36 protein-coding genes (1 of these 36 cut by a window edge) are annotated in these 40,435 nt (G+C 70.2%); 22 read left to right on the top strand and 14 right to left on the bottom strand.

Annotated features, from left to right (window positions below; translation table 11 throughout):
* Positions 1-730, top strand: partial view of an endonuclease/exonuclease/phosphatase family protein gene (locus ACFXC1_RS11455; RefSeq protein ID WP_381241615.1) — the 3' portion only. The gene continues 515 nt to the left of window position 1, outside the view; only the last 730 of its 1,245 coding nucleotides appear in the window; its start codon lies off the left edge, out of view; its stop codon occupies positions 728-730.
* On the opposite strand, the gene ACFXC1_RS11460 is transcribed toward ACFXC1_RS11455, so the two are convergent.
* The 4 genes from ACFXC1_RS11460 to ACFXC1_RS11475 form a co-directional block, all read right to left on the bottom strand.
* Positions 727-1,590: an LLM class flavin-dependent oxidoreductase gene (locus ACFXC1_RS11460; protein WP_381241617.1), complete on the bottom strand. Its 864-nt coding sequence runs from the start codon at positions 1,588-1,590 to the stop codon at positions 727-729. The genes ACFXC1_RS11455 and ACFXC1_RS11460 overlap by 4 nt on opposite strands.
* Before the next feature lie 76 nt (positions 1,591-1,666).
* Complete coding sequence (locus tag ACFXC1_RS11465) at positions 1,667-2,839, bottom strand: damage-control phosphatase ARMT1 family protein (RefSeq protein WP_381241619.1); 1,173 nt, start codon at positions 2,837-2,839, stop codon at positions 1,667-1,669.
* A 22-nt stretch (positions 2,840-2,861) separates the two neighbouring features.
* Positions 2,862-3,509, bottom strand: coding sequence for a ScbR family autoregulator-binding transcription factor (locus ACFXC1_RS11470; RefSeq protein ID WP_381241621.1), 648 nt, complete (start codon positions 3,507-3,509; stop codon positions 2,862-2,864).
* A 306-nt stretch (positions 3,510-3,815) separates the two neighbouring features.
* Positions 3,816-5,630: a S8 family peptidase gene (locus ACFXC1_RS11475; protein WP_381241623.1), complete on the bottom strand. Its 1,815-nt coding sequence runs from the start codon at positions 5,628-5,630 to the stop codon at positions 3,816-3,818.
* Between the two features lie 401 nt (positions 5,631-6,031).
* Here ACFXC1_RS11475 and ACFXC1_RS11480 point away from each other — a divergent pair, with 401 nt between their 5' ends.
* The gene (locus tag ACFXC1_RS11480; RefSeq protein ID WP_381241625.1) at positions 6,032-6,976 is read left to right on the top strand and encodes a lytic polysaccharide monooxygenase auxiliary activity family 9 protein; all 945 of its coding nucleotides are present in this window, start codon (positions 6,032-6,034) and stop codon (positions 6,974-6,976) included.
* A 29-nt stretch (positions 6,977-7,005) separates the two neighbouring features.
* Here ACFXC1_RS11480 and ACFXC1_RS11485 read toward each other — a convergent pair whose 3' ends face one another.
* Positions 7,006-7,659 (bottom strand): Tat pathway signal sequence domain protein, encoded by a 654-nt coding sequence (locus ACFXC1_RS11485; protein WP_381241627.1) that lies wholly within the window; start codon positions 7,657-7,659, stop codon positions 7,006-7,008.
* Between the two features lie 702 nt (positions 7,660-8,361).
* Here ACFXC1_RS11485 and ACFXC1_RS11490 point away from each other — a divergent pair.
* Both ACFXC1_RS11490 and ACFXC1_RS11495 read left to right on the top strand, forming a co-directional pair.
* The gene (locus tag ACFXC1_RS11490; RefSeq protein ID WP_381241629.1) at positions 8,362-9,045 is read left to right on the top strand and encodes a DUF6230 family protein; all 684 of its coding nucleotides are present in this window, start codon (positions 8,362-8,364) and stop codon (positions 9,043-9,045) included.
* A complete protein-coding gene (locus tag ACFXC1_RS11495; protein ID WP_381241631.1) occupies positions 9,045-9,488 on the top strand; it encodes a DUF6114 domain-containing protein in 444 nt (147 codons plus the stop codon). The genes ACFXC1_RS11490 and ACFXC1_RS11495 overlap by 1 nt, the downstream gene beginning before the upstream one ends.
* Positions 9,489-9,554: 66 nt before the next feature.
* Here ACFXC1_RS11495 and tatA read toward each other — a convergent pair whose 3' ends face one another.
* From tatA to ACFXC1_RS11510, 3 genes are read right to left on the bottom strand one after another with little or no spacing between them, the layout of a single operon-like run.
* Positions 9,555-9,809: a Sec-independent protein translocase subunit TatA gene (gene tatA, locus ACFXC1_RS11500; RefSeq protein ID WP_381241633.1), complete on the bottom strand. Its 255-nt coding sequence runs from the start codon at positions 9,807-9,809 to the stop codon at positions 9,555-9,557.
* Between the two features lie 31 nt (positions 9,810-9,840).
* A complete protein-coding gene (mgtA, locus tag ACFXC1_RS11505) occupies positions 9,841-12,354 on the bottom strand; it encodes a magnesium-translocating P-type ATPase (protein ID WP_381241635.1) in 2,514 nt (837 codons plus the stop codon).
* A complete protein-coding gene (locus ACFXC1_RS11510; protein ID WP_019071430.1) occupies positions 12,323-12,676 on the bottom strand; it encodes an ArsR/SmtB family transcription factor in 354 nt (117 codons plus the stop codon). Before ACFXC1_RS11510 ends, mgtA begins: the two co-directional genes overlap by 32 nt.
* A 141-nt stretch (positions 12,677-12,817) precedes the next feature.
* On the opposite strand from ACFXC1_RS11510, the gene ACFXC1_RS11515 reads away from it, so the two are divergent.
* From ACFXC1_RS11515 to ACFXC1_RS11540, 6 genes are all read left to right on the top strand, one after another.
* Positions 12,818-13,273, top strand: coding sequence for a tellurite resistance TerB family protein (locus ACFXC1_RS11515; RefSeq protein ID WP_019071429.1), 456 nt, complete (start codon positions 12,818-12,820; stop codon positions 13,271-13,273).
* A gap of 379 nt (positions 13,274-13,652) precedes the next feature.
* The gene (locus ACFXC1_RS11520; protein ID WP_381241638.1) at positions 13,653-14,672 is read left to right on the top strand and encodes a substrate-binding domain-containing protein; all 1,020 of its coding nucleotides are present in this window, start codon (positions 13,653-13,655) and stop codon (positions 14,670-14,672) included.
* Positions 14,673-14,711: 39 nt separating this feature from the next.
* Entirely contained in the window at positions 14,712-17,066 is a 2,355-nt protein-coding gene (locus ACFXC1_RS11525; RefSeq protein ID WP_381241639.1) for a sensor histidine kinase, read from the top strand.
* Positions 17,067-17,077: 11 nt separating this feature from the next.
* Positions 17,078-17,509: a roadblock/LC7 domain-containing protein gene (locus ACFXC1_RS11530; protein WP_019071426.1), complete on the top strand. Its 432-nt coding sequence runs from the start codon at positions 17,078-17,080 to the stop codon at positions 17,507-17,509.
* A gap of 1 nt (position 17,510) precedes the next feature.
* Complete coding sequence (locus ACFXC1_RS11535; RefSeq protein ID WP_381241642.1) at positions 17,511-17,870, top strand: DUF742 domain-containing protein; 360 nt, start codon at positions 17,511-17,513, stop codon at positions 17,868-17,870.
* On the top strand, positions 17,857-18,474 hold the full coding sequence (locus ACFXC1_RS11540) for a GTP-binding protein (protein ID WP_359606042.1): 618 nt from the start codon (positions 17,857-17,859) through the stop codon (positions 18,472-18,474). The genes ACFXC1_RS11535 and ACFXC1_RS11540 overlap by 14 nt, the downstream gene beginning before the upstream one ends.
* On the opposite strand, the gene ACFXC1_RS11545 is transcribed toward ACFXC1_RS11540, so the two are convergent.
* On the bottom strand, positions 18,455-19,963 hold the full coding sequence (locus ACFXC1_RS11545; RefSeq protein WP_381241644.1) for a M81 family metallopeptidase: 1,509 nt from the start codon (positions 19,961-19,963) through the stop codon (positions 18,455-18,457). The genes ACFXC1_RS11540 and ACFXC1_RS11545 overlap by 20 nt on opposite strands.
* An 81-nt stretch (positions 19,964-20,044) precedes the next feature.
* Positions 20,045-21,244 carry an ROK family transcriptional regulator gene (locus tag ACFXC1_RS11550; protein WP_381241646.1) on the bottom strand — a complete coding sequence of 400 codons (1,200 nt, stop codon included), beginning with the start codon at positions 21,242-21,244 and terminating at the stop codon, positions 20,045-20,047.
* A gap of 180 nt (positions 21,245-21,424) precedes the next feature.
* Here ACFXC1_RS11550 and ACFXC1_RS11555 point away from each other — a divergent pair, with 180 nt between their 5' ends.
* The 6 genes from ACFXC1_RS11555 (at position 21,425) to ACFXC1_RS11580 (ending at position 29,169) form a co-directional block, all read left to right on the top strand.
* Positions 21,425-23,182 (top strand): peptide ABC transporter substrate-binding protein, encoded by a 1,758-nt coding sequence (locus ACFXC1_RS11555; protein WP_381241647.1) that lies wholly within the window; start codon positions 21,425-21,427, stop codon positions 23,180-23,182.
* A 3-nt stretch (positions 23,183-23,185) separates the two neighbouring features.
* On the top strand, positions 23,186-24,145 hold the full coding sequence (locus ACFXC1_RS11560; RefSeq protein WP_381241649.1) for an ABC transporter permease: 960 nt from the start codon (positions 23,186-23,188) through the stop codon (positions 24,143-24,145).
* A gap of 26 nt (positions 24,146-24,171) precedes the next feature.
* A complete protein-coding gene (locus ACFXC1_RS11565) occupies positions 24,172-25,044 on the top strand; it encodes an ABC transporter permease (RefSeq protein WP_381241923.1) in 873 nt (290 codons plus the stop codon).
* Positions 25,041-26,696 (top strand): dipeptide ABC transporter ATP-binding protein, encoded by a 1,656-nt coding sequence (locus tag ACFXC1_RS11570; RefSeq protein WP_381241651.1) that lies wholly within the window; start codon positions 25,041-25,043, stop codon positions 26,694-26,696. Before ACFXC1_RS11565 ends, ACFXC1_RS11570 begins: the two co-directional genes overlap by 4 nt.
* Entirely contained in the window at positions 26,693-27,628 is a 936-nt protein-coding gene (locus tag ACFXC1_RS11575; protein ID WP_381241653.1) for an ROK family protein, read from the top strand. The genes ACFXC1_RS11570 and ACFXC1_RS11575 overlap by 4 nt, the downstream gene beginning before the upstream one ends.
* Positions 27,629-27,771: 143 nt before the next feature.
* On the top strand, positions 27,772-29,169 hold the full coding sequence (locus ACFXC1_RS11580; RefSeq protein WP_381241654.1) for a glycoside hydrolase family 43 protein: 1,398 nt from the start codon (positions 27,772-27,774) through the stop codon (positions 29,167-29,169).
* Positions 29,170-29,225: 56 nt separating this feature from the next.
* Here ACFXC1_RS11580 and ACFXC1_RS11585 read toward each other — a convergent pair whose 3' ends face one another.
* Positions 29,226-30,188: an ABC transporter substrate-binding protein gene (locus ACFXC1_RS11585; RefSeq protein ID WP_381241656.1), complete on the bottom strand. Its 963-nt coding sequence runs from the start codon at positions 30,186-30,188 to the stop codon at positions 29,226-29,228.
* A 364-nt stretch (positions 30,189-30,552) separates the two neighbouring features.
* Between ACFXC1_RS11585 and ACFXC1_RS11590 the strand changes: the two genes are divergently transcribed.
* Genes ACFXC1_RS11590 through ACFXC1_RS11605 form a run of 4 tightly spaced genes read left to right on the top strand, consistent with a single transcriptional unit; the run spans position 30,553 to position 34,596 of the window.
* Positions 30,553-33,045: an ATP-binding protein gene (locus tag ACFXC1_RS11590; protein ID WP_381241658.1), complete on the top strand. Its 2,493-nt coding sequence runs from the start codon at positions 30,553-30,555 to the stop codon at positions 33,043-33,045.
* Positions 33,042-33,518: a roadblock/LC7 domain-containing protein gene (locus ACFXC1_RS11595; protein ID WP_381241660.1), complete on the top strand. Its 477-nt coding sequence runs from the start codon at positions 33,042-33,044 to the stop codon at positions 33,516-33,518. Before ACFXC1_RS11590 ends, ACFXC1_RS11595 begins: the two co-directional genes overlap by 4 nt.
* 36 nt (positions 33,519-33,554) lie before the next feature.
* Positions 33,555-34,010 carry a DUF742 domain-containing protein gene (locus ACFXC1_RS11600; protein WP_019071412.1) on the top strand — a complete coding sequence of 152 codons (456 nt, stop codon included), beginning with the start codon at positions 33,555-33,557 and terminating at the stop codon, positions 34,008-34,010.
* Positions 33,997-34,596 (top strand): GTP-binding protein, encoded by a 600-nt coding sequence (locus tag ACFXC1_RS11605; protein WP_093629786.1) that lies wholly within the window; start codon positions 33,997-33,999, stop codon positions 34,594-34,596. The genes ACFXC1_RS11600 and ACFXC1_RS11605 overlap by 14 nt, the downstream gene beginning before the upstream one ends.
* A gap of 60 nt (positions 34,597-34,656) precedes the next feature.
* On the opposite strand, the gene ACFXC1_RS11610 is transcribed toward ACFXC1_RS11605, so the two are convergent.
* The 3 genes from ACFXC1_RS11610 to ACFXC1_RS11620 are packed head-to-tail and all read right to left on the bottom strand — an operon-like array spanning position 34,657 to position 37,144.
* On the bottom strand, positions 34,657-35,325 hold the full coding sequence (locus ACFXC1_RS11610) for an ABC transporter permease (RefSeq protein ID WP_093629785.1): 669 nt from the start codon (positions 35,323-35,325) through the stop codon (positions 34,657-34,659).
* Entirely contained in the window at positions 35,322-36,017 is a 696-nt protein-coding gene (locus tag ACFXC1_RS11615; protein ID WP_381241663.1) for an ABC transporter permease, read from the bottom strand. Before ACFXC1_RS11615 ends, ACFXC1_RS11610 begins: the two co-directional genes overlap by 4 nt.
* The gene (locus ACFXC1_RS11620) at positions 36,014-37,144 is read right to left on the bottom strand and encodes an ABC transporter ATP-binding protein (RefSeq protein WP_381241665.1); all 1,131 of its coding nucleotides are present in this window, start codon (positions 37,142-37,144) and stop codon (positions 36,014-36,016) included. Before ACFXC1_RS11620 ends, ACFXC1_RS11615 begins: the two co-directional genes overlap by 4 nt.
* 244 nt (positions 37,145-37,388) lie before the next feature.
* Here ACFXC1_RS11620 and ACFXC1_RS11625 point away from each other — a divergent pair, with 244 nt between their 5' ends.
* Positions 37,389-38,231 (top strand): dolichyl-phosphate beta-glucosyltransferase, encoded by an 843-nt coding sequence (locus ACFXC1_RS11625; protein ID WP_381241667.1) that lies wholly within the window; start codon positions 37,389-37,391, stop codon positions 38,229-38,231.
* Positions 38,228-40,297 carry an ArnT family glycosyltransferase gene (locus ACFXC1_RS11630; RefSeq protein ID WP_381241669.1) on the top strand — a complete coding sequence of 690 codons (2,070 nt, stop codon included), beginning with the start codon at positions 38,228-38,230 and terminating at the stop codon, positions 40,295-40,297. Before ACFXC1_RS11625 ends, ACFXC1_RS11630 begins: the two co-directional genes overlap by 4 nt.
* Positions 40,298-40,435: the final 138 nt, after the last annotated feature.

Here is a 40,435-nt window from a genome sequence, read left to right on the forward strand (position 1 = left end):
CAAGTTCCCGATCGACGCCCGCGCGGTGCGCACCTTCCAGCACTTCCTGTGGAAGGACATGCCGGGCAACGTGATCCCGCCGGGCTACTACGGCGACGCGGCCCGCGCGGTCTTCCGGCTCTCCTCCAAGAGCCACTGGGACGTGCCGATCCGCCTCGGCCACGAGACCGTGCACTTCCTGGTCTCGCACCCGACGCCGCCCACCTTCGACGGCACGGAGGACCGCAACGGCCGCCGCAACCACGACGAGATCCGCCTCTGGGCCGACTACATCGGCGGCCACGCGCGCAGCGCCTATCTCTACGACGACAAGGGCGTCCGGGGCGGACTGCGGCCCGGCGCGCGGTTCGTGATCGCGGGCGACCAGAACGCGGATCCGTACGACGGCGACAGCTACGACCACGCGATCCGCCAGCTCCTGGACCACCCGGCGATCAACCTGCCCGCGAAGCCGCCGGCCGGCGCGGGCGGGGTCGAGGCGGCGAAGCTCCAGGGCGGGGCGAACGTGGGCCAGATCGGCAACCCGGCCTACGACACGGGCGACTTCAGCGACACGGCACCGGGCAATCTGCGCGTGGACCACGTCCTGCCGTCCAAGGGCCTGGTCCCCGGGAAGAACGGCGTGTTCTGGCCGACCTCCGACGACCCGCTGTACCGCCTCGTCGGCAACGGCAGAACGGTCCTCACATCCGACCACCGGATGGTGTGGCAGGACGTACGGCTGGGTTAGGGCTGTCCGGACAGGTGCGGGACGAGTTCCTCGCCGACCCACGCGAGCGCGTCCGGCAGCGCCTCCGTGGCAACCGGTAGCCAGAGGGACGCGGAGACCAGCCCGGCGTCGGCCAGCCGCCCCAACTCGTCCCGGACGCTATCGGCGCTCGCGTCGGCTCCGCCCAGCGGGCGCCCCGGCACCTTCACCGCAGGGGTGAATCCGGGCGGCACGAGGAACAGGCCTGCCGTCAGGGCCAGTTCACCGGGCTCGCGGCCCACCTCGGCGCCGAGCACGTCGAGCCGCGCCCGTACCCCGGTGAGCCCCTCCACGTCGACCCCGGAGCCGTGCCAGGCGTCGCCGAACCGCAGGGCCCGGCGCAGTGCCGCGTCGCTCTGCCCGCCGATCCACACCCCGGGTCCGCCCTCGGTGCGGGGCAGCACCCCGAGCCGCGCGGAGCCCTCGCCGCGCCACAACTGCCGTACGACGGCGAGCTGTTCGTCGGTCCGGCGGCCCCGGCCCGCGAACGGGACGCCGACGGCCGCGTACTCCTCGGTGTCCCAGCCGGTGCCGACGCCGAGCGTGAATCGGCCGCCGGAGAGGCGGTCGAGGGTGGCGGTCTGGTGGGCCAGGATCAACGGGTTGTACAGCGGCAGCACCAGCACGCTGGTGACCAGCCCGATCCGCCGTGTCGCCCCGGCCACGGCCGACAGCAGGATCAGCGGGTCCGGGGTCACACCTGTCGGACCGGCCACCGCGTGGCCGCTCGCGAAGACATGGTCGAGCCCCAACTCCTCGGCTTGGACGGCGACTTGAAGGACCGCGTCCACCTCCTCGTCCCGGTCGGGCCACAGGCGGTGCGGTGCCACTCCGATACGCATCTCGGTCGTACTCCCCTCGTGCGACAAGAACGTCAGTAACGACCCAACAGCACGACGAGCGTCGGGGACACCCCGTTCACGCCCGCACCTGGATCAGCGCATGGGTGCCGCCCGTGCGCCAGCGCTGTCCCTCCGCGGCGACCAACGCGGCTTCCGTGTCGGCGTCGAGGCCGGTGATCACATCGGACTTGAGGGTGCGCAGGGCGGCAACCGGTCCCGGGAAGTACGCGGTGACGTCGGCGAACGGCGTGGTGGGCGCCCAGCGCCGATCGCCCACCAGGCGGCGGTAGTTGAGGTCGCCCTTCACGATCGTCAGCGTCGCCGCGGCGAACTCGGCGCGAAGGTCGGCGGGCAGGTCGGCGTACGGCAGCGGGGCGCAGGAGAAGGGGTGGGCGCGCACGGTGAGGCGGCCGTCCGCCATGGCCGTCCAGAGGCGGCGGCCGTACGTCGCCGCCGCGCCGGGCGCCCCGGTCAGCCGGTGCAGGGCGTCGACCACGTCGGCGGTGGTGGCGTCGGAGACGTAGTACGGGTGGGGCTTGATGTGCAGGACCGCCCGTTCGATGCGCCCCTCGTCGAGGAGGTGGGCGATCAGCAGCAGGTCGGGGATGAGTTCGCGGCCCGCGTTGTCGGCTACGAGGCACAGGGTGCCGGAGAGGAGCGACCACAACCGGTCGCTGTCGTCGGCGACCAGGGCCGGGACGGGAGCCTGTGCGGCCGACTCCGCTCCGGCGGCGGAGAGGCGGAAGCCGAGGTCCGCACGGTTGCCCCAGAGGGAGCCGTGCAGCAGCGCCTGCCCGCGCTCCTCCGGCGACGTGCCCTCCAGCGTGTCGAGTGCGGCGAGTTCCTCGTCCGTCTCGGGGGCGTCGAGTTCGGCGCGCTTGAAGGGGCGGAACGGGTCGATGCCCTGCCAGGCGCCAGGGCCGAAGTAACCTACGGCACCCAGGAGTTGGCGGTAGAAGTAGCTCTCGGACCAGAGCCAGGGGACGTCGTACCAGGACTGTCCGGCGTACTCGTCGGTGCCCCAGGCGGCCCACTGCGCGTGGTCGGGCGCGTCGGCGGTGAGGGGTTCGACGGCACCCTCGGTGCAGTTCTTCAGGAGCGCGTCGAGGGCGCGGTGCTGTGCGGGGCCGTAGGGGAAGGCGTCGCGTACCTGGTGGATGATCACGGGGTGCCGTTCGGCCAACACGCTGTGGGGGAACGAGCCGGGCTCGTTGCCGAGGATCACGGGCGCGGCGGGGGTTTCGGGCATGCGGCTCACCGTACCGGGCGGGTCAGCCGGCGCCGATCTCCCGCTCCAGTCGCGCGGCGAGACTGAGATAGCGGGCGCGGCGCGGTACGGGGACCACGCCGCGGATCACCAGGTGCCACATCTCGGCGGTTCTGCGGGGCTGCAGGGCAACCGGTTCCAGGGCGCGCCCGATGACGCGGATGCCGACGAAGAGTCCGACGAGGGTACGGGCGACGGCGTCCACGTCGATGTCGGGGTGCGCGTCGGCCTCCGCGACCGCGCCGGCGAGTTTGCGGGCGGCGATGTCGAGCCACTCCGTGAAGGGGTGCGGCATCGGGGGCCGTACCTCGATCTCCCCTGCGGCGAGCCGGAGTCCGGCGCGTGGGATGGGGCCCTCGACGGCCAGCCGGGTCATGCCGAAAGTGACACGTATCAGCGTCTCCAGTGAGGAGTAGCCCCGGCTGTCCATGTCCCTGGTCATCTGGCGCGAGGCCTTGGCCTGCATCTCCAGGATGGTGTGGGCGAGGTCTTCCTTGGCCGCGAAGTGGAAGTACAGGGCGCCCTTGGTGACTTGGGCGTGGTCGACGATGTCGCTGAGGCTGGTGGACTCATAGCCCTGCCGGTCGAACAGCTCGGCGGCGGCCGTGATGATCGTTGTGCGGGTCTGTTCGGCCCGTAGCTGCCTCGCCATCGACAGAAACACTCCCGTGAAGGAAAAAACAACGGCTCATGCCGTTTTTTCTTACCCCCTGTACACAGTAGCTCACCGTCCGACGGCGTAGACCTCGCCCCCGAAGACCACCAAGTCCCCTCACGTTCCCATCACTTGCGTCTCTCTGTCACCCCCACCCCGACTCTTGACCACTTTCGGTATCTGTGGCACGTGTCAGCGACCGTTCTCGGCCATACGGACGACCGGCCGCCCCTGGGAGGCACCCATGAGGGCGCATCTCCCGTTACGGGTCGGCCGGTCGGTTTCTGTGCATGACCTGTGGGATCAGAAGGTGAGCTTCCAGCTGTTGAGGGTTCCGGTGTCCTGGGCGGCGGTGTCCTGGACACGCAGTTTCCAGGTGCCGTTGGCGGTCTCGCTGGAGGCGTCCACCGTGTAGGTGGCCTTGACGTCGTCGGCGGAGTCCGAGGTGCTCGCGGACTTCAGACGGTACGTCGAACCGTCCGGCGCGACCAGGTCCAGGACGAGGTCGCCGCGGTAGGTGTGGGTGATGTCGACGCCGACCTGGAGGGCCGAAGGAGCGTTGCCGCCAAGGCCGTTGACGGCGATCGGGGACTCGACGGCCGAGCCCGCGTCGGGGATGGCGACGGCGCTGGTGCTGGAGAAGGTGGTCCCCGTCGTCGTACCGCCGTTGCCGCTCACGGCCTGGACGGTCTTGGCCGCGTCCGCGAGACCGGCGCCGCAGCCGCCCGAGCAACTGCCGGGCAGGGCACGGGCGTTGGTCTTGATCGCCGACTCGATCTGGGCCGGGGTGAGGGCGGAGTTCGCCGCCTTCATGAGCGCGACCAGGCCCGCGATGTGCGGGGTGGCCATGCTGGTGCCCTGGTAGTAGGCGTACGACTCGGTGGACGGCGTCTTGGTGCCGGAGTTCAGCGTGGAGTAGATGCCGTTGGCGGTGCCGGTGCTGGTCTGGCCGCCGGGGGCCGAAATGTCCACGCCCGTACCGTAGTTGGAGTAGGACGCCTTGGCGCCGGCCCGGTTGGTGGCGGCGACCGAGATGACGTTGGCGCAGTTGCCGGGCGAGTGGTTGGCGACGTTGTCGTTGTCGTTGCCCGCCGCCACGACGACCGTGGTGCCGCGGTTCACGGCGGCGGTGATCGCGCTCTGGGTGGCCGAGGTGCAGGCGCCGTCGCCGCCCAGGCTCATGTTGATGACCTTGGCGATGTTGCCGTTGGCGGGGACGCCGGAGACGGTGCCGCCGGACGCCCAGGTGATGGCGTCGATGATGTCGGAGTCATAGCCGCCGCACTTGCCGAGGACCCGCAGCGGGGAGATCTTCGCGCCGTAGGCGATGCCCGCGATCCCCTTGCTGTTGTTGGTGACCGCGGCGATGGTGCCCGCCACATGGGTGCCGTGCCAGGAGGAGTTGCTCGCCCCGATGCCCGTGCCGCACTCGTTGGCGGCGTAGTAGTCGCCGGGGTCGGCCGGGTTGCTGTCGCGGCCGTCGCCGTCGACCGAGACGGCGGTGTCGGTGATGAAGTCGTAGCCGGCGACGATGTTCGCGGCGAGGTCGGAGTGGGTGACGTAGCCGGTGTCGATGACGGCGACGGTGACCCCGCTGCCGGTCGAAGTCGGCCATGCGGCGGGGACGTTCATGCCGGCCGCGGACTCGAAGAGGTCCCACTGCTTGCCGTACTCGGTGTCGTTCGGGTCGGCCTGCGGGGTGTTCAGCCGGTCCGGTACGACGTAGGAGACCTGCGGGTCGGACCTGAACTCGGCGATGACGTCGGCGACTTCGGTGGTACTACGCGCGTCACCCAGACCGACGAGGGCGGCGCCGGTGCCGAGGCGGCGCTGGAAGTCGACGTCCTCGCCGGTCTCCTTGCCCTTGGCGGTGGCGTCGGCCTCAGCGGCCCGGTTCGAACTCGCTTCCGCAGCACCGGACTTGTAGCCCACGATGAGGCGCTGGGCGAGGGCGCCGGGGGCGGCCTCGGTCTGGCCGGGCACGGCCGGTGCGGCGGCCTGGGTGGGGGGTTCCTGGGCGACGGCGGCCGAGGTGGCGACCGTGGCGAGGAGGGCCGCGGAGACCGCGGCGACGGATATCAGGGTCCGTCCGGTGGGGAATGCCGTGGGAGTGCGCAAGGGCTTGCCTTTCGTGGCCGGACTCCGAGCAGCGCGGAGCGGCGGTCGATTCGCTTCGTCGTCGAAGCGGCGGGGGGTCGATCCAGGGAGCGCCGGGCACGGGAGCCGCCTCACCAGGGGTTGCCTGTGGGTCAGCTGTGGCCAAACGATAGGCAAAGAGAAGGTCATACGGATACGGGGGAAACCCTCGGTCCGGCCGGAAACCGCCCTCGACATCGACCGGTTGACCGATCTGCCCCGGTTCACGGCGGCGGGGCGGACCGAGCTTGTCGGGCTCGAGGGCCGTAGAGGCGGACCGAACGCGCCGGGCCCGAAGGCCGCGGGGACGGACTGAACGCGTGGGGCCCCAGGGCCGTATGACACGGACAGACCGTTCTGCCCCGGCCGAGGAGACGTTCCGGATGTCCCGGATGACCGCACATCGCACCGCCATGGCGGGCGCCGCCATGGCCCCGCTGCTGCTCACCGTCTGGGCGGCGGGTCCGGCGCAGGCGCACGGGGCGCCGACGTATCCGGTCAGCCGGGTGTACGCCTGCTCGCCGCAGGGCGGCAGCGCGGCCGGGACGGCGGCCTGCAAGGCGGCCGTGGCGGCGAACGGACAGCCCTTCACGTTCTGGGACAACATCCGCGTCCCGAACGTCAACGGGCGGGACCGGCAGCTGATCCCGGACGGGAAGCTGTGCAGCGGCGGTCTGTCCGACTACAAGGGGCTCGACCTCGCCCGCAGCGACTTTCCGTCGACGCGGCTGACGCCGGGGGCGAAGCTGACGATGACGTACGCGTCGACGATCGCGCACACCGGCACGTTCAAGTTGTATCTGACGAAGGCCGGTTACGACCCGTCGAAGCCGCTCACCTGGTCCGAGCTGCCGACGCAGCCGTTCGCCGAGGTGAAGGACCCACCGCTGACGGGTGGCGCGTACCGCATCAAGGCGACGCTGCCGACGGGCCGGACGGGGCGCCAGCTGATCTACACGATCTGGCAGAACAGCAGCACCGAGGACACGTACTACTCGTGCTCGGACGTGGTGTTCCCCGGGGGCGCCGCCCCTTCGTCGAAGTCCACGACGGGGACGGCCGGTTCAAAGAGCAGGACGGCGAGTCCGTCGGCGTCCGCGGCCAAGTCCCCGGCCGACGCGAGCACTTCGGCCGAGGCCCCGGCATCAGCCGCGGCGCAGAAGGCCTCCCCCGCCGAGGAGACCACCGCGCCGGGCAGCAGTCCGGTGGCGTCCGACGTCGACGCCTCTTCGGGCGGCCCTTCGGCGCCCATGCTGGCGGGCGGCGCCGCCGCGGTGCTGGTGCTCACCGGGGGCGCCGCCCTGGCCCTGCGACTGCGCCGACGCTGAACTCGGCGCGTACAGGCCCTACTTGATCCTTAGTTGGTGTAGACCGCCGCGCCGTTGTCCGTCACCGGGGCGTACTTCGCGGTGAAGTAGCCCGCGCTGAAGCACAGGGACGAGCCGGACGTCTTGGTGAAGGCCTGGCTGGTGAAGTTGATGCTGGTGTCGGTGTTGCTGGCCGTGCCGCTCAGGCTGGGTGCCTGGTAGACACAGGTGATGCTGCCCAGCAGGGTCTTCAGCTTGACCGTGGTCTGGATGGTGGAGCCGCTGGCCGGGGTGACGGTCAGGGTGCCGTCCGAGACGGCCGCGGTGGTGTAGGGCAGGTTGTCGACCGTGATGCTGGTGACACCGGTGACGCCGAGGACGTTGCTCGTGCAGCTGCTGCTGTCGAAGCTCTGCCCGGAGACGGACTCGGTGGCGGTGCCCGGCGCGGTCGGGTTGTCGGTGACGGTCGCCGTGAACTGCGAGGTGGTGCACTTGATGCCGCTGGTGCCGGTCGCGCTCGAGTACAGGGTGGCGCTGGTGCCGGTGGCCAGGGGCGCGGTGAGCACATCGCCGACGGCGACGGGCGTACCGGCGAGGCTGCCGGTGGTGAGCACCGGGGTGTCGGCCGCGGACGCCGGGACGGTGAAGGGGAGGGTGAGCGCGGCGACGGAGCCGACGAGGGTGAGGACGGTGCGAGTGCGCATGCGGGTGTACCTCTTCTTCCGAAGTGGAACCAAGGGGTTCTTTTTTGGGGGGTGGGGAACTGGGGGGGGTGTTTCGAGGGTGGGTGAACTGGGTTTTGGAGCGCGCGAGTTCGCCGTCGCCGGCCCGTGACGCCTTCTCCGTACGTGACGGGCCGGCAACGGCGGCCGGCCGGTGACCGGCCGGAGGCCCACGGGGGTTGAAGGCTTCCGGCCGGGCCGGGCGGTGGGGCGGACGGCACGGGCCAGGGGGGAAGCGGCCGTGCCGGGCCGCGGGGGTTCGGACTCTGCGGGCGTGAAGTGCCCTTGCGGAAAGGGAAGTCCGGGAACGCGGCTCCTGCCACGTGCCGGATCCGGCGCCACGGATCCGGCAAACAAGGGAGAGTTGTAGACCTGAGCGTCCGTCAACGTCAAGACATGCAAGTCAAGTTGGTGCCATTTCGAGTGCGGTCACGGGCTCCGCGGGATCGCGGAGAGGCCTTGCCTCACAGGTGGCACATCATCAACACTCTTTTTCCACAACTCCCTTGACCCTCGAATGTAACCCCCGGTAACTTCCTCGACGGCTACTGCTGCGTAACCTGAAAGCCCTTGCACCCGCCGGGAGTTGTGAGGACGGCTGCGCCGCACTCGCTGTCCGCGCCAGGACAACGCGCCACATTGGATACCGATCCGCGTTGACTAGAGCAGCACATGGGAGCAGACATGGCTTCACCCTCGGACGCCAACTCGTCCGCAGGCAACACCCCCGAGAACCCGGAAACCGGTTCCGCACCTGAGACCGCCGAGGTTCCCGAAAGACGCGGTCAGGTCCGACTGCGCCGCGCCGCGGTGATGGCGGTGCCGGCCACGCTGGCCGCCGCCGCCCTCGGGATCCTCACCGCCCAGGGCGCCCTGGGGGTGCAGTTCTCCATCTCGGGCATGCCGTTCACGGTCACCGCCAAGTCGATGGACGGCACCGGCTTCGAGCAGTTCGGCGACCTCGACAACATGATCCCGAACAGCCCGAACGCGGGCGACACCGGCGGCCAGGAGCTGATCATCACCTCCGCCATCAAGAACGCCACGCTCGACAGCCTCTGCCAGAGCGTCGACCTGGGCGGCATCAACCTGCTCATCAAGGCGGGCAGCGGCGCCACGAAGGTGACGGCGACCGACCTGACGACCGACTCGACCGAGATGTCGGGTAACGCAGCCTTCAACAACATCGAGATCGGCAACGACGCCAGCACGCTCACCAAGGCGGGTGTGCAGGGCAAGCCCGGCGTCTTCAGCCAGCAGGCCGACACCGTGCACATCGATAACCTCCGGCAGACCAACTACGCCACCACGGCGGGCGTGTTCAAGCTGCCGGGCCTCAAGCTCAGCTTCAGCGACTCGGGTTGCTGATGTCCGACAACCTGTCACGGCAGGGGATGCGGCCCGCCTTCCGACGTTGGCGGGCCGGTCGTCCGTTCTGGGGCGGGCTGCTGCTCGCCCTGGGCGGGGCGGAGATCCTGCTCACGGAGAAGGTGTCGCTGAAGGTCGCGATGCACATCGGGATGCAGGGCATGACCGGCTACCTGCTCCCCGTCCTGATGATGCTGCTCGGCCTGCTGATCCTGTTCAGCCCCAGCCAGCGGCTCTTCTACTCGATCGTCGGGGTCCTGTGCACGCTGGGCTCCTGGCTCACCTCGAACCTCGGCGGCTTCTTCGTCGGGCTACTGCTGGGAGTCGTAGGCAGCTGCCTCACGTTCGGCTGGCTCCCGGACCAGGAGCCGCGGTCCGAGCGCCGGCGCCGCAAGCGCGAGGCGAAGTCGGCCACGCAGACGGAACTCCAGCACCAGGCCTGACCAGTAGGGCCCTGAAGGCGTCACGCCCCGGCAACCGCCGGGGCTCGACGCATGTCCGCCGCGCCGTCAGTGCGCGGTCGCGGGCGGCTCGGTGGAGGTGGTCATCGGGGACTCGGCCGAGGTGTGCACGGCGGTCGGCTCCACGGGGACCGACTGCGCCACGCCGCTCTCCTCCTTCATGGCCTTCGCCTCGCTCTTGAGGATGCGCATCGACTTGCCCAGCCCACGCGCGGCCTCCGGCAGCTTCTTCGAGCCAAACAGCAGGATGACGACGATCGCCACGACCAGCAGGTGCCATGGTTCCAGTCCGTTGCGGAGCATGACCGCGCCCTCTCTTCCCTGACAACAGTTGCTATGTTGCGCAACTGTACAACCCACGAGTGGATCGCAGACCCCTCAGGGCCGCGACGTACAGACCGAGCACGGCCGCGAGCAGCAGGTAGTACGGAAGCGCGAGCCCCGTCATGCCGAGCGCCGCGCCCAGCGGAGTCGGCGGCAGCAGCAGTCCGACGGCGGCCAGTACGGCCGCGGCCCACCCGACCGGCCCCGGTCCGCCGCCCTCCGCGAGGCCCCGGCCGGTGCGCAGGAGCAGCATCACCAGGGCCTGGGTGAGCAGGTTCTCGGTGAACCAGGCCGAGTGGAACAGCACCTCGTCGTCCACCGCGTCGGGGCCGCGCAGCGCGAGCGCGAGCACGGCGAAGGTGGCGAGGTCGGCGACCGCGTTGAGCATCCCGAACCCGGTGATGAACCGCAGGAACGCCCGGGGCCGCAGCTCGGTCGGCCGGCGCAGCGCGGCGGCCGGCGGCCGGTCGTGGGCGAAGGCGAGTTGGGCCGCGTCGAAGCAGAGGTTCTGGGCGAGCACCTGGGCCGGGAGCATCGGCAGGAACGGCAGCAGCAGACCGGCGGCGAGCATCGCGATGACGTTGCCGAGGTTCGAGGAGAACGTGACCCGCAGATACGAGGCGATGTTGGCGCTGCTGTGCCGGCCCGCGGTGACCGCGTGCCGGATCGCGGTGAGGTCCTTCCCGGCGAGCACCACGTCGGCGGCCTCGCGGGCCACGTCGACGGCGGCCCGCGGTGCGATCCCGACGTCGGCGGCGCGCAGCGCGGGCACGTCGTTGAGGCCGTCGCCGAGGAAGCCGACGGTGTGTCCGGCCGCGCGGAGGGCGGCGACCGCGCGGGCCTTGTCCTGAGGGGTGCAGCGGGCGGAGACCCGCACCTGCCCGGGGTCCAGTCCCAGTTCCCGGCACACGCGGGCCGCCGTGGCCGGATGGTCGCCGGTGAGGATGCGCACGCCGATGCCCAGCTCGGCCAGGGCGCGCAGGGCCTCCGGCGCGGCCGGGTCGACGGCGTCGTGGAAGGTGACCAGTCCCCGGAAGGTCAGGCCCCGTTCGTCGGCGGGGGTGTACGCGCGCGTGCGGGCCGGGAGTTCGGCGGTGGCGACCGCCAGCAGCCGCAGCCCGGACTCGGCCTCGCGGGTGGCCAGGGCGAGCAGCCGGTCCCGTTCGCCGGGCTCCAGCAGACACCGTTCCACGACGTCCTCGACCGCGCCCTTGACGATGAGGGTGTGGGTCCCGAGGGCGTCACCGCGCACCACCGCCGAGGCGAGCCGCCGCACCGGGTCGAAGGGCACGGCCGCGACCCCGTCGTACTCCTCGCCCACCGGCCCGGCCGCGGCCAGCAGTGCTTCGTCGAGGGCGTCCGGGACGGGTGCGTCGGCTAGTTGGAGGGTCCACCAGGCGGCGGTGGCGGCCCGTTCGAGGACGTCCGGGTCCTCGCGGCCGTCGGGGCCGAGGGCGCGTTCGACGACCGGGCGGTCCTGGGTGAGTGTGCCGGTCTTGTCGAGGCAGAGGACGTCCACGGCGCCCAGGTCGTGCAGGGCGGGGAGCCGTCTGACGACGACGCCGTGCGTACGGGCGAGCAGCGCGGCCCCGCGCGCGAGGCACGTCGTCACGATCACCGGGAGCATCTCGGGCGTCAGCCCGACCGCCACCGCGACGGCGAACGGCAGGGTCTCCAGGCCCCGGCCGCGCAGTGCCGCGTTGGCCATCAGGACCAGCGGGGGCGTCAGCAGCATGAACCGGATCAGCACCCAGGAGACGCCGTGCACGGAGCGGTCGAAGGCGCTCGGCCCGCGCGGCACCGGCCCCGCGTGCGCGGCGGCGAACCGGGTCCGTGCGCCCGTCTCCAGGACGACCGCCGTGGCACTGCCGGAGACGACTCCGCTGCCCTGGAAACACAGGTGCGGCTGGGCGAAAGGGCCCTCGCCGGCCGCGCCGGGCAGTTCTACGGCGGCCTTGGCGACCGGCTCGGACTCGCCGGTCAGCGCGGCCTGGTGCACCGTCAGCCCGCTCGCGCGCAGCAGTCGTAGATCCGCCGGGACGAGGTCGCCGGGGCCGAGCCTGACCACGTCGCCCGGGACCAGTTCGGCGACCGGTGTCTCCCGGGCCCGCACCGGCGCACCGGCCTCCGCGCGGCGCAGCACGCAGGCGGTCGAGCCGACCAGCTCGCGCAGTTCGTGCAGGGAGCGGTCGGCCCGGTGCTCGCCGCCGGCCCGCAGCACACAGCTCACCGCGACGAGCGCGAGGATCACGGCGGCGGTGCCCCAGGAGGCGACGAGCGCGGAGACCAGGCCGAGGCAGAGCAGGACGACGGTGAAGGGGTCGCGCAGACTGCGCAGGAACAGGCGGTACCAGGGGGTCGTACGGCGTTCCGGGAGGGTGTTCTCGCCGGTCGCCGCGAGCCGGGCGGCGGCCTCCGGTTCGGTCAGTCCGCGCGGGCCGGTGTCGAGATGCCGCAGCGCCTGGAGCGGGGTGTGCCGGTGGGCGGCGGCGTCAGAGGCCACGGAGCCGGGGGGCGGGCACATCGCGGTCGGCGCGGTCGGTGAGGCGGGCGACCGCCAGCCGGACCACGTCGACCACGTCCGGGTCGTCTACGAAGTACACCTGACGGCGGCCCTCGCGGCGGGAGCGGACCAGGCCGGCGAGTTTCAGTTTGGTGAGGTGCTGGCTCACGGCGGGCAGCGCGCCGCCGACCCGCTCCGCGAGCCCGGTGACATCGCTCTCGCCCTGGGCCAGCGCCCATACGATGTGCAGCCTCGCGGGCGAGGCCAGGAGTCCGAAAGCGGCGGCGGCGCCCGCGAGCACGTCGGCGGACGGGTCCTCGAAGCCGCGGCCGGCTGTCTGCACCGTCGTCGCCTCCGTCCTGGCCGTTGCTTTCGTACGAACCGCCCCAGTCTAGGGGGCCGGAACTTCTCCCCGGTCCGGGGAGTTTCCACGGTGCTGCAGCCACGGATTTGTATACGCACGACTACTACGCATGGAGTTCGCATGGCCCTGTGGGACCGTTTCAAGGAGTCCGCGTCGACGATGCAGACCCAGCTCGTGGCGAAGAAGAACGATCTGAAGAGCGGGGCGTTCCGCGACGCGAGCATGGCGATGTGCGCGCTCGTGGCGGCCGCCGACGGCACCGTCGACCCCTCGGAGCGGCAGCGCGTAGCCCAGCTCATCGCGAGCAACGAAGTGCTGCAGAACTTCGACGCGATGGACCTCCAGCGCCGTTTCGACGCCAACCTGGACAAGCTGACGGCCGACTTCGCCTTCGGCAAGGTCAGCGTGTTGCAGGAGATCGCCAAGGCGAAGAAGAAGCCCGCCGAGGCGCGTGCCGTGATCCAGATCGGCATCGTGATCGGCGGCGCGGACGGCGACTTCGACAAGACCGAGCAGGCCGTGGTCCGCGAGGCCTGCTTCACCCTGGACCTGCCCCCGCACGAGTTCGACCTCTGACCGGCCGTCGGGGGACCTGACCGACCGGGAACCCGCCGGACGAACTGGACCGCGGCCTGATCCACGCCCCGCACATCGACGGCCGGGCGCCTTCAACCGGATCGCCGCGGTCCTCGGCGAAGTCCCGCACCGGCAGCCCGAGTTGAGGATGTAACCGTCCGTCCCTCCGTACGTAACCTCCTCAACCCCTTTGTGCCGTCGAGATGATCACAATGCGGCAGCAACAACTCACTGCGGGTCGCTGCTCACTTGACTACCAGCGGTCACACACGATTGGCTCCGGCCCAGCGGGAGTCACCCGGTCGGCGCACCTCATACGGCTCCGGGCGTACTCTCCCCGTCCCCGAGCTCGGCCGCACAGCGAGGTGCCGCACCCCCCATGACCACTCCACCCTCACCTCACGCCCCCTTCCGTCGCATACGCGGCACGGCGCTGACCGGCGCCGTCGCCGTCTGTCTGCTGCTCGCCGGCTGCTCCGGAACCGGTGGTTCCGGGTCCGGGTCGGGCACGGACGCGGCCGGTGCCGGGAGCACCGGCCGGCTCAGGATCGCCATGGTCACCCACGCGAGCAAGGGCGACGCCTTCTGGGTGCTGGTGAAGAAGGGCGCCGAGGCCGCCGCCGCCAAGGACGGCGTCGAGCTGACGTACGCGAGCGACCCGGACGCCACCGGGCAGGCCGAGCTCGCGCGGGACGCGATCCGGGACGGGGTCGACGGCATCGCGCTGACGCTCGCCAAGCCGGACGCGATGAAGGCGCCGATCGCCCAGGCCAGGTCCTCGGACATTCCCGTGGTCGGCCTCAACTCCGGTATCGACTCCTGGCAGTCGGACGGTGTCCTGGAGTTCTTCGGGCAGGACGAGAGCGTCGCGGGCCGCGCCGTGGGCGAGAAACTGGACGCCCTCAAGGCCAAGCACGCCCTGTGCGTGATCCACGAGCGGGGCAATGTCGCCCTGGAGGCGCGCTGCGCGGGCGTGAAGAAGGCGTTCACCGGCGTGACCGACATCCTCTACGTGGACGGCACCGACATGAACGCCGTGTCCGCGAGTGTCACGGACCGGCTGAAGCAGGACCCCAGCATCGACGAAGTGGTCACGCTGGGCGCCGATTTCGCGCTGTCCGCGGTCAAGTCCGTGAAGGCGGCGGGGAGTAGGGCCAAGGTCGCGACATTCGACCTCAACTCGGACCTGGTCAAGGCCGTGCGGAGCGGGGACGTACAGTTCGCGGTCGATCAACAACCGTATCTGCAGGGCTATCTGGCCGTGGACTCGTTGTGGCTGTACAAGACCAACGGCAACATCAGTGGCGGCGGGGCGGCTCCCGTGCTCACCGGCCCGGCGTTCGTGACGAAGACGAACGTCGGCGCGGTCGCGAACTTCGCGGCCAACGGAACGCGCTGACCGGACACTTCGTACGAGGATGTAGCGAGGACGACCACGATGTCTCCACGGACAGGTGCCCGGCGCCGCGTCGGTTCCATACGTCTTTCCCTGATCCTGCTCGCCCTGGTCCCCAGCGTCACGCTGGCCGCCATGTGGGGTCTGACGACGACCCAGATGTTCACGGAGGGGCTACGGCTGCGCTCGCAGACGGAGTTGAGCAGGTCGACCGGCGCCATGGGCACCGAGGCCGCGCTCGCGCTCCAGAAGGAGCGCAGTCTCTCGGCGGCGTGGATGGCGGATCCGCACGGCTCGCAGGCCGCGCTGGAGGCCCAGCGCGCGGCGACGGACAAAGTGGTGGCCCAACTCGTGGGCCAGTCCGACGCGATCAAGAAGGCGCCCACCCGCATCAGGGACCGGATGTACTCGGTCGTCGCGTCGGTGGACAGTCTGGAGTACTACCGCAGTCAGGTGGACAAGCCCACCGACATCACGGCCCAGCAGGTGCTGGACCAGTACACCTCGATCATCGACGACCAGATCCAGGCGTTCCAGCAGCTGTCCCAGGTCGACGACGGCGACCTCACCTCGCAGGCGGAGCCGCTGGTCGCGCTGGAGCACGGCGCGGAGCTGGTCTCCCAGGAGGACGCGCAGTTGACGCTGGCCTGGCACTCCGGGTATCTGAACAACGAGTCGTGGGAGCAGTTCGCCGAGCTGGTGCACGCCCGGCGCTGGCTGGTCGAGGACCAGATCGCCACCGGGTTCCAGGGCGCCACCAAGACGCGGATCGAGCACATTCTGCAGAGCGTCGAGTGGAGCACCCTGGAGTCGACGGAGGACGCGGTGCTCAGGGCCGGTACGGCGGGCAAGGCGGATCCGGACAACGGCTCGGCCGGCCGGATCGTCCTGCCCGCCGAGCAGAAGCAGTGGAACGCCGCACTGTCCCAAGTCGCCGCACAGTACGAGTCGTTGATCAGGCAGCAGACGTCCGCACTTCTCGACCGCAGCTCCGACAAGGCGCACAACCTGCTCGTCACCGCCGCCTCGCTGAGCGCGGGCGGACTCGGCGCCCTGCTGCTGTGCGTCGTCATGTCCTGGCGGATCACCCGCTCCCTGTCCCGCCGGCTGCGCGGCCTGAAGATGGCCACCCTGAGCCTCGCCGAGGACCGACTGCCCGACGTGGTCGCCCGGTTGAACCGGGGCGAGAAGATCGACGTCGAGTCGGCGACCCCGCCGCTGGACTACGGCGGCGACGAACTCGGCCAGGTGGCACAGGCGTTCAACACCGCGCAGCGCACCGCCGTGCACACCGCCGTCGAACTCGCCGACACCCGGCGGGGGTTCCAGAAGGTCATCCTCGGCATCGCCCGGCAGAGCCAGAACCTGGTCAACCTCCAGCTCACCAAGCTCGACCAGCTGGAGCGCCGGCACGACGACCCCGAGGTCCTGCGCGGCCTGTACGAACTGGACTCCACGGCAAGCCAGTTGCGCCGCTACGAGGAGAACCTCGTCGTCATCAGCGGTGAGCAGCCGCGCCGCAGCTGGACCGAGCCGGTCGCGCTGATCGACATCCTGCGCAGTGCCGTCGGCGAGGTCGCCGAGTACCAGCGGGTGGAGGTGCACACCGAGGAGGAGGTGTGCCTCGCGCCGCCCGCGGTCGCCGACGTGATCCACCTGCTGGCGGAGCTGATCGACAACGCCACGGTGTACTCCCCCGCGCCCAGCCCGGTCGGCGTGCGGGCCGCGATGGTCGCCAAGGGCCTCGTGATCGAGGTCGAGGACCGCGGGCTCGGCATGTCGGAGGAGGACTACGCCTCGCTCAACGAACAGCTCGCCGTGGCCCCGCAGTTCGACGTCGTCGCCCTCGCCGACGACCTGCGGCTGGGCATGTTCGTGATCGCCCGGCTCGCCGTCCGGCACGGCATCGCGGTGACGCTGCGCTCCTCGCCGTACGGCGGCACGACCGCGATCGTGCTGATCCCGCACGAGATCGTCGTACCCGAGCCCCTGGACGAGCCGGCGAAGGACACCGGCGACGAGGCCGTGGGGGCGGGGAAGGCCGCCGCCCCGACCGAGCGGGCGGCCGACGTGCCGAGCCCCGCGCCCAGGGCGCTGCCAGCCATTCCCCCGGCCCGGTCCGCCGAGCCCCCGGTCACCGCCGATCCCGACGGGCTCGCCCCGTTGCCACGGCGGGTGCCGCAGACCAGTCTGGCCAGTGAGTTGCGGGAGGAGGCCGGACCGGCCGAGGAGGACGGAGAACTGGAAGACTTCACCGCGGAACGTGCGGCTTCCTCGCTGGCCGGGTTCCAGCGCGGCACGTTCCAGGCGCGAGACTCCCTCGACGACGACGCGCCGTCGCAGTACGACCGGGAGGAAGCAGCAGCCTCCTCGAATCCGCCCGCCGATCGCTCATGAAGGACTCCGCCATGACACGTCCCGTGCCCGCCACGCACACCCAACTCGACCAGTTGCTCACCGGACTCGTGGACCGGGTGGCCGAGGTGAACCAGGCCGTCGTGCTGTCCGAGGACGGCCTCGTCGTCAGCAAGTCCACCGGGTTCCTGCGCGACGACGCCGAGCGGCTCGCGGCCACCGCGTCCGGGCTGATGAGCCTCAGCAAGGGGGTCAGCATGGACTTTCGCGGCGGTCCGGTGCGCCAGGCGCTGATCGAGATGGCGAACAGCTATCTCATCCTCACCTCGGCGGGACCCGGCGCCCACCTGGTCGTGCTGACCGGTCCGGGCGCGGACGTCGGGGTCGTGGCCTACCAGATGAACATGCTGGTGAAGAAGATAGGCGAGCATCTCAGCGCCGCGCCGAGGGCCAACGTCGGCCCCGCGGCCGGCTCCGGCGAGTGAGGTGAGCGGTGGCGACGCGGCGGGACGGCTGGTACGACCGTTCACGCTGACCGGTGGCAGAACCCGGCCCAGCCGCGCCGATTTCACCCTCATCACCACGGTCACCGCGGTCGACCCGCCGCCCTCGCGGGCACCCCGGCCGCAGCCGGAGCAGTCCCGCATCCTGCGGCTGTGCGCGGAGCCGCTGGCGGTGGCGGAGGTCGCGGCGCTTGTCGACCTTCCGGTGAGCGTGGTAGTGATCATGCTCTGCGACCTGCTGGAGGCGGGCCTGATCACGGCCCGTCCGCCGCACCCGGTCTCCCGTACCAGCCCGGACATGGACCTGCTGCAGAAAGTGAGGGAGGGCCTTGGCCGGCTCTGACACCATCGCTCCGGCACCCGCGCCGCCCGAGACGGTCAAGATCCTGATCGCGGGGGGCTTCGGCGTCGGCAAGACCACCATGGTCGGTTCGGTGAGCGAGATCGCGCCGCTGCGCACCGAGGAACCGCTCACCTCGGCGAGCCTCGCCGTCGACGACCTCGACGGCATCGAGGAGAAACGGGCCACCACCGTGGCCCTGGACTTCGGCCGCATCACCATAGGCCAGGACCTGGTGCTGTACCTGTTCGGCACCCCCGGCCAACAGCGCTTCTGGTTCATGTGGAACGACCTGGCGCTCGGCGCGCTCGGCGCGGTGGTCCTGATCGACGTGCGCCGCCCCAAGTCCAGCTTCGCGGCCGTCGACTTCTTCGAACGCCGGGGCATCCCCTTCGTGGTCGGCGTGAACGGCTTCTACGGCGAGCACCCGTACCCGGCGGAGGCGGTCCGCGACGCGCTGGCGCTCCCGGAGGACGTCCGGGTGCTGCTGTGCGACGCCCGCGAGCGCGACTCGTGCCGGAACGTACTGATCGCGCTGCTGGACCAGTTGATCGAGGCGGCCATCGAGGACGGCGGGGGCGGCAGGCTCACTCGTCCGCCCCGCTGAGCGGTTCGTCCGAGGAGGCGATGATCCGGGCCGTGAGGTCCGGCTCCGCCATGTCCCGGTCGAAGGGGAACAGCGGCCGCCGGATCCGGTGATGACCGAGCCGGACCAGGTCCTGGTCGACCCCGCCCGGGGTGAGGGCCATTTTCCAGTTCGCGGCCATGGCGAACAGCTCGGGTTCCAGATAGCCGATCTTCACGAGCACGAGATCGGCCGCGCGCGGCGTCAACTCCAGGTCGGTGAAGTCGTGTTCGTGGTGGTAGGGCTTCCGCAGCCGGGTCAGGATCACGTACACGCTGCCGACCCGCAGCACCACCTCGGTCTCGGCGTCCCGGTCGCCGTGGCGGACGGAGTGCACGACACCGGTGAGGGTCAGCGGGGGCGCGTGACGGTCGTCGACCTCCGCGCCCGCCGTGACGGTCACGGTGGCCCCGATGCCGGCTTCTACGGCCGTGTCCACGGCGGCCGGTCCCGGCAGCGACGCGTAGATGACCGTAGGGCCGGTCCGATCCTTGAACTCCGGGCGTTCCAGGACCTGTTGGAGACCCCAGGTGACATCGCCCGCCCCGCCCGCGGTCGGGTTGTCGCCGGTGTCACTGATGAAGTACGGGCGGGCGGTGGCGGCGAGGGCCTCGTCGAGGCACTCGGTCAGGGTGCCGGTGGGGGCGACGAACGCGAAGTCGTCGCGGGCCTCCCAGAAGCCGCGCGCCAACTGCTCGGCGCCTGCGGTGACTTGGGGCGCGGACTGGCCGGTGACGACCACCGCGGCACGGTTGCGGGGTTCGTCCGCCCAGGCGTAGCCGACCCAGATCGCCGCGTCGATGACGCCTTCCTTCGCCTCTACGTCTTCTACGGCCGCGTAGACGCTCTTCGCCGGTTCGATACGGGTGGAGGTCTGCTCGCCCGCGAGGAGTACGGGGACCGGGATCCAGGCCTTGACCGGGCGGGGGGCGCCGCTCTTCAGGAGTTCTACGAGGTTGCGGGCGGCGCGTTCCTTGGTGTCCATGGCGTCCTCGTGCGGGGCCATGCGGTAGCAGGTGATCAGGTCGGTGGCGTGGACCAGTTCGCGGGAGACGTTGCCGTGGAGGTCCATGGAGGTCGATACGAGTGTGTGCGGGCCGATGGTTTCCCGGATGCGGGTGAGGAGTTGGGCCTCGGCGTCGTCCATGCCCTCTACTGTCATCGCGCCGTGGATGTCGTACCAGAGGCCGTCCAGGGGTCCCAACTCCCTTAGCCAGGAGATGAGTTCGTCGGAGAGGGCGGTGAAGGCGGTGGCCGTCACTGTGCCGCCGGGGAGGGCCTTGCCGACGAGGGCGCCCTGCCAGTCGGCGGCTTCCCTGAGGGGCGTGCCGGGGGCGAGGAAGGGGTAGCGGGTCAACACCTCGGGGCCGCGTTGGGGATGGAAGGCGGGGGCCTCCGTGCGGGCCGGGGAGAAGGTTGAGGATTCGATGCCGAGGCCTGCGATAGCGATTGTGGGGCGGGATGAGGGCATGGGGACTCCAGGTTGTGTGTTGGCTGCGGGTCCGTGGGGGCTGGTCGCGCAGTTCCCCTCGCCCCTGAAAGCGAAAGCAACTCATCGCGTCGCTGATTGGTCTGTGACCGTCTGGAGTGCCTGGGCCAGGGCCCGTTGGAGGGCGAACTGGCCTGCGCCCACGAGCCCTGCGTCCGCTCCCAAGCTGGCCCGTTCGATCACCAGATGTTCCGTCACCAACGGGTGGCAGCCCTCGTAGAGTTGGCTGCGGACCGCCGCGACGAACGGTTCCAGAGTGGAGAGGATGCCGCCCAGATACACGGCGTCCGGGTTGAAGAAGTTGACGTTGGCGGCGAGGACTTGGCCCAGGTAGCGGCCGGCCTGGCGGACCGCTCGGGTTGCCTCGGGGTGGGCGTCGGTGGCGAGGCGTACGACGTCCTCGGTGGACGTCACGTCGAGGCCGTGGCCGCGCAGGATGCGGACCAGGGCGGCACCCGAGGCGACCGTCTCCAGGCAGCCGGTGTTGCCGCAGGAGCAGGGGATGTCGTGGGCCGCCTCGACGCGGACGTGGGTGATCTCGCCCGCCGCGCCGGTGCCGCCGCGGTAGAGGCGACCGTCGGCGATCACGCCGGCGCCGATCGCGGTGCCCGTCTTGACCATGATCGACTGACGGCGTTCGGCGGGCTGCACGGTGTGCTCGCCCACGGCCATGCAGTTGGCGTCGTTCTCGATGGCGGCCGGGACGCCGAACCGGTCCTCCAGCCACGCACGGACGGGGAACCGGTTCCAGCCGGGCATCCGGGACGGGAGGGTCACGACACCGCCCGCGACGTCGACCGGGCCCGGCAGCGAGAGTCCGACCCCGCGCAGCAGCTCCGGCCCGCGTCGCTCGGCGAGGCCCTGGAGGGTGTCGGCGAGGCCCGGCAGCGCGGCCTCGGGACCGTCAGCCGTGGGGAAGGGCACGGTGGACACGTCGGTGAGCCCTCCGCCGGGGAGTACGACCCCCACATGCGCGTGCTTGCCGCCCAGTTCGGCCGCGACCGCGAAGCCGTCGCTGCCGCCCAGCCGGAGTACCTTGCGCGGTCGGCCGCCGGTGGAGGAGCGCGTGCCGTGCTCGGCGACCAGGCCCAGGGACACCAGCTGGCCCACCGCGAGGGAGATCGTCGAGGGCGCGGCGCCCAGCAGTTCGGCGAGGTCGGTGCGGGTCGCGGCCTGCCCGGAGGCGAGGAGTTCGAGGACGTGCTCGGCCAGTGAGGAGACGCCCGAGGTGCTCTTCCGGCGATGGGCACTTTTTTCAGGCATGGAGGAAGTTACTTCCGGATCGGCGATCGAGGCGACGAGCGTAAGTCACCCGCATGCCCTGTGTGCTTTCTCCAGAACGGCAGTAACAGGCTTTTTACAGCGGCACGCCTGTTTCTTCGCCCACGGGGGTCGTTGACTGTCCTCACTCCCGCCTCCGCCCCTCTTTTTCCGAGGAGAACCATGTCCCCTGTCCGCAAGAGACTCCTCGCCGGTGCCTCCCTGACCACGGCCTCGCTGCTGCTCGCGGGCTGTTCCGGGTCGAGCGGTACGTCGTCCTCCGGGTCGCGCGACGCCATCAACTACGCGCTGCCCGCGAACTTCACCCCGAACTGGATCCTCCCGATCGGCACCGCGGCCCACCTCAACACCAACAACATCTCCATCGCGAACGCGCTGTGGGAGCCGCTGATCGCCTACGACGGCTCGACCGGGACCATGGGCTGGAACAAGAAGGGCTCGGTGGCGACCGCGGCGGACTTCGCGGCCGACAACAAGAGCGTCACGATCACCCTCGGCGAGCGGCAGTGGAGCGACGGGAAGCCGATCACCTCCGCCGACGTGAAGTTCTGGTTCGACCTCATCAAGGCGAACAAGGCGCAGTGGGCGGGCTACAACCCGGGCAAGGCGCCGGACAACTGGACGTCCTTCAAGACCGTCGACGCCCACCACTTCACGATCACCTTCGACAAGGCCTACAACCCGCAGTGGATGCTGGCCAACGAGCTGAGTTCCATCAACCCGCTCCCCCAGCACGTGTGGGACAGGGCCGGGGACGCCAAGAAGGACTGGACGTACCTCAACAGCGCGGCGAAGAACATCAACGGGTACGCCACCAACGCCCTGTGGAAGACGGTCAGCGGCCCGTACACCGTGAAGTCCTTCTCCACGGCAGGCAAGGTCGTCCTGGCCGCCAACCCGAAGTACGACGGCGGCGAGAAGGCCGGCATCCCCACCGTGAACCTCCTCCCGTTCACGACGGCGGACGCCGAGAAGAACGCGCTGCGCTCCGGGACCGTCGACTACGGCTACATCGAGGCGACCGACCTCGACCAGAAGGACAGTTTCACCGCGCGGGGTTACACCGTGAAGCCGTGGTCGGGCTGGGCGATCACCTACATGCCGTACAACTTCAACAACCCTTCCATGGGCGCCGTGTTCAAGCAGCTCTACGCCCGGCAGGCCGTGCAGCGGTCGATCGACCAGACCACTCTGGCGAAGGTCATCTTCAACGGGACGGCGGTGCCCGGGTACGGGCCGGTTCCGCAGGCGCAGACCTCGTCGTTCCTGTCGGCCACGCAGAAGAGCGACCCGTATCCGTTCTCGACCTCGGCCGCCAAGTCTCTGTTGAGCAGCCATGGTTGGAGTGAGCAGGGCGGGGTCATGACCTGCACCAGCCCCGGCACCGGCGCCGCCCAGTGCGGTGCAGGGGTCACCAAGGGGACGAAGTTCCAGATGCAGGTGCTGTCGCAGTCCGGTTCGACGGTGACCGACAACATGATGAGCGCGATCCAGTCCTCGCTCGCGAAGACCGGCATCAAGTTCTCCATCAAGACCGCGCCGGTCAACTCCGTGCTGTCGCAGACCCCGCAGTGCACGGCCTCGCAGTCGATCTGCAAGTGGCAGCTGTCCTACTTCGGTACGGCGGGCAGCTGGTACTTCCCTGCCTTCCCGACCGGTGACTCGCTCTTCCAGACGAAGGGCGGCGCGAACTTCGGCAACTACTCCAACGCCGAGGTCGACAAGCTCATCTCCGCGTCCACCACGTCGAGTTCGACGCAGGCGGTCCAGGAGTACAGCGCGGCCCTCGCCAAGGATCTGCCGGTGATCTGGCTGCCGGAGCCCGACTACCAGATCTCCGTCGTCAAGAACGGCCTCGGCGGCTTCTCGCAGGACCCGCTCGCCAACTTCCACCCGGCACAGTGGAAGTGGACCGGCTGAGGCATGGACACCCTCCTGTATCTGACCCGGCGGATCGCCCAGGCGCTGGTCGTCATCCTCATCGTGACGGTCGTGGTCTTCGGTCTGCTGCACGCGCTGCCCGGGGGTCCCGCGCGCGGGATCCTCGGCCCGCAGGCCACACCCCAGCAGATCACTCTCTTCAACCACGACCAGGGGCTCGACCGGCCGCTGCCCGTCCAATACCTGTACTACCTGAGGCAGTTGCTGCACGGGGACCTCGGAACGTCGTACACCCTCAACGAGGCGGTGTCCCAGCTCATCGAGCAACGGCTGCCGAAGACGCTGGTGTTGACCGTGCTGTCGGCGGTTGTCGGGCTGCTGCTCGCCCTTCCGCTGGGCATGTGGCAGGCCGTGCGGCGGAACAAGCCGGCCGACTACGTCATCACCACGTTGAGCTTTGTGGCGTACTCGACTCCCGTGTACTTCCTGGGACTTGTGCTGGTGATGGTCTTCACGCAGGTCGTGCGGTGGTTTCCGTCGCAGGCGCCGCAGGGGGACACGGTTGCTCAAGTCTTCACGGATCCGGTGGCGTTGGTGCTGCCCGTGGTGACGGGGGCGGCTTCGATGGTCGCCGTGTTCAGTCGGTACATGCGGGCGGCGACGCTGGAGAACCTGTCCGAGGACTATGTGCGGACGGCTCGGGCGGGGGGTTCGCGACAGCCGGCGATTCTCTTCAGGCATGTGTTCCGGAACTCGTTGACTCCGGTGATCGCGATGCTGGGGTACTACGTGCCGGTGCTGTTCGGGGGTGCGCTGGTTGTCGAGCAGCTCTTCAACTACCCCGGGATGGGGCTGTTGTTCTGGAGTGCGGCTCAGTCGTCCGACTATCCGGTGTTGCTGGGGTGTGTGCTCGTCATCTCCGTCGCGACTGTGGTGGGGACGCTGCTCGCGGATGTTGTGCAGCGGGTTGTTGATCCTCGCGTCAAGGGGGGTCTGGCGTGAGTGTTCAGAGTGCGGGTCGGTGGAGGCTGGTCGCGCCCCGCGGCGGAGCCGCAAATCGAAACAGCCCCGCGCCCCTGAGAGCGCGCTTCGCGCGCAACAAGCTGGCCGTTGCCGGGATCATCGTAGTTGCCCTCTTTTTTCTGTTCTGCTTCCTCGGGCCGCTTCTCTACTCCACCGATCAGACCCACACCGACCTCACGCAGGTCAACCTCTCGCCCAGCGGGGCCCATTGGCTCGGTACGGACGCCGTCGGGCATGACGAGCTGGGACGGCTCATGTACGGCGGGAAGGTCTCGTTGCTCGTCGGGCTCGCGGCCGGAGTTCTTGCCACCGTGATCGGGACGCTCTGGGGGTCTGTCGCCGGGTATGCGGGTGGGTGGGTCGACGCCGTCATGATGCGGGTCGTGGACGCCGGGATCGCCATTCCCGCGCTGTTCATTCTGCTGGTCGTGTCCGCCATCACCACACCCGGCGTGCCCGGTCTGATCGTCATCCTCGGGCTGGTGTCCTGGCTCGTGCCCTCGCGGCTCGTGCGGGCGGAGACGCTGACCTTGAAGCGGCGGGACTACGTGCTGACGCTGCGGGCCATCGGCGGTGGCCACGGGCGGGCCATCGCCCGGCACATCCTGCCCAACTCGGTGTCGACGATCGTCGTCGCGGCCACCTTCCAGGTCGCCGACGCGATTCTGCTCGTGGCCTATGTGTCCTATCTGGGGCTGGGAGTCCAGCCGCCGGCGACCGACTGGGGCGGCATGCTCTCGGCCGGGCTGACGGCCGCCTACTCGGGACGCTGGTGGCTGATCGTGCCGCCGGGTCTCGCCATCATCCTCGTCGTGTGCGCGTTCAACGCGATCGGTGACGGACTGCGGGACGCCTTCGACGTAAAGGGACGCGGATGAACAACATCCTGGAGATGGAGAATCTGGGCGTCACCTTCTCGACGCAGAGCGGTGACGTGCCCGCCGTGCGCGGGGTTTCGTTGCGGGTGGCGCCCGGCGAGACGCTGGCCCTGGTGGGTGAGTCCGGGTCGGGGAAGTCGACCGTGGCGCTCGCCGCCCTCGGGCTGCTGCCGGGCAACGCCCGTGCCTCCGGGGGTGTTTCGGTCGGCGGTACGGATGTGGTCGGCGCCGGTGAGGCCGAACTCGCGCGACTGCGTGGGCGTACCGCCTCGATGGTGTTCCAGGAGCCTGCCACCGCGCTCGATCCGCTGACCCGAATCGGCAGGCAGATAGCGGAAGTTGTGCGGAATCACCGGGACGTGTCGCGGCAGGGGGCGGCTGCCGAGGCCGTCGAGCTGCTGCGCAGGGTCGGTATTCCCGATCCCGAGCGGCGGGCCTCCGCGTTTCCGTTCCAGCTGTCCGGCGGGCAGCGGCAGCGGGTCGTCATCGCCATGGCCATCGCCAACTCGCCCGGGCTGCTGGTGGCGGACGAGCCGACCACCGCGCTCGATGTCACCGTGCAGGCCGAAATCCTCGATCTGCTGCGGGCGTTGGCCGTGGACTCGGGTACGGGCGTGCTGCTGGTCACGCACAACATGGGAGTCGTCGCCGACTTCGCCGACCGGGTCGCCGTGATGCTGGAGGGGGAGATCGTGGAGACGGGGGCGGTGGAGGACGTGCTGTTGCGGCCCACGCACGAGTACACGCGGCGGCTGCTGGAGGCTGTGCCCAGGCTGGCGGTGAGCGGGGACGGGAGTGCCGTGCGGGAGGAGACCCCCGAGGGGGCGCCCGTCGTCGAACTCCGGGGTGTGGGTGTGCGGTTCGGGCGGGGGCCGCGTGCCGTGCGGGCGCTGGACGAGGTGTCGCTGACCGTGCGGGCCGGGGAGACGGTGGGGCTCGTCGGTGAGTCCGGGTCGGGGAAGTCGACCGCCGCGCGGGTGGCACTGGGGTTGGTCGCGCCGGAGTCCGGGGACGTCTCGCTCTTCGGGACCGATCTGCGCAAGGCGCGGGGGCGGGCGCGGCGGGCCTTGCTGGCCGGGGTCGGTGTGGTGCTTCAGGATCCGGTGGCTTCGCTGGACGCGCGGATGAGTGTCGCGGAGTGTGTGGCCGAGCCGTTGCGGGTGCACCGGCGGGGCATGGGGGCCGTCGAGCGGCGGGAGCGGGTTGCCGAGGTGCTCGAACTGGTGCGGCTGCCGAGGGAGTTGGCGCGGCGTGGGCCGCGTGAGCTGTCCGGTGGGCAGCGGCAGCGGGTGAGTCTCGCGCGGGCGCTGGTGCTCGAACCCCGGCTGCTGGTCGCGGACGAGCCGACGAGTGCGCTGGACGTGAGTGTGCAGCGCACCGTGCTGGAGGTGATCGCCGAGTTGCAGGCGGAGCTCGGGTTCGCGTGTCTCTTCGTGTCGCACGACCTGGCCGTGGTGCAGCGGTTCGCGGGGCGGGTCGTCGTGATGCGGGGCGGGCGGGTCGAGGAACAGGGGGCGACCATGAGCACCTTGCTGCACCCGGAGACCGACTACACGCGCCGGCTCATCGCCGCCGTGCCCGTGCCCGATCCGGTGGTCCAACGGGAGCGCAGAGAACGCCGGGTGGCGTCGGGGACGGAGGCCGGCGCGTGAGCGAGGCTCACCAGGTGATCGCCGGTGTCGACATCGGCGGGACCACCACTCAGGTCGTGCTGTGCACGGACCGGCTCGATGTGCTGGACCGGGCGGAGGTGCCGACCCCGGCGAGCGAGGGCGGGGCGGCGATGGTCGGCGCCGCGCTCTCCGCGCTGCGGCTGCTGCTGGGCCGTACACCCGCCCGGTTGCTCGGGGTCGGGGTCGGTGCGGCCGGGCTCGTCGATGTGCGGGCCGGGCGGATCCTGGTGGCGAGCGACTCGTTCCGCGACTGGGCCGGGTTCGAGGTGACGGCGGCTGTCCGACAGGCCTTGGCCGTACCGGCGTTCCTCGACAACGACGTCAACGCGTTTCTGCGCGGGGAGGTCGCGAGGGGAGCCGTCGTGGGAGAGGAGAACGTGCTCGGGATGACGCTCGGCACCGGGGTGGGTGGCGCGCTGTGGCTGAATGGCGCCCTTTACGACGGGCCGCGCGGTGCCGCCGGCGAGATCGGTCATGTGCCGGGGTTCGGCGAGCTGCCGTGCACGTGCGGTGGGCGGGGGCATCTGGAGACGCTGGCGTCCGGGCGGTCGATCGCGGCGCGGTACAGGGAGCGGACGGGGGTGGACCGTACCGCCCGCGCGGTTGCCGAGGCGGCCCTCGGCGGCGACCCGGACGCGCTCGCCGTGTACCGGGACGCGGGCCGGGGTGTGGCCCGTGCGCTGCTGATCACGGCGGGGCTGCTGGATGTCACGACGTGTGTGATCGGCGGGGGTGTCAGCCGGTCGTGGGCGCTGCTCGGGTCGGCCGTGCGGGAGACGCTGGCGCTGGAGCCGCCTGTGAGCGGTCACCCGGTGCGGGTGCTGCCGGCCCGGCTGGGCGGTGACGCGGTGGCGGTCGGGGCGGCGGCCAGGGCGCGGACTGAACTGCTGATCCACACAGGGGGCTCGTAGCGGATGGCTACGTGAACGACGAGAACCGGCCAAGCACGACCGTGTGATTGACGCGCACACGCCCCATCCCTACCTTCTGATCGGTTTACCGAACTGTGTTCGCAATACCGAACATTGGGCCGCTCGTCACCCCTGGAGAACACATGGCCGTCCCTCCCCTCCCCCACCCCTCCCGCCGCCTCTTCCTCGGCATGGCCGCGACCGTCCCTCTCGCGGCCACCGGCGCGCTCACGCTCGGCGCCGGCAGCGCGCGGGCGGCGACCAACTCGGCTCATGTCATGTGCTACTTCACCGAGTCGCCGACGTTCCTCGGCGCCGACTACGGCCTGCACCTGGCCGTCAGCCTCGACGGTCTGCAGTGGACCCCGCTGAACCAGAACGCCCCCGTCGCCACCCCGACCGCCGGCTCCCTCGGCCTGCGCGACCCCTTCATCCTGCGCAAACAGGACGGCACCTTCGTGGTCCTCGCGACCGACCTCAACGGCACCGACTGGTCGTACGTCAGCCAGTACATCCACGTCTGGGACTCCACCGATCTGCGTACCTTCACCGGCTACCGGCGGATGAAGGTGCACAGCCTGGACACCCACGCGTGGGCTCCCGAGTCGTTCTGGGACGCGGGGCGCGGGCAGTACGGGGTGATCTACTCGGCCGTCAACGACAGCGGCCACAACGTCATCATGGTCAACTACACGAGCGACTTCGTGACCGCCGGGGATCCACAGGTGTTCTTCGACCCCGGCTACGACGTCATCGACGGCGACCTCGCGGTGGGCGTGAACGGGGTCAACTACCTCTACTTCAAGAAGAATTCGACGCTGGTCGGCGCGAAGTCCACGTCACTGGACCCGGGCAGCTTCACCGAGTTCAGCACGGCGGTCTCGCACAACGGCACCGAGGCGCCGACCCTGGTCAAGTCCCTTGCGTCCAGCTCGACTTGGTACCTCTGGGGGGACACCTGGGACCCCAACGGCGTCTTCTACGCCTGGCAGTCCAGCAGCCTCGCCGCCGGCACCTGGACGGCCGTCGACCAGAAGCTGTACACCCAGCCGCTCAACTCCAAGCACTGCGGCATCCAGCCGATCACCGCCGCCGAGTACAACAACCTCGTGGCGAAGTGGGGCACGCCCGCCTGGAACCGGCTCAAGTCCTACAACTACCCGGCCCGTTACGTCCGGCACTCCAACTTCGTCGGGCGGATCGACGAGTACGCCTTCGACCCGTACACCGACTCGCAGTGGACGCTGGTGCCGGGCCTCGCGGACAGCGCGGGAGTGTCCTTCCAGTCGGTCAACTACCCGACCCGGTATCTGCGGCACTACAACTACGCGCTCCAACTCGACGTGAACGACGGCACGTCGACGTTCGCCGGGGACGCCACGTTCTACCGGACCGCGGGGCTCGCCGACTCCTCCTGGGCGTCGTTCCGGTCGTACAACAATCCGACGCGGTACATCCGCCACTCCAACTACGTCCTGCGCATCGACCCGATCTCGACGGCCACCGACCAGCAGGACGCGACCTTCCACGTCGGGTACTGAGCACGACGCGGGTGCCTCCCGGAGAATGGAGGCACCCGCGTCCGCGGCGGAACGGGTCAGCTCAGGCCGGCCGTCTTCAGCCAGGCCTTCGCGACGTCCAGCGGGTCCTTGTTCTGCGAGCCCACCTGGGTGTCGAGGTCCAGCAGGGTCGCCGTGTCGAGCTTCGCGGAGACCGCGTTGAGGGCGGCGACACCGGCGGCGGAGAGGCCGCTCTTGTACACCAGGGGCTGCACGTTCTCGAAGCCGAAGAGCCGCTTCGGGTCCTGGAGCGTGACGTGCTTCTCCTTGGTGATGGTCGGGTCCGTGCTGAAGAGGTCCGCCGCCTGCACGGTGTTCTTCTTCAGCGCGGCGGCCGTCAGCGGGCCGCCCGCGTCCAGCGCCTTGAAGGACTTGAACTCCAGGCCGTAGACGGACTTCAGGCCCACCAGGCCCTGCTGCCGGGTCTGGAACTCCGGCGAGGCGCCGATGACCAGGTCCTTGGCGATGGACTTGAGGTCACTGATGCTGGAGTCGCCCGTGAGGTTGTACTTCTTCGCAGTCTCCGCGTTGAGGGTGACCGTGTCCTTGTCCTCGGCGGCGGCCGGGTCCAGCAGCGTCAGCTTGGAGTCCAGCTTGGCGTTGATCGCGGCCGTGGTCGCGGCCAGGGTCGCCGGGGCGGCCTTCGGGTCGAGGTAGGCCAACAGGGCGCCGTTGTACTCGGGCAGCACCGTGATGGAGCCGTTCTTGAGCAGGCCGTACGTGGTCTCACGGCTGCCGATGTTCGGCTTGTAAGTGACCTTGACGCCCTTGGCCTTGAGGGCCTCGCCGTAGATGTCGGCGATCAGGATGCTCTCGGCGAAGTTGTTCGAGCCGACGACGACCGTGTCGCCGCTGGCCTTGCCGTCGGAGAGGGGGTTGTCGGACTTGCTGTCGGAGGACGAACCACATCCCGTGACAAGCGCAGCCGTGGCGGCGAGGGCGATGGCCGCCGCGCCGGGGTACCTAGTGCTGGACCAGCTGTTCTTCGCTTTAGAAGTCACAATTCCCGTTCCGGGGTTGGATGTTGGCACAGGCGTGCAGGCATGGCTGTGGCGTCCACGCGCGGGGCGTGAATGCCGCACTCCGCTGATCCAATCCAGCCGGTTCTTGGTCAGTCAAGAGAACTCTGGTCACCGATTGGCCTCAATGAGTGCCCAGTTGTGAAGGGAACGTAAACAGACCGGTCACGAACACAGGCGCTTTGTAATTGATTCTTGACGTAGCGCGACGCACTTGATCGTTCAAAGAGGCGGTAGTCTCCCGGGAGTTGGCATCGGTCACAGCGGTGTGCGGGGGCCGCTTCGATCAAAAACAGTCACGTGTATCGCTGCGCGTACCGTGACAACACCCCACGAAGGAGGCCTGGTGTCCATACGGGGCTTCGCAGACCGTTGGCCCTTCAGGCGCAAGCTCAATCTGCTCGTCGGCGTGCCGCTCGCGGTGGTCGCGGTGCTGCTGGCGTATCTCATCACCGATGAGGTCGGGCAGTCGACGGACGCGAGCGACGCGGCCCAGCTGGTGCGGGACAGCGGCCAGGTCGCCGAGCTGGTGAACCTTGTGGAGGCGGAGCACCAGCAGGCCATCCTGCTGTCCGTCCGCTTCGAGGCCACCAACGACGGCGGCACGCCCTCGCAGAGTGCCTACCGCAAGGCCCAGCAGGCCGTGGACCAGCAGGTCGAGAAGGTGCGCGACACCTTCGGCGACCGGCTGCCGGCCGGCGAGGCGCAGGCGCTCAGGGAGATCAACGGCCTGCAGACGCTGCGCAACACGGTCACCCAGAGCTATCTGCCCGCCGACAACATCGACCCGGCGTACACCAGCGCCTCGGACGGTCTGATCGACGGGCTCGACCTGGAGCACAACGCGAACCTCGCCACCACCTTCACCGGCAACCTGCTGGACTCCGTACTGCGGGCCGATGCCGCCCACAGCTCGTTCGAGACCAGCGTGTTCTCGGCGACGACCGGTGACAGCAACGCGCTCATCGAGTTCACCAGCGCCGTCGGCTCCTACGACCTGTACACCTACCAGGCCGCCCGCTTCGCCCGGTTCGCCACCGAGACCCAGGCCGACCAGCTGTCCGGCATCGAGCACACCGTCCCGCAGCGGGAGATCGCCACGGCGTACGCCGAGCTGCAGATCGACCCGAGCGGGCTGCAGGCCGAGTCGCCCGGCGCGGTCCGCAAGGCGTTCGCGGACGCCATGAGCGACTACCCCTCCTACCCGCAGCAGGCCGAGGCCCGGCTGAAGATCACCAGTTCGCTGATCGGCCAGATCGCCACCCGTGCCGACGACGCGTCCAGCTCCGCCTCCTGGCGCGCCGGACTGCTGCTGAGCCTCTCGCTGCTCGGCTTCGTGCTGTGGCTCGCCTTCGTGGTAATCGTGCGCCGCTCGGTGGTCCGCCCGGTGCAGGCCCTCACGGGCGCCGCCAAGCAGGTCGCCGAGGTCGCCGGCCGCGAACTGGCCCGCGTGGCCGACGACGACGCCGAGGACGACGGTCCGCCGATGCTGCGGGACATGCCGGTCACCGCGAAGGACGAGATCGGCGACCTCGCCGAGGCCTTCAACCATGTGCAGACCACGGCCGCCGCGCTGCTGGCCCGCCAGGTCGTCAGCCGCCGCAACGTCGCCGAGATGTTCGGCAACGTCGGCCGCCGCGTCAGCAACCTGACGACCCGTCAACTCGCCCTGATCGACGCGGTGGAGCGCGGCGAGACCGACCCGGCGCTCCTCGAACGCCTCTACTCCATCGACCACATCGCCGTCCGCCTGCGCCGCAACGCGGACAGTCTGATGCTGCTCGCCGGCATCCGCGAGACCGTGCTCGACGGCGGACCCACCGAACTCACCAACGTCGTACGGGCCGCGCTCGGCCAGATCGAGGGCTTCCAGCGGGTGAGTCTGCGGGCCGACACCGAGATCATGGTGGAGCCCGACATCATCGGCGACCTCACGCTGATGGTGGCCGAACTCCTGGAGAACGCGGTCTCGTTCTCCCCCGCGGGCAGCCCCGTCGAGGTGGTCGTCCGCACCGACGGCGACGACGCGCTGATCGTCGTGGCCGACCACGGGCTCGGGATGAGCGCCGACCGCATCGCCGAGGAGAACGCCCGGCTGATCCGCCGCGAGCGGCTCGACCTGGTGCCGACGAAGGTGCTCGGCCTGTTCGTGGTCGGTACGCTGGCCCGCCGCTGGGACATCGACGTCACGCTGGCCCGCACCCCGGGCGGCGGTGTGACGGCCGAGGTGACCATCCCGGCGACGCTGCTGCTGCGCATGAGCGCGCTGGCATCCGGCGGTTCGGCGGAAGGTCACTCGGGGCCCGACAAGGCGCTCGCGCCCGCCGGGCCGGGGGCCGTCGACTCCGGGGAGGACCAGCGCCGTCCGGCTCCCTCCTGGGCCGCCTCGGACTCCGGGCCGCGCCCGTCGATCACCCTGAGCAGACCCGAGCCGGCCGTGCCCGAGCACGTGCGTGCCGAGGACGAGCCCGCCCCGCTCCCGCGCCGGGTCTCCCGGTACGAGACGGTGACGGCGGCCGCCGCGGCTCCCCCGCCCGTCACCCACCACGCCCCGGCGGACGAGTCCGCCGCCTTCGACACCGCCCCAGGAGGCTCCCGCCCCCTGCGCCGGCGGGTCAAGGGCGCCACCCTTCGTACGGGCGCCGACGACGCCGCCCAGCAAGCCGCCAGGCAGGCCCCCCGGCCCGCCGACGCGGACGCCGTCCGCTCGGCCCTCGAAGAGTTCGAGGCAGCCGTGGAGCAGGCCAACCGGGACAGCGACACCCTCTCGGGCCTGCGCCTCACGGACGGGCACCACCCGCACGACCGGAACAGTCTCCCGAAAGGAGCGGAGCAGTGAGTACGTCGACAGGTGAAACTCCCAGGGGAGGCACCACGCCGGCCGAACTGCAGGCAGCCGCGGCCGATTTCAACTGGCTGCTCAACCGTTTCGCGACGGAGACCGCGGGTGTCGTCGACGCCATCGCGGTGTCCTCCGACGGTCTGCTGATCGCCGTGGCGGAACTGCGCGAGAAGGCCCACTCCGAGCGGCTCGCGGCCATCGTCTCCGGCATCACCAGCCTGGCCGCCGGCGCCTCGGGCAACTACGGTCTCGGCGCCCTGAACAAGGTCATCATCGATCTCGAGGGCGGTCACGTCCTCGTCTCCGCGATCGGCAGCGGTGCCGTCCTCGGCGTCGTCGCCGACAAGGAGGCCAAACTCGGCAACATCGCCTACGAGATGACGCTGTTCGCCAACCGTGCCGGTTCCGCGCTCAACCCGCAGCTGGTCCTCCAGCTGAAGAACAGCGTCGGCGTCATTTCGGCTCGGTGACCGGTCCCAGACCGGCCGAGAGAGGAACAGCCACTCATGCCCGACGGCCGCACGCCGAGCGGTGCCGGCGCCGACGGGGACACGCCCCCGGGTCGCGATCCGGTGCGCGCGCCCTCCGCCGTACGGCCGTTCCTGGTGACCGCCGGCCGGGTGGCGGGCGCGGGTGCGGCCGACTCCGGGCGGCCGATCCCGGTCGAGACCCAGGTGGTGGCGACGGCCGCCGGGCTCGACGTGCTCGACCGGCTCTCCTTCGAGCAGCACGACATCGTCGCCGCCTGCCGGCAGCCGCAGTCCCTCGCGGAGATCGCGGCCCGGCTGCGGCTGCACCTGAACGTGGTGCGGGTCCTCGCCGAGGACCTGCGGGCCGCCGGACAGCTGACGGTGCATGTGCCGAACACCGACATCACCCACGACGCAACCGTCCTGCGAAGGGTCATCGATGGCCTCCGCGCCATCCCCAACTCCCGGGGAGTACTCCGTGACACCGACTGAACCGGTCGCCCGCGGTGCGGCTGCGCAGACCGCCGTACGACCGCCGCTCCCGGTGAAGATGGTCGTCGCGGGTGGTTTCGGCGTGGGCAAGACCACCACAGTGGGCGCGATCTCCGAGATCGAGCCGCTGACCACCGAGGCCGCGATCACCGAGGTCGCGGCGGGCGTGGACGACCTGTCCCACACCCCGCGCAAGACCACCACCACGGTGGCGATGGACTTCGGCTGCATCACCATCGACCCGACCCTGAAGCTGTATCTGTTCGGTACGCCCGGGCAGGACCGGTTCGGCTTCATGTGGGACGACATCGTGGAGGGCGCGGTCGGCGGTCTCGTCATCGTCGACACCCGCCGGCTCGACGACTGCTACGCGGCCGTCGACTACTTCGAGCACAAGCAGATCCCGTTCGCGGTCGCCCTGAACGCCTTCGACGGCAAGATCGAGCACTCCCTGGACGAGGTCCGCTGGGCGCTCGACGTCAACGAGCGCGTCCCGGTGATCGCCTTCGACGCTCGGGAGCGCGGCTCGGTGCGGGACGCGCTGCTGGTCGTACTGGAGCTGGCGCTCGCACGCACGGAGGGCTGACGGAGGCAAGCGAAAGGGGGGAGGGCCTGAGCCCCTCCCCCCTTTCGCTTGCCAAGACGCTCAGTTGCTCCTGCGCACCCCCGGCGACACCGCGAGCCGGGCGATGCCCCAGAAGACCCCCAGCGTCACCAGGGCCATCCCGGCGACCAGGGTGGCACCGCCGACGACCTTCTCGTAGTTCTTCTGGTAGAGGCCGTCGATGATGTAGCGGCCGAGGCCGCCGAGGCTGACGTAGGCCGCGATGGTGGCCGTGGAGACGATCTGGATGGCCGCCGAGCGCAGGCCGCTGAGGATCAGCGGGAGCGCGACCGGCAGTTCCACCTGGAAGAGGATGTTCGTCTCGTTCATGCCCATGCCGCGGGCCGCGTCGACCGGGGACGGGTCGACGGAGCGCATCGCCTCGTACGTGGTGACCAGGATCGGCGGTACGGCGAGGACGACCAGCGGGATCATCACCGGGACCAGGCCGAAGCCGATCAGCACGAACATCAGCACCAGCAGACCGAAGCTGGGCAGCGCGCGGGCCGCGGTGGCGATGAGCGAGAGGGTGTTGCCGCCGCGTCCGGTGTGGCCGGTCAGCAGGCCCACAGGCAGGCCGATGGCGGCGGCGATGGCGAGCGCGATCAGCGAGTACTGGACGTGCTCGCGCAGCCGGGTGGGGATGCCGTCGTAGCCGTGCCAGTGGGTGCTGTCGCTGAAGAACAGGTTGATGTAGTGGAGTACGTTCACCGGGCTGCGTCCTCCAGTACGGGTTCGGCCACTACGGGCCGGGCCTTGCGGGTGCCGCGCGGCATCCAGGGCGTGAGGAGCAGGCGTACGGCGACCAGGACGGCGTCCACGACGATGGCGAGGACGGCGGTGGTGATCACGGAGAGCCAGATCAGCCGCGGCTGGTGGTAGATCTGGCCGTCGTTGAGCAGGTTGCCCAGCGCGCCCTGGTTGCCGATCAGCATGCCGACGCTGACGAGGGAGATGCTGGACACGGTCGCCACCCGCAGCCCGGCGATGATCGCGGGCACGGCGATCGGCAACTGCACCTGGAGGTAGCGGCGTACGGGCCCGAGGCCCATCGCGGTCGCCGCGTCCAGGGTCTCCTGCGGTACCGAGCGGACGCCGTCGACGATCGCCGGGACGAACACCACGAGGCTGTAGACGCCGAGCGGGATCATCACGGTGGTCTCGGTCTGGCCGGTGTAGTCGATGAGGACGACGAAGAAGGCCAGCGAGGGGATCGCGTAGAGCACGGTCGTCACCCACAGCACCGGCGGGTACAACCAGCGCAGCCGCACGCACAGTTGGGCGATGGGCAGCGCGACCACGAGGCCGACGAGGACCGGGATCACGGCCTCGCGCAGGTGCAGTCCGATCAGACCGAGGTAGCTGTTCTGGAGGTCGCTGGGGATGCGGAACCAGTCGTTCATCCGAGGACCTTCGTGCCCGTCCGCAGCGCCGCGTGCGCGCTGCGGATCGCCTCGCCCACGGCCTGCTGCGATACGACGCCCACGACCCGGCCGGTGTCGTCCACGCCGACCGCCCAGCCGGTGGGCGACAGCACGGAGCCGTCGAGCGCGGCGCGCAGCGAGTCCTTGCCGGCCGCGAACGGGCGGCCGTACGCGAGGAGTTGAGCCGTGTCGACCTCCCCGGCGGTCAGTGCGCCGGGCTCGCTCCAGCCGAGCGGCCTGCCGTCCAGGTCGGTGACGAGGAGGTAGGGCACGCCGGGTGTGGTGCGTTCGGCGATCTGCTCTGCGGTGGAGTCGACGGCGACGATCGGGGCGGTCTTGAGGTCGAGGCCGGCCGAGGAGAAGAAGGACAGGCGGCGGATGCCGCGGTCGGCGCCGAGGAAGTCCTCGACGAAGGCGTCCGCCGGGTCGGACAACAGCTCGGCGGGCGGGGCGAACTGGGCCAGCTTGCCGCCGGTGCGCAGCACCGCGACCATCGTGCCGAGCTTGATCGCCTCGTCGATGTCATGGGTGACGAAGACGATCGTCTTGCCCAACTCCTCCTGGAGGCGCAGGAGTTCGTCCTGCAACCCCTTGCGGACCACGGGGTCGACGGCGGAGAACGGCTCGTCCATCAGCAGCACCGGCGGGTCGGCGGCCAGCGCGCGGGCGACGCCGACGCGCTGCTGCTGGCCGCCGGAGAGCTGGTAGGGGTACCGCTTGGCGAGGGAGGCGTCGAGGCCCACCCGCTCCATGAGTTCGGTGGCCCGCGCCCTGGCCTTCTCCTTGCCCCAGCCGAGCATGCGCGGCACGGTCGCGATGTTGTCGACGATCGTGCGGTGCTGGAAGAGTCCGGCGTTCTGGATGACGTAACCCATGGACCGGCGCAGGGTGTTGACCGGCTGCTTGGTGATGTCCGCGCCGTCCAGGGAGATCGTGCCCTCGCTGAGGTCGACCATCCGGTTGATCATGCGCAGGGTCGTCGTCTTGCCACAGCCCGAGGGGCCGACGAGGACGGTGATCGAGCGGTCCGGTATGTCCAAGGACAACCGGTCGACCGCCACCGTGCCGTCCGGGTACCGCTTGGTGACTGAATCTATCCGTATCAAAGCGCCGAATACCCTTCGGATGTGGCAGAAACTGCCCGTTCCTGGCCGCTGTCTCAGGCCGTTGAGGGGAGAGTCTAGACGGCTTGTGTTGCGGGAACCTGGCGGGCACCTGAGGGGTTTCGGGTGCCGATTCCTGGGGGTTCGACGCGGATCGACTGTGCCCTTCCTGTGAGTCCGCTGATTCTCATCGGCCGTTCAGCGAAGGCACAGCAACGGCCCAGCCAGGGCCCGGATCGTCACGGTCATGAACGAACAGAACGCGGGAGGCGCCCGGCAGCGGTCGGTCGAGATCGTGGTGCCGGTCCACAACGAGGCGCACGTCCTCGCCGGCAGTGTCGGCCGTCTCCACGCATACCTCGAAACGTCCTTCCCGTTCCCGTTCACGATCACCGTGGCGGACAACGCGAGCACCGACGGCACCTGGCAGGCGGCGCTCGACCTCACCCAGCGGCTGCCGCACGTGCACGCCGTGCATCTCGACGCCAAGGGCCGGGGCCGCGCGCTGAAGCAGGTGTGGAGCGAGTCGGAGGCGGACGTCGTCGCGTACATGGACGTCGACCTGTCCACCGGCCTCGAAGGCTTCCTCCCCCTCGTCGCCCCGCTCCTTTCCGGCCACAGCGACGTGGCCATCGGCAGCCGCCTGCACCGGCAGTCGGCCGTACAGCGCGGCGCCAAGCGGGAGTTCATCTCCCGCTCCTACAACCTCCTCCTGAAGGCAGGCCTCGCGGCCTGCTTCTCGGACGCGCAGTGCGGCTTCAAGGCCGTCCGCACCGAGGTGTTCCGGGCGCTCGCCCCGCACATCGAGGACACCGCCTGGTTCTTCGACACCGAACTCCTCGTCCTCGCCCAGCGCAACAAGCTCCGTATCCACGAGGTCCCGGTCGACTGGATCGACGACCCCGACAGCCGCGTCGACATCGTCCGTACCGCCCTCGACGACCTCAAGGGCATGCGCCGCATGTTCAAGCAGAGCGTCACCGGCCGCGCCCGCATCGCCGCCGTACCCCGCCGTACCCGCACCACCACCCCTGTCCTGCCCGCTGGGGCACCGGCCACTTCCGCGGAACACCTGGAGTACGCGTCATGACGACCCTCGCCCCGCCCCCCGGTCAGGAGAGCACCCGCCGCTCGCATCGCGCGGGCCCGCCGGCCGACGGCGGCCTCAACTCCCGTGCCAGAAGGCTCTTCACGGGCCCGGAGGACGACCCGCGCTGGGCCCGCCCGGCCCTGTGGGGCATCCTGCTCCTGGCCACGGCGCTCTACGCCTGGAACCTGACCTCGATCACCGGCAACACCTTCTACGACGCCGCCGTCTACAGCGGCACCAAGAGCTGGAAGGCGTTCTTCTTCGGCGCGCTCGACTCCGGCAGCTTCATCACGGTCGACAAACCGCCGTTCGCCCTGTGGGTGATGGGCCTCTCCGCCCGCGTATTCGGTTATGGCACCTGGCAGTTGATGCTCCCGATGGTCGCCGCCGGCACCGGCTCGGTGGCCCTCCTGTACCGCAGCGTCAAGCGGGACTTCGGCGCGATCGCGGGCACCATCTCCGCACTGGTCCTCGCCCTCACCCCGATCACGGTCGCCATCACCCGCGACACCAACCCGGACCCGATCCTCGTCCTGCTGATGATGCTCGGCGCGGTGGCCCTCCTGAAGGCCGTCCGAAACGGCAGGTTGATGCCGCTGGTGTGGTCGGCGGTGGCGATCGGCTTCGCGTTCAACACCAAGATGATGCAGGCGTACGTCGTCCTGCCCGCGTTCTTCCTCGTCTACCTCTGGGCGACGAACGTCTCTCTCGGCAGGCGCATCCGCAACCTCGCCGTCGCCACCGTCGCGCTGGTCGTCTCCAGCGCCTGGTGGATGGTGATCGTCGACCTGATCCCCGCGTCCTCCCGCCCCTACATCGGCGGCTCCACCGACAACACGGTCTGGGACCTGGTCATCGGCTACAACGGCTTCGGTCGCATCTTCGGCGCCGGCTCCTCGGTCGGTTCGCAGGGCAACGGGGCTTCGTTCGGCGGCAGTTCGGGCCTGTACCGGATGTTCAACGAGATCATGGGCGGCCAGATCTCCTGGCTGATCCCGTTCGCGGCGGTCGCGCTGATCGCCGGTCTGGTGCTGCGGGGCCGCGCTCCCCGCACGGACGCCACGCGCGCGGCGCTGATGCTCTGGGGCGGCTGGTTCGTCCTCCACTTCCTGACCTTCTCGCTCGCCGAGGGCACCTTCCACCCGTACTACGTCACCGCCATGGCGCCCGGTATCGCGGCCCTGGCCGGTGCGGGCGGGGTGCTGCTGTACCGCGCCTTCCGTGAGGGCGCCGCGGCCAAGTGGGCCTGGGTGCTGCCGGTCGCGATCGCGGCCAGCACGGTGTGGGCGGTCGTCCTGCTCCAGCGGGTCTCCGGCTCCGGCACGGTCTACACGGTCGCGGAGATCGTGGTCGCGGTGGCGGGCATCGCCTCCGTACTCGGCCTGCTGGTCGGCCGGTTCACCCGGCGCCACCGTCTGATGGGCTTCGCGGCCCTGGCGGCGATCGTCGCCCTGCTCGCCGGTCCGGCGGCCTACTCGGTCTCGGCGGCGACCTCCTCGACCAACGGCACCAACCCGACGGCCGGTCCGAGCACCGGTGGCGGGATGGGCGGCGGTGGCGGTATGGGCGGCGCGCCGGGCGGCACCAACTCCGGTACGAAGCCGAGCGGTTCGGCTCCGTCCGGCACGCGGCCCTCGGGCAGCGGATCGGCGCCTTCGTCCTCGTCGTCCTCCTCGGAGTCCGGTTCCGAGTCCGGTACGCAGCCCACCGGTGGCGGGATGGGCGGCGGCACCCAGGTCTCCTCCGCGATGATCACGTACCTCAAGAAGCACCAGGACGGCGCCACTTGGCTGCTGGCGGTGTCCACCGACCAGACGGCGTCCTCGATCATCCTGGAGTCGGGACAGCCCGTGATCTCCATGGGCGGCTGGTCCGGCAGCGACAACGCGATGACCCTCGCCAAGCTCAAGAGCCTGGTCAAGTCGGGCAAGCTCCACTACATCATGGTCGGCAGCACCGGCGGCCAGGGCACCAACTCCGAGATCACGACCTGGGTCAAGGCACACGGCACGGCGGTCTCCGCCTACAGCGGCCTCTACCGTCTGGACGCGTCCGACGTCAGCTGATCCACTCCCCGAACCACACTTCCCGACAGGAAGGGGGGGGGGGGGGCGGGCGCGCCCCCCCCCGGGGGGGTGGAGGGGCGTGGGTGGCCGGATCACACCCCCCCCACCACCCGCGCCGACCACGCCCCCCACGCCCCG

The organism is Streptomyces hokutonensis (assembly GCF_042751305.1).
Classification (GTDB): domain Bacteria; phylum Actinomycetota; class Actinomycetes; order Streptomycetales; family Streptomycetaceae; genus Streptomyces; species Streptomyces hokutonensis_A.

Coding starts and splice junctions, on each gene's coding strand:
- ACFXC1_RS11460 (WP_381241617.1), bottom strand. CDS start 1,590: ATGCGTATCGGAGTGGCACCGCACCGCCTGTGGCCCGACCGGGACGAG.
- ACFXC1_RS11465 (WP_381241619.1), bottom strand. CDS start 2,839: ATGCCCGAAACCCCCGCCGCGCCCGTGATCCTCGGCAACGAGCCCGGC.
- ACFXC1_RS11470 (WP_381241621.1), bottom strand. CDS start 3,509: ATGGCGAGGCAGCTACGGGCCGAACAGACCCGCACAACGATCATCACG.
- ACFXC1_RS11480 (WP_381241625.1), top strand. CDS start 6,032: ATGTCCCGGATGACCGCACATCGCACCGCCATGGCGGGCGCCGCCATG.
- ACFXC1_RS11485 (WP_381241627.1), bottom strand. CDS start 7,659: ATGCGCACTCGCACCGTCCTCACCCTCGTCGGCTCCGTCGCCGCGCTC.
- ACFXC1_RS11490 (WP_381241629.1), top strand. CDS start 8,362: ATGGCTTCACCCTCGGACGCCAACTCGTCCGCAGGCAACACCCCCGAG.
- ACFXC1_RS11495 (WP_381241631.1), top strand. CDS start 9,045: ATGTCCGACAACCTGTCACGGCAGGGGATGCGGCCCGCCTTCCGACGT.
- tatA (WP_381241633.1), bottom strand. CDS start 9,809: ATGCTCCGCAACGGACTGGAACCATGGCACCTGCTGGTCGTGGCGATC.
- mgtA (WP_381241635.1), bottom strand. CDS start 12,354: ATGTGCCCGCCCCCCGGCTCCGTGGCCTCTGACGCCGCCGCCCACCGG.
- ACFXC1_RS11515 (WP_019071429.1), top strand. CDS start 12,818: ATGGCCCTGTGGGACCGTTTCAAGGAGTCCGCGTCGACGATGCAGACC.
- ACFXC1_RS11520 (WP_381241638.1), top strand. CDS start 13,653: ATGACCACTCCACCCTCACCTCACGCCCCCTTCCGTCGCATACGCGGC.
- ACFXC1_RS11525 (WP_381241639.1), top strand. CDS start 14,712: ATGTCTCCACGGACAGGTGCCCGGCGCCGCGTCGGTTCCATACGTCTT.
- ACFXC1_RS11530 (WP_019071426.1), top strand. CDS start 17,078: ATGACACGTCCCGTGCCCGCCACGCACACCCAACTCGACCAGTTGCTC.
- ACFXC1_RS11545 (WP_381241644.1), bottom strand. CDS start 19,963: ATGCCCTCATCCCGCCCCACAATCGCTATCGCAGGCCTCGGCATCGAA.
- ACFXC1_RS11550 (WP_381241646.1), bottom strand. CDS start 21,244: ATGCCTGAAAAAAGTGCCCATCGCCGGAAGAGCACCTCGGGCGTCTCC.
- ACFXC1_RS11555 (WP_381241647.1), top strand. CDS start 21,425: ATGTCCCCTGTCCGCAAGAGACTCCTCGCCGGTGCCTCCCTGACCACG.
- ACFXC1_RS11560 (WP_381241649.1), top strand. CDS start 23,186: ATGGACACCCTCCTGTATCTGACCCGGCGGATCGCCCAGGCGCTGGTC.
- ACFXC1_RS11570 (WP_381241651.1), top strand. CDS start 25,041: ATGAACAACATCCTGGAGATGGAGAATCTGGGCGTCACCTTCTCGACG.
- ACFXC1_RS11580 (WP_381241654.1), top strand. CDS start 27,772: ATGGCCGTCCCTCCCCTCCCCCACCCCTCCCGCCGCCTCTTCCTCGGC.
- ACFXC1_RS11600 (WP_019071412.1), top strand. CDS start 33,555: ATGCCCGACGGCCGCACGCCGAGCGGTGCCGGCGCCGACGGGGACACG.
- ACFXC1_RS11615 (WP_381241663.1), bottom strand. CDS start 36,017: ATGAACGACTGGTTCCGCATCCCCAGCGACCTCCAGAACAGCTACCTC.
- ACFXC1_RS11625 (WP_381241667.1), top strand. CDS start 37,389: ATGAACGAACAGAACGCGGGAGGCGCCCGGCAGCGGTCGGTCGAGATC.
- ACFXC1_RS11630 (WP_381241669.1), top strand. CDS start 38,228: ATGACGACCCTCGCCCCGCCCCCCGGTCAGGAGAGCACCCGCCGCTCG.